The organism is Butyrivibrio sp. VCB2001, assembly GCF_000423965.1.
Taxonomy (GTDB): Bacteria; Bacillota; Clostridia; order Lachnospirales; family Lachnospiraceae; genus Butyrivibrio.
Window position 1 is genome coordinate 115344 of the sequence record NZ_AUIZ01000001.1, and the last position, 57671, is coordinate 173014.

58 protein-coding genes (2 of these 58 cut by a window edge) are annotated in these 57671 nt (G+C 43.2%); 2 read left to right on the plus strand and 56 right to left on the minus strand.

Features of this window, described 5'->3' with window-relative positions:
• Positions 1–1684: the 5' portion of a DAK2 domain-containing protein gene (locus G589_RS0100535; protein ID WP_026520699.1), read on the minus strand. It extends 95 nt beyond the left edge of the window; only the first 1684 of its 1779 coding nucleotides appear in the window; its start codon is at positions 1682–1684; its stop codon lies off the left edge, out of view.
• 29 nt (positions 1685–1713) lie between these two features.
• Positions 1714–2076 (minus strand): Asp23/Gls24 family envelope stress response protein, encoded by a 363-nt coding sequence (locus G589_RS0100540; protein WP_022767190.1) that lies wholly within the window; start codon positions 2074–2076, stop codon positions 1714–1716.
• Between the two features lie 197 nt (positions 2077–2273).
• On the opposite strand from G589_RS0100540, the gene rpmB reads away from it, so the two are divergent.
• The gene (rpmB, locus tag G589_RS0100545; protein ID WP_022767191.1) at positions 2274–2459 is read left to right on the plus strand and encodes a 50S ribosomal protein L28; all 186 of its coding nucleotides are present in this window, start codon (positions 2274–2276) and stop codon (positions 2457–2459) included.
• 57 nt (positions 2460–2516) lie between these two features.
• On the opposite strand, the gene G589_RS0100550 is transcribed toward rpmB, so the two are convergent.
• From G589_RS0100550 to G589_RS0100560, 3 genes are read right to left on the minus strand one after another with little or no spacing between them, the layout of a single operon-like run.
• On the minus strand, positions 2517–2933 hold the full coding sequence (locus G589_RS0100550; RefSeq protein ID WP_022767192.1) for a hypothetical protein: 417 nt from the start codon (positions 2931–2933) through the stop codon (positions 2517–2519).
• Positions 2930–3694: a hypothetical protein gene (locus G589_RS18370; RefSeq protein WP_035775037.1), complete on the minus strand. Its 765-nt coding sequence runs from the start codon at positions 3692–3694 to the stop codon at positions 2930–2932. The genes G589_RS0100550 and G589_RS18370 overlap by 4 nt, the downstream gene beginning before the upstream one ends.
• 17 nt (positions 3695–3711) lie before the next feature.
• Positions 3712–4596 carry a hypothetical protein gene (locus G589_RS0100560; RefSeq protein ID WP_026520700.1) on the minus strand — a complete coding sequence of 295 codons (885 nt, stop codon included), beginning with the start codon at positions 4594–4596 and terminating at the stop codon, positions 3712–3714.
• A gap of 147 nt (positions 4597–4743) precedes the next feature.
• On the opposite strand from G589_RS0100560, the gene G589_RS0100565 reads away from it, so the two are divergent.
• On the plus strand, positions 4744–8997 hold the full coding sequence (locus G589_RS0100565; RefSeq protein WP_026520701.1) for a 2-hydroxyacyl-CoA dehydratase: 4254 nt from the start codon (positions 4744–4746) through the stop codon (positions 8995–8997).
• Positions 8998–9051: 54 nt separating this feature from the next.
• Here the strand turns inward: G589_RS0100565 and G589_RS0100570 are convergent, their stop codons facing one another.
• The 51 genes from G589_RS0100570 to G589_RS20780 form a co-directional block, all read right to left on the minus strand.
• Complete coding sequence (locus tag G589_RS0100570; protein WP_026520702.1) at positions 9052–9534, minus strand: hypothetical protein; 483 nt, start codon at positions 9532–9534, stop codon at positions 9052–9054.
• A 64-nt stretch (positions 9535–9598) separates the two neighbouring features.
• Positions 9599–10435 (minus strand): polysaccharide deacetylase family protein, encoded by an 837-nt coding sequence (locus G589_RS0100575; protein WP_035775039.1) that lies wholly within the window; start codon positions 10433–10435, stop codon positions 9599–9601.
• Positions 10436–10446: 11 nt separating this feature from the next.
• Positions 10447–11418: a homoserine O-acetyltransferase MetA gene (metA, locus tag G589_RS0100580; protein ID WP_026520704.1), complete on the minus strand. Its 972-nt coding sequence runs from the start codon at positions 11416–11418 to the stop codon at positions 10447–10449.
• A 31-nt stretch (positions 11419–11449) separates the two neighbouring features.
• The gene (gene ligA, locus G589_RS0100585) at positions 11450–13471 is read right to left on the minus strand and encodes an NAD-dependent DNA ligase LigA (RefSeq protein WP_026520705.1); all 2022 of its coding nucleotides are present in this window, start codon (positions 13469–13471) and stop codon (positions 11450–11452) included.
• On the minus strand, positions 13440–14186 hold the full coding sequence (locus G589_RS18375) for a pseudouridine synthase (protein WP_051192088.1): 747 nt from the start codon (positions 14184–14186) through the stop codon (positions 13440–13442). Before G589_RS18375 ends, ligA begins: the two co-directional genes overlap by 32 nt.
• A gap of 65 nt (positions 14187–14251) precedes the next feature.
• A complete protein-coding gene (locus G589_RS0100595; RefSeq protein WP_026520706.1) occupies positions 14252–15118 on the minus strand; it encodes an adaptor protein MecA in 867 nt (288 codons plus the stop codon).
• A gap of 72 nt (positions 15119–15190) precedes the next feature.
• The gene (gene hypE / locus G589_RS0100600; protein ID WP_026520707.1) at positions 15191–16201 is read right to left on the minus strand and encodes a hydrogenase expression/formation protein HypE; all 1011 of its coding nucleotides are present in this window, start codon (positions 16199–16201) and stop codon (positions 15191–15193) included.
• A gap of 1 nt (position 16202) precedes the next feature.
• Positions 16203–17252, minus strand: a complete 1050-nt coding sequence (gene hypD, locus G589_RS0100605; protein ID WP_242826392.1) for a hydrogenase formation protein HypD — start codon at positions 17250–17252, stop codon at positions 16203–16205.
• A complete protein-coding gene (locus G589_RS0100610) occupies positions 17242–17466 on the minus strand; it encodes a HypC/HybG/HupF family hydrogenase formation chaperone (protein WP_026520709.1) in 225 nt (74 codons plus the stop codon). Before G589_RS0100610 ends, hypD begins: the two co-directional genes overlap by 11 nt.
• Positions 17467–17475: 9 nt before the next feature.
• Positions 17476–19788, minus strand: coding sequence for a carbamoyltransferase HypF (gene hypF / locus G589_RS0100615; protein ID WP_026520710.1), 2313 nt, complete (start codon positions 19786–19788; stop codon positions 17476–17478).
• Entirely contained in the window at positions 19785–20291 is a 507-nt protein-coding gene (locus G589_RS0100620) for a 4Fe-4S binding protein (RefSeq protein ID WP_035775041.1), read from the minus strand. The genes hypF and G589_RS0100620 overlap by 4 nt, the downstream gene beginning before the upstream one ends.
• A 42-nt stretch (positions 20292–20333) precedes the next feature.
• On the minus strand, positions 20334–21413 hold the full coding sequence (locus G589_RS0100625; protein WP_026520712.1) for a hydrogenase large subunit: 1080 nt from the start codon (positions 21411–21413) through the stop codon (positions 20334–20336).
• A gap of 14 nt (positions 21414–21427) precedes the next feature.
• Complete coding sequence (locus tag G589_RS0100630) at positions 21428–21760, minus strand: NADH-quinone oxidoreductase subunit C (protein WP_026520713.1); 333 nt, start codon at positions 21758–21760, stop codon at positions 21428–21430.
• The gene (locus tag G589_RS22360; RefSeq protein ID WP_026520714.1) at positions 21757–22455 is read right to left on the minus strand and encodes an NADH-quinone oxidoreductase subunit B family protein; all 699 of its coding nucleotides are present in this window, start codon (positions 22453–22455) and stop codon (positions 21757–21759) included. The genes G589_RS0100630 and G589_RS22360 overlap by 4 nt, the downstream gene beginning before the upstream one ends.
• Positions 22456–22476: 21 nt before the next feature.
• On the minus strand, positions 22477–23346 hold the full coding sequence (locus G589_RS0100640) for a respiratory chain complex I subunit 1 family protein (protein ID WP_051192089.1): 870 nt from the start codon (positions 23344–23346) through the stop codon (positions 22477–22479).
• Positions 23346–25280 (minus strand): NADH-quinone oxidoreductase subunit 5 family protein, encoded by a 1935-nt coding sequence (locus G589_RS0100645; protein ID WP_242826393.1) that lies wholly within the window; start codon positions 25278–25280, stop codon positions 23346–23348. Before G589_RS0100645 ends, G589_RS0100640 begins: the two co-directional genes overlap by 1 nt.
• Positions 25281–25321: 41 nt before the next feature.
• A complete protein-coding gene (locus G589_RS0100650) occupies positions 25322–25642 on the minus strand; it encodes a metal-sensing transcriptional repressor (RefSeq protein WP_026520717.1) in 321 nt (106 codons plus the stop codon).
• Between the two features lie 132 nt (positions 25643–25774).
• Positions 25775–26218, minus strand: coding sequence for a MarR family winged helix-turn-helix transcriptional regulator (locus G589_RS0100655; RefSeq protein WP_022767213.1), 444 nt, complete (start codon positions 26216–26218; stop codon positions 25775–25777).
• Between the two features lie 55 nt (positions 26219–26273).
• Positions 26274–28694, minus strand: a complete 2421-nt coding sequence (locus G589_RS18380; RefSeq protein WP_242826394.1) for an HAD-IC family P-type ATPase — start codon at positions 28692–28694, stop codon at positions 26274–26276.
• An 8-nt stretch (positions 28695–28702) separates the two neighbouring features.
• Positions 28703–28981, minus strand: a complete 279-nt coding sequence (gene minE, locus G589_RS0100665) for a cell division topological specificity factor MinE (RefSeq protein WP_022767215.1) — start codon at positions 28979–28981, stop codon at positions 28703–28705.
• 14 nt (positions 28982–28995) lie between these two features.
• Positions 28996–29775 carry a septum site-determining protein MinD gene (gene minD, locus G589_RS0100670; RefSeq protein ID WP_026520718.1) on the minus strand — a complete coding sequence of 260 codons (780 nt, stop codon included), beginning with the start codon at positions 29773–29775 and terminating at the stop codon, positions 28996–28998.
• 20 nt (positions 29776–29795) lie between these two features.
• Positions 29796–30536 (minus strand): septum site-determining protein MinC, encoded by a 741-nt coding sequence (locus G589_RS18385; RefSeq protein WP_155832478.1) that lies wholly within the window; start codon positions 30534–30536, stop codon positions 29796–29798.
• Positions 30537–30713: 177 nt separating this feature from the next.
• Entirely contained in the window at positions 30714–31667 is a 954-nt protein-coding gene (tsf, locus tag G589_RS0100680) for a translation elongation factor Ts (protein ID WP_026520719.1), read from the minus strand.
• Between the two features lie 41 nt (positions 31668–31708).
• A complete protein-coding gene (gene rpsB / locus G589_RS0100685; protein ID WP_026520720.1) occupies positions 31709–32467 on the minus strand; it encodes a 30S ribosomal protein S2 in 759 nt (252 codons plus the stop codon).
• A 256-nt stretch (positions 32468–32723) separates the two neighbouring features.
• Positions 32724–33455 (minus strand): hypothetical protein, encoded by a 732-nt coding sequence (locus tag G589_RS0100690; RefSeq protein WP_026520721.1) that lies wholly within the window; start codon positions 33453–33455, stop codon positions 32724–32726.
• A gap of 15 nt (positions 33456–33470) precedes the next feature.
• Complete coding sequence (locus G589_RS0100695) at positions 33471–34460, minus strand: DUF6115 domain-containing protein (protein ID WP_026520722.1); 990 nt, start codon at positions 34458–34460, stop codon at positions 33471–33473.
• Positions 34461–34531: 71 nt separating this feature from the next.
• Positions 34532–34912, minus strand: a complete 381-nt coding sequence (locus G589_RS0100700) for a hypothetical protein (protein ID WP_022767222.1) — start codon at positions 34910–34912, stop codon at positions 34532–34534.
• Positions 34913–34936: 24 nt separating this feature from the next.
• Entirely contained in the window at positions 34937–36514 is a 1578-nt protein-coding gene (locus G589_RS18390) for a DUF342 domain-containing protein (RefSeq protein ID WP_051192093.1), read from the minus strand.
• Between the two features lie 13 nt (positions 36515–36527).
• The gene (locus G589_RS0100710) at positions 36528–37301 is read right to left on the minus strand and encodes a FliA/WhiG family RNA polymerase sigma factor (protein ID WP_022767224.1); all 774 of its coding nucleotides are present in this window, start codon (positions 37299–37301) and stop codon (positions 36528–36530) included.
• A gap of 19 nt (positions 37302–37320) precedes the next feature.
• A complete protein-coding gene (locus G589_RS0100715; RefSeq protein ID WP_022767225.1) occupies positions 37321–37662 on the minus strand; it encodes a hypothetical protein in 342 nt (113 codons plus the stop codon).
• Positions 37659–38144, minus strand: a complete 486-nt coding sequence (locus G589_RS0100720) for a chemotaxis protein CheD (RefSeq protein ID WP_026520723.1) — start codon at positions 38142–38144, stop codon at positions 37659–37661. Before G589_RS0100720 ends, G589_RS0100715 begins: the two co-directional genes overlap by 4 nt.
• A gap of 15 nt (positions 38145–38159) precedes the next feature.
• Positions 38160–38792, minus strand: a complete 633-nt coding sequence (locus tag G589_RS0100725) for a chemotaxis protein CheC (RefSeq protein ID WP_022767227.1) — start codon at positions 38790–38792, stop codon at positions 38160–38162.
• Between the two features lie 14 nt (positions 38793–38806).
• Positions 38807–39301: a chemotaxis protein CheW gene (locus tag G589_RS0100730; protein ID WP_022767228.1), complete on the minus strand. Its 495-nt coding sequence runs from the start codon at positions 39299–39301 to the stop codon at positions 38807–38809.
• A gap of 50 nt (positions 39302–39351) precedes the next feature.
• The gene (locus G589_RS0100735; protein ID WP_026520724.1) at positions 39352–41478 is read right to left on the minus strand and encodes a chemotaxis protein CheA; all 2127 of its coding nucleotides are present in this window, start codon (positions 41476–41478) and stop codon (positions 39352–39354) included.
• Positions 41479–41618: 140 nt separating this feature from the next.
• Positions 41619–42689, minus strand: a complete 1071-nt coding sequence (locus G589_RS0100740) for a protein-glutamate methylesterase/protein-glutamine glutaminase (RefSeq protein ID WP_081668884.1) — start codon at positions 42687–42689, stop codon at positions 41619–41621.
• 2 nt (positions 42690–42691) lie between these two features.
• On the minus strand, positions 42692–43411 hold the full coding sequence (locus G589_RS0100745) for a flagellar brake protein (protein ID WP_026520726.1): 720 nt from the start codon (positions 43409–43411) through the stop codon (positions 42692–42694).
• 47 nt (positions 43412–43458) lie between these two features.
• Entirely contained in the window at positions 43459–44394 is a 936-nt protein-coding gene (locus G589_RS0100750) for a MinD/ParA family protein (RefSeq protein WP_022767232.1), read from the minus strand.
• An 18-nt stretch (positions 44395–44412) separates the two neighbouring features.
• Complete coding sequence (flhF, locus tag G589_RS0100755) at positions 44413–45684, minus strand: flagellar biosynthesis protein FlhF (RefSeq protein ID WP_026520727.1); 1272 nt, start codon at positions 45682–45684, stop codon at positions 44413–44415.
• 1 nt (position 45685) lies between these two features.
• Positions 45686–47743, minus strand: coding sequence for a flagellar biosynthesis protein FlhA (gene flhA, locus G589_RS0100760; RefSeq protein ID WP_026520728.1), 2058 nt, complete (start codon positions 47741–47743; stop codon positions 45686–45688).
• Between the two features lie 36 nt (positions 47744–47779).
• On the minus strand, positions 47780–48928 hold the full coding sequence (gene flhB, locus G589_RS0100765; protein ID WP_051192094.1) for a flagellar biosynthesis protein FlhB: 1149 nt from the start codon (positions 48926–48928) through the stop codon (positions 47780–47782).
• Positions 48903–49688 carry a flagellar biosynthetic protein FliR gene (fliR, locus tag G589_RS0100770; RefSeq protein WP_026520730.1) on the minus strand — a complete coding sequence of 262 codons (786 nt, stop codon included), beginning with the start codon at positions 49686–49688 and terminating at the stop codon, positions 48903–48905. Before fliR ends, flhB begins: the two co-directional genes overlap by 26 nt.
• Before the next feature lie 9 nt (positions 49689–49697).
• On the minus strand, positions 49698–49970 hold the full coding sequence (fliQ, locus tag G589_RS0100775; protein ID WP_026520731.1) for a flagellar biosynthesis protein FliQ: 273 nt from the start codon (positions 49968–49970) through the stop codon (positions 49698–49700).
• Between the two features lie 21 nt (positions 49971–49991).
• Positions 49992–50936, minus strand: a complete 945-nt coding sequence (gene fliP, locus G589_RS18395; protein WP_242826395.1) for a flagellar type III secretion system pore protein FliP — start codon at positions 50934–50936, stop codon at positions 49992–49994.
• A complete protein-coding gene (locus tag G589_RS0100785) occupies positions 50937–51272 on the minus strand; it encodes a flagellar biosynthetic protein FliO (RefSeq protein ID WP_026518892.1) in 336 nt (111 codons plus the stop codon).
• A 16-nt stretch (positions 51273–51288) separates the two neighbouring features.
• Entirely contained in the window at positions 51289–52518 is a 1230-nt protein-coding gene (fliY, locus tag G589_RS0100790) for a flagellar motor switch phosphatase FliY (protein ID WP_026520732.1), read from the minus strand.
• A gap of 4 nt (positions 52519–52522) precedes the next feature.
• Positions 52523–53506, minus strand: coding sequence for a flagellar motor switch protein FliM (gene fliM, locus G589_RS0100795; RefSeq protein ID WP_022767241.1), 984 nt, complete (start codon positions 53504–53506; stop codon positions 52523–52525).
• A 45-nt stretch (positions 53507–53551) separates the two neighbouring features.
• Positions 53552–54094 (minus strand): flagellar basal body-associated FliL family protein, encoded by a 543-nt coding sequence (locus G589_RS0100800; RefSeq protein ID WP_022767242.1) that lies wholly within the window; start codon positions 54092–54094, stop codon positions 53552–53554.
• Positions 54095–54110: 16 nt separating this feature from the next.
• A complete protein-coding gene (locus G589_RS0100805) occupies positions 54111–54944 on the minus strand; it encodes an OmpA/MotB family protein (RefSeq protein ID WP_026518890.1) in 834 nt (277 codons plus the stop codon).
• Positions 54944–55747: a motility protein A gene (locus tag G589_RS0100810; RefSeq protein ID WP_022767244.1), complete on the minus strand. Its 804-nt coding sequence runs from the start codon at positions 55745–55747 to the stop codon at positions 54944–54946. Before G589_RS0100810 ends, G589_RS0100805 begins: the two co-directional genes overlap by 1 nt.
• Before the next feature lie 33 nt (positions 55748–55780).
• Positions 55781–55951 carry a flagellar FlbD family protein gene (locus G589_RS18400; protein WP_022767245.1) on the minus strand — a complete coding sequence of 57 codons (171 nt, stop codon included), beginning with the start codon at positions 55949–55951 and terminating at the stop codon, positions 55781–55783.
• Between the two features lie 383 nt (positions 55952–56334).
• Positions 56335–57671, minus strand: the 3' portion of a protein-coding gene (locus G589_RS20780; protein WP_051192095.1) for a flagellar hook-basal body complex protein. 1735 nt of this gene lie beyond the right edge of the window; 1337 of the gene's 3072 nt are visible here — the last part of the coding sequence; its start codon lies beyond the right edge, outside the window — the gene reads right to left on this strand; it ends in the stop codon at positions 56335–56337.

A 57671-nucleotide genomic window follows, 5' to 3' on the forward strand; every position in this document is an offset into this window, starting at 1 on the left:
GCGCTTCTGCGTCCTTTTCCTCTACTTCGTCTCCGTAATATACACTGATAAGCTCAAGCTCATCACTCATCATTTTCTCAAGCATACCGAAGGTTACATCTGCGATATCGGAGCCTACATCAAGGATTCCTTTGTCGCCGATTCCCATGTAATCGCCCTGCTTGATAGTAACATCATCAATAACTGTATCTCTTACAGCGTAGGTAACCTCTCCTGTCTTAACTGTTGAAAGAGATTCTGTCATAGCTGCAATATTATCATCGATTGCAACATCAGGCACATAGTTGATGATAGCTGTGATTCCCTGAGGAACTGTCTTACTTGGAACAACAACGATCTTCTTGTTGTCGTCTCCGTCCTCTGACATGATAGCTGCCTGATTAGCTGCGAGAATGATGTTCTTATTGTTAGGAAGAACTACAACTGTATCTGCATTGACCTTGGCAACTGCATCGAGAATATCTGCAGTTGAAGGGTTCATAGTCTGTCCGCCTTCGATTACATAATCAACACCGAGGCCTTTAAAGATCTCTGCAAGTCCTGATCCGGCACAAACAGTTACAAATCCAACATCCTTACGAGGTCCGAGATCCTCTTCAGGCTCAGGAGTCATATCAACCTTATCTCCGAGAGGAATATCATCCCCTGCACTGTAAGTAGGTGTAAGCTCTGCAGCTCCGTTTATCTCAGTCTGGATCTCTGACCAGGATCCGTCCTGATTCTCATGGAAGAGCTTCTCTCTGTGCTCCATCCACATGTTATCGATCTTCATATTTGAGAGCTGACCGTACATAAGAGCTCTCTGAATCGCAAGGCCGGGGTCATTGCTGTGAACATGGACCTTGCAGATCTCATCATCGGCAACCATAACGATACTGTCACCGATTGACTCAAGGAATCCCTTGAAATCTATTTCCTGTTTAACGTTAAGAGGCTTATTAAGGAGTACGATAAACTCTGTGCAATAGCCAAACTTGATGTCTTCCTTGGTAGTCTCTGATCCGGGAACAGCCTTAGCACCGGGTGTTCCTGCATCCTCACTGATAGAGAGATCGATCTCTTTTCCAAGGAAACCGTCAAGCGCGCCCTTAAGAACCTGAATAAGTCCCTGTCCGCCTGAATCTACAACGCCGGCCTGTTTAAGAACAGGAAGCATATCGGGAGTCTTTGAAAGAACTTCCTCAGCATATTTAATAACTTCATCGCAGAAGGTCTCGATATCATCACAGCCTTCCATTGCAAGCTCGTGAGCCTTCTCACTTGCTCCCTTTGCAACGGTAAGGATTGTTCCTTCCTTGGGCTTCATAACAGCCTTATATGCTGTCTCAACAGCCTTCTCAAAAGACTCTGAAAGAACATTGACAGTGATCACGTCATGCTGCTTAACAACCTTGGTAAATCCACGAAGAAGCTGGGATAAGATAACACCTGAGTTACCTCTTGCGCCTCTAAGTGAACCTGAAGAAATAGCCTTGCAGATTGCTCCAAGATCTGTTGTATCACCAAGACTCTGAACCTCTTTGGCTGCTGACATGATGGTCATTGTCATGTTTGTTCCTGTATCACCGTCCGGTACAGGGAAAACATTCAGTTCGTTTATCCATTCTTTCTTTGCATCAAGGTTCTTGGCTCCGCTAAGAAACATCTTTGAAAGCATCTTAGCGTCAATAGAATTATTACTCAAAACAAAATCCTCCTGAACTTAAAATCGACTTAATCAATGACACGGACGCCTTCGACATAGATATTTATCTTTTCGATTTCAAGCCCCGTAAATTCTTCTACTTTATATTTAACAGTGTCAATAAGATTTTCTGATACAGCAGAAATACTAACGCCGTATGCTACAATAACATGAAAATCAAGCTTTAGTTTGTTGTTCTGGTCAAGGGTAACGTTGATGCCCCTTGTCATGGAATCAAGCTTTAAAAGACTAACAAGACCGTCCTTGACGTTTACGTTAGCCATTCCTACGATTCCAAAGCACTCCATTGCAACCGCACCAGCATACTGGGCAATAACTTCATTATCAATAGAAATATTTCCCATGTGAGTGTTAACCACTGAAGCCTTCATTATTTATCCTCCTTAATGCGTAACCTTCAAATTCGCATACATGTTTTATTATAACGTACTTTGAAAAAAAATAAACTATAAATTTTTCATATTTTGCTTGCAATCTTTTTGAATGTTTGCTAATATATCAATGTTGCGGAAATTTCCGCAGAAATTTGCTATATGAACTTTTACATGGCTTATAAGGAGGTGTCAAAATGGCTAAATGTGAAATTTGTGGCAAGGGCGTTCATTTCGGAAACAACGTAAGCCATTCTCATAGAAGATCTAACAGAGTTTGGAAGTCAAACGTTCAGCACGTAGCAGTTAAGGTTAACGGAGCTACTAAGAGAATGAATGTATGTTCAAGCTGCCTTAGATCCAACAAAGTTGAAAGAGCTTAATCGCAAAAATAAATCACTCGGATTATTCCGGGTGATTTTTTTGTGCTTATTTTTAGTTCAAACAGAAAAAGCAAAAAGCGCAAGCTTTGAAATGATAAGTTCTCTCACTATCATGCCAAGTCTTTCTTTTTCTTCGGGTTCAATTGAAGATAGCTGCTCGCAGGTATAGATCTTTTCCTTAAAGCCCTTCTCCTTCTTGTCAGGATTCTTGTACTGGGATACTCTTATCCTTCCCTTTAGCTGTTTATATATTTTGTAATCAAAACCCTCTTTGGTCAGATAGTAAAGATGCGACTCAAGAGTTGTGTCATAATCCACATCATCCTTAAGGTACTTGGTAATGATGGTCTTGAATTTGAAAGGTACCATTTCGTTATCCAGCAGTTCCTGATAATTGTACCTTGCTCCGAAATAGTATCTTTCTATATCCTGCATATAATACTTAAAATCGTCTTCGTTAACTATGTTATTCATGCCTTCTCATTCTTGCCTGTATCAATGTCTTCAATATTATCGCCGCTAAACTTAATAGCGTCGCGGATCTTCTCTTCATCCCATCCGGTCTCTTCCATCAGTTCCTCAACGGTCACTTTACGTCTAAGGTCTTCCGAAAGCTCTTTTGCCTTATCATTGACTTCGTTTACCAGGTTAAGGACCTTCTGCATTCCGGTATCTTCTGCAAGGTTCTCTTCTATTATCTTCTCCATGGCATCAAGCATAAGCTTGTATAAAAAGCTCTCAACCTCTGAAGGCTCGCCGACTGCATCAAGCATTGTCACACCCTTTGTAAGTGCCACATTGCCCTCTCCGATGAGGTCCTCGAGAAAAACTCCCTGCTCTGCGTACATTCTGGCTACATCAACAACAAGAGGAAGATAATTCTCGATAAGCTTGTCCTGGGCATTCTTGTCACCGGCGATGGCAGCCATTGATACTGCTTCCTTTTCACCGTCTGATAACTTCTCAAGGCCTTCAAGGCTCTCAAGATAGTCCTGAAGGTAGTTGTTCTCCTCAGTTGTGAGGTTATCGGAAGTATCTATAGCCTCATCTATACCGATGTTATGCTGATTCAGATATTCATACACCATCTGAAGCTGCTTCTCATCGAGATCCAGTTCAGAAAAGGCGTCATCCACCTGTTCTTTTGAAATAACATTTTTATTCTCCCTGGCAAGTCTAGTTACGTACTTCAGGGTCTCCGCAAATTCTTTTTCCTTATTATCTATGTTTCCCATAATGCTCCTAAAATGTGTTATTTAATATGCTGATGTGTAAAGAGATGATCCTGGCAGTATTCGTAATTGCCGTTGCACTTCGAGCAGAATCTGAACTCAAGATTAGGATCGTCTGTTTCGCTTCTACCGCAAACAGCGCATTTATGCCTTGTAATTCCCTTTGGTGCCATCTTTACGCTCTGTTGGAACTGAGCCCTTCTGCGATTCTCACTTGGGCGCAGGTGATGAGCTCTTCCTGTTGAAAGGTAGAACAGTCCAAGGTTGATAAACTGGAACAGGATCGCAATAAGAATCGGTATATCTCCGCCAATAATTCCACTGAAGATCGCCTCAAATCCCATGTAAGCTGCGTAAAGTATTCCAAGATACTTAACCTTAACGGGGATGATGAACATAAGAAGAAGCTGTATCTCAGGATAGCTGATGGCGAATGATAAAAATACCATTTCCTGAACATAGTAGGTGCTAAATACACCTGAGTAATACATCATCATGCTTGCAATTGCCTCTTCTCCTCTGGATCCGAATTTAAAGCAGACCCATGCATAAGAAACAAAAGCAGCCAGTATCATAAGGATCATTCCGCCGAAAATAAAGACATTATATCTAAATGCCCCGACTGTTCTCTCCATGGTAGTTCCTATGAAGTAGTACAGGTAAAGTGTAATGAGAAGCCAGATGCTAAGGGCTGTGGGCGGAAGAAGCACCCAGGATACCAGTCTCCATACCTGTCCGTGCAGGATAAGATATGGATTAAGTGTTAAATAACTCTGTATCATAGCTCCGTTTGGTAATAATTTGATGACATAACCTATGACATAAAGGACGATTATATAGAGTGTAAGGTTGTTTATGGCATACCTTCCAAACTTTCTTTCCATCTCACTTAAGAATCTATTCATGTAAAAAGACCTCTTTCCTTCTTTATTCGCCTAATCTATATTATCATATTTTGCACAATTTGTTTTCGTTGATTTTTAACCACTAGTGCATTATAATCATAGTGTTTGTCTTCTGCAACATATAATAAGAAGAAAAAGAGGTATACTATGATTTCCAAGGATTACACATTAGGTATTGATATCGGTTCAACTACCGTTAAGATCGCTCTTTTGGACAATACAAACAATATTGTATTCTCCGATTATAAAAGACATTTCGCAAACATTCAGGAAACACTCAGAGACCTTTTGGTAGAGGCCCAGGAAAAGTGCGGAAATATAACGCTTCACCCTGTTATTACCGGATCCGGCGGACTTACACTTGCCAAACACTTGGAAGTTCCCTTTGTACAGGAGGTTGTAGCTGTATCAACTTCCCTTAAGGCTATTGCTCCCAAAACGGACGTAGCAATTGAGCTTGGTGGTGAGGACGCCAAGATCATCTACTTTGAAGACGGCAATGTCGAGCAGAGAATGAACGGTATCTGCGCCGGAGGTACAGGCTCTTTTATCGACCAGATGGCTTCCCTCCTTCAGACAGACGCCACAGGTCTTAACGATTACGCAAGAAACTACAATTCACTATATACAATAGCAGCAAGATGCGGAGTATTTGCCAAGTCTGACATTCAGCCTCTTATCAATGAAGGTGCTACCAAAGAGGACCTTTCAGCATCCATTTTCCAGGCTGTTGTAAACCAGACCATTTCAGGACTTGCCTGTGGTAAGCCAATCCGCGGACATGTTGCATTCTTAGGTGGTCCTCTTCACTTCCTGGACCAGCTCCGTGCTGCATTTATCAGAACTCTTAACCTTGATGACGAGCATGCTATCAATCTGGACAATTCTCACCTCTTCGCTGCCATCGGTTCAGCCATGAATGCTGAGGAAGAGACTCACTACACCATGGATGAGATGGTTGATAAGCTCTCAGGCAAGATTGTTATGGAAGCTGAGGTATCAAGACTTGATCCCCTCTTTAGAAATGAGGAGGAGTACAAGGTATTTAAAGACCGACAGGACAAGTACCGCGTTAAGACAAGAAAGCTCGAGGGCTACAAAGGCAATGCTTTCCTTGGTATCGACGCCGGTTCAACAACCACCAAATGTGCTCTTATAAGTGAGGACGGAGATCTTCTCTACTCCTTCTATTCAAGCAATAACGGAAGTCCTCTTAAGACAGCCATTTCATCAATTCAGGAGATTTACAAGCTTATGCCCGAGGGCGTAAGGATTGCAAGAGCCTGCTCAACAGGTTATGGTGAGGCTCTTCTTAAGTCTGCGCTCCTTCTTGATGACGGAGAGGTTGAGACAATAGCTCACTATAATGCAGCTGCATTCTTTGACCCCAAGGTTGACTGTATCCTTGATATCGGTGGTCAGGATATGAAGTGCATCCATATCAAGAACAACTCAGTTGATTCCGTTCAGCTAAACGAAGCTTGCTCTTCAGGCTGCGGATCCTTCATCGAGACCTTTGCCAAGTCCCTTGATTACAGCGTTCAGGACTTCGCCAAGGTTGCTCTTTATGCCAAGTACCCTGTAGATCTCGGAACAAGATGTACAGTATTCATGAATTCACGTGTTAAGCAGGCTCAGAAGGAAGGCGCTGATGTCGCTGATATTTCTTCAGGTCTTGCATACTCTGTAATTAAGAACGCTCTCTTTAAGGTTATCAAGGTATCGGATGCCAAGGACCTTGGTGAGCACATCGTTGTACAGGGCGGAACCTTCTACAACGACGCTGTTCTTCGTGCATTTGAGATCATCTCAGGTGCTGAAGCAATAAGACCTGATATTGCCGGAATCATGGGTGCTTTCGGTGCTGCTCTTATTGCAAGAGAAAGATATGGAGAGACTGAGGATTACAAGACAACGATGCTCTCCATTGACCAGATCAACAGCCTTCAGTATTCAACAAGCATGACTACCTGCCAGGGCTGCACGAACCACTGCAGACTTACCATAAACAAATTCACAGGCGGTCGTCAGCACATATCAGGTAACAGATGTGAAAGAGGAATCGGTAAGGTCAAGAACGCCGAGGGTATTCCCAACCTCTTTGACTACAAGTACAAGAGACTCTTCGGCTATGAACCGCTTGAAGCTGATAAGGCAACAAGAGGAACCGTCGGTATCCCAAGAGTACTTAACTTCTACGAAAACTATCCGTTCTGGTTCACTTTCTTTACAAAGCTTGGATTCAGAGTTGTTCTCTCACCAAGATCAACTCATCAGATCTATGAGCTTGGTATTGAGTCAATTCCAAGTGAATCAGAGTGTTATCCTGCCAAGATTTCACACGGACATGTTGAATGGCTTATAAGACAGAATGTTGACTTTATCTTCTATCCCGGTCTTTTCTATGAGCGTGAAGAGGTTGAAGGCGCAACCAACCATTATAATTGCCCTATTGTTACATCTTATTCAGAGAACATCAAGAATAACGTCGAGGCCATTACAGGTGGTAAGATCAAGCTCAGAAACCCATTCATGGCCTTTACAAATATCGAGACCGTAACTGATGCTCTTGTAAAAGAGTTTAAGGAAATCCCCGCAGAGCAGGTGATAAACGCTGCAAAAGACGGATGGGAAGAAATGGCCGTTGCAAGAAAAGACATCCAGATAAAGGGTGAGGAAACTCTTAAATGGATGGAAGAAAATAACAGACACGGTATTGTTCTTGCCGGTCGTCCTTATCATATCGACCCCGAGATCAACCATGGTATCCCGGATATGATCTGCTCTTACGGCGTTGCTGTTCTTACCGAGGACAGTGTATCTCACCTTGGTAAACCCGAGAGACCTCTTATCGTATCAGACCAGTGGATGTACCACTCAAGGCTCTATGCAGCAGCCAGCTACGTCAGAGAGCGCGACGACCTTGATCTTATACAGCTCAACTCCTTCGGATGCGGACTTGATGCCGTTACAACGGATCAGGTAAACGATATCCTCTCAGGTTCAGATAAGATCTACACCTGCCTTAAGATCGACGAGGTAAACAGCCTTGGAAGCGCAAGGATCCGTGTTCGTTCACTCCTTGCTGCTATCCGTGTAAGAAAGCAGAAAAACCAGAAGAGAACCATCAGATCAACAGCCAATAACAGAGTGCTCTTCACAGAAGAAATGAGAAAGAATTACACTCTTCTCTGCCCTCAGATGTCACCTATCCACTTTGATATCTTAGAGCCTGCATTTGCAGCCTGCGGTTATAACTTTGTTGTTATGCAGAACGACAACAGGCATGCGATCGATATGGGTCTTAAATATGTTAATAACGATGCCTGCTACCCTTCACTTTGGGTTGTAGGTCAGATCATGGATGAGCTTCATTCAGGCAAATACGATCTTAACAGAACTGCTGTCATCATGTCTCAGACAGGTGGCGGATGCAGAGCTACCAACTACGTAGGCTTTATCAGAAGAGCTCTTAAAAAGGCCGGCATGCAACAGATTCCTGTAGTATCTCTTAACCTCTCCAAGTTAGAGGCTAATCCGGGCTTCCATATCAATGCCGAGATGCTTCAGAGAGCCGCTTACGGCGCTATATTCGGCGATGTGTTCATGAGATGCGTATATCGTATGCGTCCTTACGAGAAGGTTAAGGGATCAGTAAATGCCTGCCATGAGAAGTGGAAAAAGGTTGCGATTGACTTTGTAACCTCCAAGCATATGAGCTATACAAAGTTCCAGAAGATTTGTCGCGATATCGTTGAAGACTTCGATAAGATAGAACTTACAGATGAAGTTAAGCCAAGAGTTGGTGTTGTCGGCGAGATCCTTGTTAAGTTTGCTCCTGCAGCCAACAACCACCTTGTTGAACTTCTTGAGTCAGAAGGTGCTGAAGCCGTTGTTCCCGATCTTATCGACTTTATGCTCTACTGCTTCTACAATCAGATTTACAAGGCAAAAGAGCTTGGAACCTCCAAGAAGACTGCTCTTGTTATGCGAGGCGCTATCTGGCTTATCGAAAAGCTCAGAGTCGGTGCTACAAAGGCATTTAAAAAGAGCGTACATTTCGATCCGCCTACAAGCATCTATGAACTTGTTAAGTATGCAGAGCCTATCGTGTCCATCGGTAACCAGACCGGTGAAGGTTGGTTCCTTACAGGAGAAATGGTAGAACTTATACATGAAGGTGCAACCAATATTGTCTGCACACAGCCTTTTGGATGCCTTCCAAACCACGTTGTAGGTAAGGGTGTTATCAAACAGATGCGCCATATGTATCCCGGCTGCAATATAGTTGCCATTGACTACGATCCCGGAGCATCTGAGGTTAACCAGCTTAACAGAATCAAGCTCATGCTTTCAACTGCACAGAAGAAAGTTCAGGAAGAACACAAGAAAGTAGTTTGATATAAGGATAAAAATAATGCCACGGCAAACGCCGTGGCATTTTAATTTACGTATTTATTTAAGTTTTGCTTTTAATCTCTCGATTGCATCCTCATGCCTCTGTATTGCATAGGTTGCAGACTTGATCTTCAGCTCTGTAGACATCTTCTTTTCATGGATGTCATTACATTTCTGATAATAATCAAGGATCGACTCATCCTCAACTTCAAGGAACTTGTTAGCAATACATCCCGGGAGGACGAATTTCTTAACAACGTCTGCAAACTTAACCTCAATATACTTACCATCCTGCTTGGTGATCACACCCTCGCCGAACTTCTTGTGGTTAACCTTCATCTTAAGGGCAGATTTCTCGCCAAGAGCCTGCTCCTCTTTTTCAAGGGCAGCAAGTTCTGAATCAAGTTCTGACTGAGAAGCTGTCAGTTCCTCGATCTGTCTTGTATTCTCCTCAAGCATTTCCTTGGTCTTTTTGGTAGGTTTTTTCTTAAGATCCGTAGAATTTACGTTTGCATCTTCGTTTTCAAGATTTAGAGGCATAAGCATTCTCCTTGAAGAAAAATTATCGACTTAACATATTTATTTTAACTTATTTAAATACAAATTACAACTCCGTGGTCTTTCCTCCCTTAAGCTCAATTGACTTTTTATCCACTTCGATCCAGACACTTTTTGCATTTGGATTATACGCGAAAGTCCCGTCAACAGCGACTTGTACGCGGCTTGCAGCATCGAGGTAATCAACAATCTCTATGTTGGTTGCGTACCATATATCCGATTTGTTTTCTATTTTTTTAGAAAACTTTTCGATAATCTTCCAATTATCATCTCTCTCAAATTCGTAACTGTGTCCCCAGAGATAAAACATGTATTGATACTGGGTTTTATGATTCTTGATGAACTCCTTGCAAAGATCTTCAAGTGAACTGTCAGCATGATGGCAGGTAGGATTCCATCTTAGGAAATCTTCCGGCATTCCAAATCCGTGCGTTGAAGTTACCGTTCTTCCGTATCTTATGCCACATGCCTTAAGTGCATTTACTACATTGTCATCAACAGAGCCGTTTGGATAAGCAAGACCTCTTACCGTGTAGCCCATAATCTTCTCTAAAGCTCTTCTGTCCTCAAGTACCTGTAGAACCATCTGCTCTTTTGGTGATCTTGCGATTGTCGGATGCGTCACTGTATGGCAGGCAACCTCATGTCCTTTGTAGAGCTTTTTGTATTCATCGCAGGGGATTCTCTCATCATAGGCATTTTTGAATTTATTCTTTTCAAGCCCTGAGTTGAGATTAAAAGTGCCTCTTATGCCATGTTCATTTAGAATATCCAAAAGTCTTTTATCCGGAATCTTGCCATCATCGTAGGAAAGAGTAAGCACTTTGTGCTTTCCTTCCGGAAACTGAGTATATATGTTTCGGAGCTTTTTAGAAGCAGCCATCGTAGTTCTCCTTATTTGTTTATCTTCTGAGTAAGACCGTGCTTAGCAAGGGATCTCTTTTCCTCATCAAGGATCTGTCCCCATTTGTATGGAGTATTCTGATATACGTAGTAATTAAGCCAGTTGGTATAGAGGTTATTGGCATGTCCTCTCCATACAAGATCAGGCTTATTATCAGGATTATTATCCGGATAGTAATTTACAGGAGGCTGAATGGGAAGCCCCTTTGATAAGTCTCTCTTATACTCGGAATCAAGAGTAAGTCTGTCATACTCTGCATGTCCCATAGCAAATATCTGGCTTCCTGCCTTGTTCATGCAAAGGAATACTCCTGCAACCGGAGACTCAGCAAGGACAACCAGATCGTCACAGGCATGGATCTTGTCAGCCGGTGTCTCGGTATGTCTTGAATGAGGCATGTAAAAGACATCATCAAAGCCCCTTACAAGCGGTACCTTGCGGTTCATTACTCTGTGCTGGTACACTCCAAATCTCTTTTCAGGTAAAGGCTCTTTATCAATTCCGTAGTGATAGTAAATTCCGGCCTGAGCTCCCCAGCAGATGTGGAAGGTGCTGGTTACATTTACCTTGGACCACTCAAAAACTCTGCAGAGTTCCTCCCAGTAATCAACTTCTTCAAACTTCATCTGCTCTACCGGCGCTCCGGTGATAATAAGACCATCGTATGTGTTTTCCTTAAGCTCATCAAAGGTATGATAAAACCTGTCAAGATGATTGGGCGATGTATTTGTAGAGTGATGTGAACTCATCTGCATGAAGGATACATCAATCTGAAGAGGCGTATTTGACAGGGACCTAAGGAGCTGAAGCTCTGTATCTTCCTTAAGTGGCATCAGATTCAGGATACATATTTGGAGAGATCTGATATCCTGGTGCATGGCCCTGTTCTCATCTACTACGAATATATTCTCCTTTTCAAGTATGTCTCTGACAGGTAGATCATTTTTTACTTTTATTGGCATCTTGCTTATCTCCTTGATGTAATAATAGCTTTTATTTTAGCATATTAAGAAACTCAGCTTCATCTATGACCTTTATTCCAAGCTCATTTGCCTTGGTAAGCTTACTTCCGGCTGCTTCTCCGGCAAGCACTAGCGAAGTTTTCTTTGAAACGCTTCCGGATGCCTTTCCGCCGTTCTTGACTATGAGCTCTTCCGCTTCCTTTCTGCCAAGAGTAGGAAGTGTACCTGTGACAACGATGGTCATTCCTGCAAGTTTGTCTGAAGCATCAGCGTCCTTTATTGCCTTCATGTTAAGGCCAAGACTCTTCATTTCTTCAATTATAGCCGTATTCTTCTCATCATGGAAGAATTCATACAGATCCTGGGCTGTTGTCTGACCTATATCAGGAAGACTCATAAAGCCGTCTACAGTAACTCTCTCAAGGTCTGAGAGATCATCAAAGTGCTTCATTATCTCTCTGGCAGTGGATTTGCCGACATTTCTGATTGCAAGTCCGGTAAGGAGCCTCACGGGATCATTTTCTTTTGATTTTTCAATCTCTGCAAGGAGCTTATCCGTGTTCTTCTCTTTTCCGATAAGTCCCTTTTCTATGAGCTCATCTCTGTGGTCTCTTAAATGATAAATATCAGCGTAGCTCTTAAGATATCCTTCACTTACAAGAGCATCTATAAGAGTATCTCCAAGTCCCATGATGTTCATAGCATCTCTTGATACAAAGTATGCTATGGTTCTTGTCACCTGCGCCGGGCAGTTGGGATTGATGCATCTGATATCTGCTGTATCTTCTTCTCTTACAAGATGGCTTCCGCATACAGGACAGGTCTTAGGTGCCTCAAATACTACAGAAGGCTCCTTGACACAGCCGTTAAGCTTCGGAATGATCTCTCCGCTCTTAAAGAGCTTGTAATGACCGCCAATACCGATCTTCATATCTGTGATGTAGTCCTGATTATGGAGAGTCGCCCTTGATACACTGGTTCCGCAGAGCCTTGCAGGCTTACCTGTCTCGGCGTCGTGAAAGCTTCCGGTAAATGTGAGTTTACCTGTTCTACCGACATCAACCAGAATCTCATCCATCTCAATAACTCTCTCTTCAGGAGGATACTTATATGCAATGTGTCCGCTAGAATACTTGGAACCTGCAGGGAAATCATCTCTCCAGGCTGTGTTATCCACCTTTACAACCGCTCCGTCAAGGTCAAAATCCAGATCGTTTCTCATCTCGCCGATGATATTTATTGCATCTATTACTTCTTCTGCGCTCTCGCAGGCCTTGTGAAAGACGCATCTTACGCCTGCCTTTTCAAGGATTTCCATGCCTTTGACGTGAGAGGCTTTTATCTCATCCGGACCGTCCTGTACGTTAAATACGAACATCTTAAGGCCACGGCTTCTTGTTACTTCCGGATCAAGCTGACGAAGAGTTCCTGCAGCGAGGTTTCTTGGATTTGCAGCCAGCTTTTTACCTGCTTTTTCCTGCTCTTCGTTAAAGGCCTCAAAATCATCATGGGACATATATACTTCTCCCCTGAGTTCCAGATACTCATAGGGAAGGTCCAATGTCTTTTTCACATCAGGGATTACAAGGGCATTGGCTGTGACATCCTCGCCGATAAGGCCGTCACCTCTGGTCTCAGCCATAGTCAGATGAAGCTTGCCATCACTCTCATCCCTGTTATAACGCAGTGACATACTAAGGCCGTCAATCTTCTGCTCAACAGAAAATACAGCTCCGGGGTGCCTTCCATGGACCTTGTTTACAAAAGCTGCAACATCCTCAGTATTAAAAACATCTTCAATTGATAACATTGGAACGTTGTGAGTTATCTTGACACCGGCTTCTCTCTTTGCTGTTCCACCGATGATCTGACTGGGAGAATCCTTTGTAACGAGCTCCGGATTCTCTCTTTCTATGGCCTTAAGCCTTTGCATGAGCTGATCGTACTCATAGTCTGAAATCTCAGGTGTATCCTGATTATAGTAGAGGTCCATATGGTGCTTTATGGTTTTTACAAGCTCCTCATACTCCCTTTTTATCTCTTCTGTTGCCATTTTTCTCCCCCAATTTTGTATCTCTGTATAGTTTTGCCACTTCTTCATCCGTAAGGCTCTCGTACTCCCCGGCCTTAAGGTTGTGGTTCTTAAGTTCAACGCACATTACGCGAATTCTCTTTAGGCTCACAACTTCAAAGCCGAGTTCGTGGCACATTCGCCTTATCTGCCTGTTAAGCCCCTGTGTCAGTATTATGTTAAAAGACCTTGTTCCTGTCCGTTTAACTGTGCATGGCCTTGTGGTCCTGTCCAGGTCTTTCAAATATACTCCAAGAGACATTTTCTTTAAAAAGTCCCCGTTTATATCCTTGTTAACGGTAACCTCATACTCTTTTTCGTGCTTGTTGGAACCCTTCATCATAGCCTGGATAAGGTCTCCGTCGTCGGTCATGATAAGAAGTCCTTCGCTTTCCTTATCAAGCCTTCCGGCATAGGTAACCCTGTCTGAAAACCCAAGGTCATAAATGACGGTCTTCTCCGCATGGGAATCCCTGGTGGTGCATACAACTCCCACTGGCTTATAGTAGGCAAGGTAACTGTGTTTCTCCTTGGCTTCTATTACTGTCCCATCAAGACAGACTGTGTCCGTTTCAGATACATCCTGTCCGGGTGAGGGAAGCTCTCCATTGACCGTTATCCTTCCCTCAGCTATTAACTTGTCAGCTTCTCTTCTGGAGCAAACTCCGCAGGAAGAAATGTACTTGTTAAGTCTCATGGATCATCTGCCCTACAAATAAAAAAGGAACGGCATTTTTCTTTGCCGTTCCTCTATGATCTTCGTCACATATCAAGTGATGCCATTTCACCAATTGCATTACATTTGATGATGCAATCGTAATTCTCTTTTATGTGTGCAATTACATTAAGGTTACTAGCTTGAAAATGTCCAAATTCGTATGCCATTGTAAACAGTGATGCAAATACCTTGGCCTCTTCACCCTGTCTTAAGAGATCAAGATAATATTTGCCGTTTACAGAGTTCTTGTACAAGCTGCTGGAAATTCTCAGCCCCTTTGGTGCCTTCTTGCAGAATTTGATAACTGTGTTAAGATCATCAAATTCAAAGATGTACTCGTGGAATTTGAGTCTTCTTTGATTCTTGTCCTCATCGGAAAGCTCTCTTTTCCTGCCTGCAGGTGTTGAAATCTTGTCAGCCTTTTCCTTGGCGCTCTCTACGGTAGCATTGCCGTTTACGGTAAGCTTCTTAGCATCTTTTTCATCGCTATCTTCGCTCATCATATCCTTGACTGAATTGGTGAGCTGCTTAAGACTCTTAAGATACTCATTAAGCCTGTTTATCCGATCCTCAGAAGCGCTGTCCCCAATATCCTCAAGGACGTTCTTAGGGATCTGTATTCCGGCCTTCTCGGTGAGGTTCTTAAGTATCTCACTAAAGGATGCCGAAGCATTTTCTGAAAGTGTAAGGGAAATTGAATGATCCGGAAGAACCGTTATCTGCATCGGCATAAATGCGCCTGTAGGCTTATAATCAACCTCTTCCTCTGCCTTCTTCATGACTTCATGTAAAAAGTCCATGGCCTCTTTCTTCTTCTCGAAGAGATCCTCAAGCTTTATTCCCTGTTCAAACATATCATCTTCAGTGATGATGCATGTTACTGTATCTTTATTTATTCTCTTAAATTCCATATTTTACCCTGATCTTTAATTAGTACAAAACAAAAAACCACTAAAAATCTTATGAATTGTATAATAACACATCTAGCAGATTCTTGGAAGTCCTTCCCCGTACATAGGCCCAACCACGCGCTTTCCGCCTATTTTTGTCCTGACAAAGACTCCGATGTCACCACTATTTATATCGGCTTTTTTTACGGATCCGATTACCTTTGCATTTTCACCGTAACGAGACTGCTTTATGAGTAAAAGAGCTTTCTCAGCATCCTCAGCGTGGACTGACAATACCATCTTGCCCTCATTTCCCATGTAGATCGGGTCAAGGCCAAGTATTCCGCAAAAGTCCTTAACTGCAGGTGATACGGGAAGATCTGTCTCTACAAGCTCTATGCTGCACTCAGAAGCTGAAGCAAACTCATTTAGCACAGTTCCAAGGCCTCCTCGTGTCACATCCCTCATGGCATGAACCCTTATGCCTTCGCTTAGGAGTTTACCTACCATCTCAGTTAGTGGCGCATTATCTGATTCTATGTTTGATTCAATACCCATACGTTTTCCGAGAATGGCTGCATGATGATCGCCAAGGTTGCCAGAAATTATGATCTTATCATTATCCTGAAGCTTAAAAGGTCCGGGTACATCAAGATCATCAGGTATAAATCCAACACCTGAAGTGTTGATGATAAGTCCACCTTCTCCACCTCTGTTTTCTATTACCTTGGTATCTCCTGTGACAACGACAACGCCAGCCTCCCTGGCAGTCTCAGCCATAGATGCTATAACTCTGTCAAGAAGGTCAATATCAAGGCCTTCCTCGAGAATACATCCGCAGGTGATATACTTTGGAACTGCTCCGCTCATAAGAAGGTCATTGACTGTTCCGCAAACACAGAGCCTTCCGATGTCTCCACCGGGAAATTCAAGCGGCGTTACAACGAACGAATCTGTTGTTACAGCAAGTTTTCCTGCTCCGGGAACTACAGCTGAGTCCTCGAGCTTGGACAGATACTCATTATTAAAATGCTTAGCAAATACTTCTGATATAAGTTTTGAAGTGGACTCTCCGCCACTTCCGTGTGCCATTGTTATTTTCAAGTTAACGTCTCCCTGAAATATAGTAGTTATAACAGCTTCCCTCTGTGGAAACCATGCATGCGCCGTGAGCATTGTCCGGCGTACAGCTCTTTCCGAATAAAGGACACTGATTTGGAGTTATCTTGCCTACAAGAACCTTCTCGCAAGAGCATCCCGGTGGCATGTGATCTTCATCAAGGCCAAAGCTTCCGGCATCAAAGTCCTTGTACTCCTGCCTTAAAATCATTCCTGAGCCTTCAATTTTGCCCATTCCACGCCAGGATGAATCAGACTCTTCAAAATATTTATTAACGCAGGATTTGGCCATTTCATTGCCATTTGGGGTAACTACCTGCCTGTAGAGGTTCTTAAAGCCGCCTTTACCCTTCATTTTAACCAGGGCATAAATGGTAAGAAGGAGCTGTTCTCCCTCAAAGCCTGATACTACAAAGGGAATTCCAAGCTCTTTTGCCAGATCCTTAAATATCTCTTCGCCGGTAACAGCTGCCACATGTCCCGGTGCTATAAAGCCATCGATACCTCCGCCGTTTTTTACAACCCAACGGATTACCTGAGGCATAGTCTTAAGCGATGTTAAGAGCTTGAGATTAGTTATATGTTCTTCTATTGCCTTCTCGATGACTCTTCCGTAAACGGGAGTCGTTGTTTCAAATCCTATAGCAGCAAAGACATAATTGACCGCAGGATTCTCTTTTGCAATGGCAATCGAATCCATAGGCGAATAGAGCATCCTTACGTTTGCCCCCTCTGCCTTGGCATCAGATAGTGACATCTTACTGCCCTTAACCCTTATGAGGTCTCCGAAAGTGAGCACACAGGTGTTCTCAGAAAGAGAAAGTTCAACAAGCCTGTCTATCACTGCTGTTACAGTAACACACACAGGACATCCCGGGCCTGATATCAGCTTGATCTTAGGTGATAGCATGGAAGGAATACCGTTTTCAGAGATTGCTGCAGTATGTGTTCCGCAGACTTCCATGATCCTCACTTCTTCGCCATCGTAGTTCCTTAGCTCTTCAATTACTCTTTGTAATATGTTATCAGCCGCCAACGCCTATATCCTCGATTTCCTTAAACATCTCTTCAAGCTCGTCCGCCATGGAATCGTCCATGGTCTGAATGATACAGCCTGCGTGAACCAGGACTCTGTCACCAACCTTGACATCAACAAGTCCGGCCTCGGCAGTTACAATATTACCGCTAAAGTCCACAGTGGCTTTAGTTCCCTCCATCTTAATTACTTTTCCGGGTAATGCTACGCACATATAATACTCCTATTTATCTGTTCCCTTGAGCATTGCGTAATACGCCTGACCAAGGGATATACCTCCGTCACCCAGAGGCACTTTTTTGTTCCAATAAACTTTAAAGCCAAGATCACTTAGAGTTTCTATCGATTTACCAAGAATTATCCTGTTGTTGAAAACTCCGCCCGATAGGCAAACAGTATCGATTCCTATCTCACCTCTAAGTGCTTCAAAAGCTTCTTTTATCATTTTTACTATTGCCATATGAAAACCGTAAGCTATGGCTTTTGTATCATAAGCTTTAGTATTATAACACATGTATATATCTTTAAATAAGCTTATCTGGTCAAAGACTAACTCGTCGCTTTCGTTTTTCTTTTTAAACTCAAACTCCGGATAAGCTCCATTATCTTCTTCCATAAAGCTATGGGCATATTTCTCAAGATTAACTGCACACTCACCCTCATAGGTATTGTAAGAGCATATCTCTAAAAGAGCTGCTACAGCATCAAAAAGCCTACCCATACTGGAGGATTTAAAACTTCCTGCTCCAATCTTTTGGGCTGCCATCATCATCCTAATTTTGCTGTCCATTAAAACTCTCTTATCATCAAGAAGTCCCAGGCTTATACATTCACCGATGTAACAGTCCATGGTCTGAACAGCATCTTTGGACGCCTTATCTCCACCCACAAGGTTTACATATGACAGATGCCCGGCTCTGATCGGATCATCACTTTTTATCCTGACAAACTCACCGCCCCATATCGCACCGTCAAGTCCGTATCCTGTTCCGTCAAAGGCAGCTCCAAGTGCTTCATTTATGCCATTTTCAGCCATTACAGAATATATATGTGCAAAGTGATGTTGAAGCTTAAGCTGTTTAAGCTTCATCTTATCTGCCATATAGGATGATGCATAAAGCGGATGAAGGTCACTTACCACCACTGTCGGCTCAAGCTCAAAGAGCTCTTCGTAGTGTCTCTTTACCCCATTCCAGAAGTCCATGCTATAGGTATCATTATTAAGATCTGAAATGTAATGCGTTGTAAGGATTCTGTCCTTTTTAGCAAATGATATCGTGTTTTTCAGATCGCCGCCTGTTGCAAGGATACATTCTTTGTTTTGAACAAAAGAGCTGTTTCCTTCTATTACAAAAGGAAGCGGAGCATAGCCTCTTGCCCTTCTTATAAACTGGGCTGATTCTCCGGATATGCTATCTATCGTAAATACTACAGAATCATCCTGGGCTATGTTTATCTCCCTGTCATGGTAAAGGATTCCGGCGATTTCGCCAAGAAAAGTCTTCTCAAAAAGGTCATCTTTAAAAATGATCGGAGAATCAGACTTATTTCCGCTGCTTACGATAAGAGGTCCTACTTCATCACATAAAATCCTGTGTATTCCTGCTGATGGCAGAAACGCTCCTATATATATGCTTCCCTTATCAACTTCGAAGGGGAAGTCTGTTTTCTTTTTTAAAAGAACTATAGGCCGCTCTGAAGATTCTAACAGTTCCTTCTCAAGTGGGCTTATATGAGCTGCCTTAGATGCAGCTTCTGCATCAGAAAACATAACAGCAAAGGGCTTATTTTCCCTGCCCTTGATTTTCCTAAGTTCAAGTGCTGCTTTTTCTGTTGGCATGCACACTAACTGATAACCTGATACTCCCTTAAGTCCTATTATTCTTCCATTTTTAAGCTCCGCAACTGCTCTTTCAATCGCCTCTTCTTTTTGAAGTTCCTGCGTTTTCCCGTTATCATCGTTAAACACAAACTTCATCTGAGGTCCGCAGTCGTGACAGGATATAGTCTGTGCATAGTGTCTTCGACCTTTTGAGTATTCTTCCCTACACTTTGGACACATCTCAAACTTGTCCATCGTAGTTGTTTCCCTGTCATAAGGGAGTCTGTTTATTATGCTGAATCTCGGTCCGCAAACAGCACAGCTTATCAGAGGATGAGCGTATCTTCTGTTCTTCTTATCGAGAAGTTCATCCATGCAGTCCTTGCAAATACCGATATCGGGAAGAAAAACAGGAATCTCCTCTGAAAGATTAAGCTCTTTACTCTCGATGATAGAAAAGTCATCGGGAACTTCCAAAGAAGGATCTGCCTCTTTTTCGGTTACAGACAAAATAAAGGCGCCAAGTGGCATTTCATTTCTGAGCAGACAAACAAAAGAGGCAATATCTGCTTCTTTACCGGAAATAAGTATCTCAACAGCTGCCCCTATGTTCTTTACGTTGCCTTTTAAGCCGTATTTAGTTGCCCACTTAGCAATAAAGGGGCGATATCCAACACCCTGAACCGCCCCTTTAACTGTTATTATTTTTGTCATTCTTTGTTTTCTGCAGGTGCTTCCTGCTTAGGTGCCTGAGCCGGTGCTGTAGGAGCAGGTGCGGGAGCATTTCCCTGTGCCTGTGCCTGTGCCTGAGCTGCCTTAGCTGCAGCTGCAGCAGCTGCTCTTTCCTTAGCTGCCTTCATAAGAGCTTCCTGAGCAGCTATAGCCTTCTCAGACTGCTTGAAGGTCTTGGTAACCTTTTCTGATCCGGGTTCCTGGAACCTAAGTCCCATGGAAAGTGATTTCTTAGGACAGTTATCAACACAGCATCTGCACTGGATGCAGCTCATAGGTCTGATGGACCAGGTCTTTTCTGCCTTGTCTACAGTGATAGCGTGTGTAGGACATTTAATTGAACATAATCCGCAGAGGATGCAAAGGTCCATATCGTTCTCAACATGTCCTCTTGTTCCCTCCGGGTACTCTTTTTCTACCTTTCTTGTCTTAGGCTTTGAAAAGAGATTATGAAGTACTGTTTTATTGAAACTTACAATTGCCATTTCTATCTCCTTTAAGTGAAAAACATCTCTTTTAACAAATGATTATCTCTCTGTACAGCTGATACATGGATCAATTGTAAGAACCAGAATAGGCACATCAGCAAGGTCGCATCCCTTAAGTGTCTCAACAAGTCCTGAAAGATTTGCAAAAGTGGGGGTGCGGACTCTCATTCTGTCTATAAACTTAGTGCCGTTAGCCTTAACGTAGTAGATAGCTTCTCCACGAGGCTGCTCAATTCTCATTACGTACTCACCGTTTGGCATTCCCTTAACAGGAACATCGATATCGCCTGAAGGCATGTGATCGATGAGCTGACGGATAATATCGAATGCCTGGAATATCTCTTTGATACGGCACTCTGTACGGGCATATGAATCGCCTTCGGTTGAAATTATAGGCTCAAAATCAACATCGCCGTAAGCACAATAGCCTGTTGTTCTGATATCTCTTGAAATACCGCTGGCTCTAAGGAAAGGTCCTGCACATCCAAGAGCATCAGCCTGCTCAGCAGTAAGAATACCAACGCCGCGAAGCCTTGTCTGAACTGCCATATCGTTAAGGAAAGGCTTGGCAATAACCTTAAGGTCCTCTTCCATCTTATTTATTCTCTGATAGAAGTCCTTAAGCATCTCATCTGATACATCTCTTCTGATACCACCAACCTTCATAACTGAGAAAATTACACGGCCGCCGGTAGAAGCCTCGAACATATCAAGAGCCTCTTCTCTGAGTCTCCAGCACTCCATGTAGAGTGACTCAAATCCAAAAGCATCGGCAAGAAGACCGAGCCAGAGAAGATGTGAATGAATTCTTGAAAGCTCAGACCAAATTGTACGAAGGTACTTAGCTCTTGAAGGCACATCGATATCCATGATGTGCTCAACGGCCTCACTGTATCCAAGGCCATGGCCCAGTGAGCAGATACCACAGATACGCTCAGCAACATAGACCATCTCGTTAAAATCTTTTTTATCAACCAGCTTCTCAAGACCTCTGTGGATGAATCCGATTGAAGGAATTGCTTCAACGACTTTCTCATCCTCCATAACAAGGTCAAGATGTATGGGTTCCGGAAGAACCGGATGCTGGGGTCCAAATGGAATTACACTTCTAGTAGACATTTTGGTTCCTCCAATTATTTAAATGGTGTCTCGATCGCTGTGCGATAGAGCTTTCCTTCAAAATCAATGTTGATCATCTTGATCTGAACTCCGAAGAGATCATGCATCTCATTTTCATAAATGAATGCGCAGGGATAAATACTTGTGATACTTGAGATCTCCTGATCCTCGGGAAGAACCATCTTGAGATTTTTCATCTCAAGGTCTTTTCCAAAGGTATAGATGAGCTCGTATGCATCGGGAACTCTTGTCGCGCACTGCTGAATAAGATGATATCCGGCAAATTTAAGCTTCTGAGATTCATCAATGATACATTCCGGATTAACAGTTATAAATTCTGTATTCACTGTTTGTTTTCTCCTTTCTCAGAATTATCTGCCGCTGCAGGAGCAGGTGAAGAAGCCGGTGCAGCTGCCTTAGGTGCTGCCTGCGCAGGTGCTGCAGGAGCTGCTGGCTTGGGAGCGGGCTTAGCAGTTGCCTTGATCTTCTCTTCAGCCTGCTGTCTAAGTGCTTCCTCAGTAAGTACTGCGTCATACTGTGTGCTTGGATCGTAGTCATCGGCAGTCATATGAATAGCCATCTTTGAATAGTCTACTGTACAGTAACCCTGCTTCATGGAGGCTTTAAGTTTAGCTCTCTTCTCCTCAAGGATTCCTACTGCCTTAACAACGCCCTCGATAAGAGCCTCAGGTCTTACAGCACATCCCGGAACATATACATCTACGGGAACAACCTTATCTGCTCCGCCCAGAATGTTGTAGCACTCCTTGAAAATACCGCCGTCGCATGCGCAGATTCCGCAAGCTACAACAACCTTTGGATCAGGCATCATGTTGTAGAGCTGTCTTACAACAGGAGCTGTCTGTGCATTGATACCTCCTGTAAGAAGCAGCACGTCTGCATGCTTGGGGTTTCCTGTGTTGATGATACCAAATCTCTCAACATCATAGAGAGGTGTCATGGTAGCAAGAACTTCTATATCACAGCCGTTACAGCTGGAACCGTCATAATGTAACACCCATGGTGATTTTGCAATGTTCATTGATTTACTTCCCTTCTATTCTTATTTCAGTACGTTGAGGATCAGCAGATTAGTTCCTGCAAATACAAGGATAACTGCCCATGTTACCTTAAGCATTGTGATGTATTTAACTCGAGGGAACACGTTATCAATAAGTGTCTCAAGGAAGAATACAACAATGCAGGCAATTATCGCCCAGATTCTGCTGATAGGGCTCTGCGTAATAAAGAACATTCCAACAATACCCATCATCAGGACTGTGTCATACCACTCAGCAATCTCAACAAGAGCAAGGTTTGAACCGGAAAGGTCTGTTGTAAGTCCCTTTACCATCTCCTGATGCATGTGGTGTGATGTACTCAGATCGAAAGGTGATTTACGAAGCTTGATTATCAGGATAAATACGAAGCCGATAAAGAAGCCGGGAATCTGAATAATAGCAGGTGAACTTGCCTTAACAAGGTCGTTTACCATGAAGCTTCCCTGTGCATAGTAGAATCCGATTGCAACAAGCAGGGTCATAGGCTCATAGCACATCATCTGCAGAAGCTCACGCTGCGCACCCATGATACTGTAAGGACCATTGGTTGAAAAGGCAGCCATGACCATAAGTACCTCTGACATTGACAGCGCAAAGAATACAAGGAGCATATCTCCGCCTGCAAAGAAAAGGCAACCTGTAAATACAGTCATGATAAGATATCCTGTCACAAACAGAACCTGGATACTGTTAACAACGGTGGTCTGCTTGTGAAGGAGCTTGTTTACATCATAGAAGGGCTGAATAATAGGTGGGCCCTGTCTTCCCTGCATACGTGCAGCAAAGAGTCTGTCAGTACCTGACAGAAGTCCTCCGATAAGAGGAGCAAGTATTAAGTATAATACGGCTTTTATAATATAGTTGATTTCCATCAGATAGCACCTCCAACAACGATGATCAGCATTACTGCCACCAGGACAGCTGCTACCCAGATACAAGGCCAGAGAAGTTTCTTCTCTCCGAAGTAATCTTCCATGTACCAGTTAGACATGTAAAGGGCTCTCTCCTTACCGAAGGAGTCTATGTAATGTCTGTCGTCACCTGCGTTAACACCGGCAACGTAAGACATTGTCATCTTGGAGTTCTTACCGATTGAAAGGAATCTTGATCCAATAGGGATCATGAATACCATAGCAACCATGATCATCATGATGATAACATCGCTTCCACCGATAACATCGGGGATGTTTGCGTGATATGCCTCATCAAGGATAGGCTGGATCATGTGACCTGACATCCAAGGGAATGCAAAGCACATGATGATAATAAGTGAAGTAAGAGGGAAAATTGAAACCAGCTCACTTCTTGGTGTTATATCTTCAAGCTCAAAGGACTGATGAATTACTGTACAAATCTTGCCCAGCCATTTAGCCCAATAGAAAAGTGTACTTCCTGAACCAAATACAAGGAAAAGAACCAGCCATACAGATCCTGAATCAACGAAGGACTTAAGAGCTGCCCACTTTGATACAAGCATTCCAAATGGAGCCATGAACATTCCGCAGATACCGATGATCATGATGAAAGCAAGTCTTGGAAGCTTGATGATAAGACCGTGCATATCCTCGATGTCACGGCTGTGCATGCAGTTCTCGATATCGCCGACTGTCTGGAACAGAAGTGACTTTGAAACAGCATGGAAAAGAACCAGCATAACAGCTGCCCAAACACCTTCCTGAGTACCTGTACCGGCACATGCAGTGATAAGACCAAGGTTTGAAATTGTTGAATAAGCAAGCACCTTCTTGCCGTCGCTTACTGTTATTGCAAGAAGTGATGCAGCAAAGAATGTAAATCCACCGATGACAGTGATCATAACACCTGTCAGGGTTCCCTTCATAAGGGGTGAAAGTCTGATCAGCATATATACGCCGATTTTAACCATTGTAGCTGAGTGAAGAAGTGCACTTGAAGGTGTAGGTGCAACCATGGCGCCAAGGAGCCATCTTGAGAATGGGAACTGTGCGCTCTTTGTAAGTGCAGCAAATGCAAACAATGTAGCGGGAACGATAAGAGCCGCCTCCTTCATACCCATATCTGTAACCTGGCTTAAGTTTGACATACCAAATCCCATGTTGCAGATCATGAGTCCTGCTGCGAATCCGCATCCACCGAGAAGGTTCATCCAAAGTGCTCTGAATGAATTGTCTACTGCTTCCTGCGTTCTTGTGTATCCGATCATAAGGAATGAGCAAACTGATGTGATCTCCCAGAAGAAGTAAATCCAGCTAAGACTGTCTGATGAGATTAGACCAAACATAGCTCCGAGGAATACAAACATAAGAGCAAGGAAATAGTTGGATCTATCCTGAACATCTGTGTGATGATGATGATAGTCCTTCATATATCCTGATGCGTAGATACAGATAAGGATACCTACGATACCTACAATAAGGTACATAACAGCTGCAAAGGTATCGATTCTGATATGAGTATTACCTTCTACAACTCTTCCTGTAAGGTCCATCCAAAGAACAGGAATTGTTCCTGCCAGTGAGAACAGGATCGCATAATATTTCTTGTACTTGATGCTGAGGAAGCATACAAGGCACATAAGGAATACCTCTCCTGCGATCACGAACTTATCAGGTAAGTGGGTGTTCTCAAGATACATAAACTGAGATGTATCTCCTGATGTGATAACGGTAACTGCCACATAAATAGCAGCTGCCATGATAGTAAACCCACCAATCATAATAACAGCACTTCTAAGACGACTTGTCTGCTTAAGAAGTCCTACTATTACTGCCATGATAAATGGGAAAAGAATTAGAAAGTTTACTACGTCAATAATTGGAATAGTCAAGGAATTTCGCCCCTTTCACATACGATTCTCCAAGCCAAAGCTTAGGAGTTTTTCATAAATTTGTCGACAGCTTCGTTTAATTCAACGATAGCCTGTTCATCCCCGTCCTGAACTGCGTGAACAATGCAATGACTCATATGTTCCTTCAGTATCTCTTTTCCGCAGTTATTGATTGCGGATCTGACGGCAGCCAGCTGTATGAGTACTTCAGTACAATCTCTGTCATTCTCCACCATGGTCTTAACAGACTCCAGGTGTCCGATTGCCTTTGAAAGCCTGTTGACGATGGCTTTCATATGTTCAGGGTCATGATGATGCTCATGATGATGGTGCTCATGATGATCCTGAGAGTGACCTGTCATATAAACCTCCATAAATAATGTGCGTTTATGTTAATTTTTTGACTTTCCTTTGTAAAAAAAATCAAATCCCCAATAAACGCACAACTGACCGAATAACATTATATTTCTGTTGACTAAAAAAATCAATAAAGATTATCTAACATTTCCGATAATCTTATATAAAAGCTTGTAGAGTACTCCAGCCTCTTCTGCTGTGAGCTGTACACATGAACCCATTGCATCAGGAATAGAGAGCGCCTTCTCTCTTAAAGCCATGCCCTCTTCTGTGATTGAAACAACAAGATTTCTCTCATCCTCAGATGATCTCTCTCTTGTGATATATCCCTTTGATTCAAGTTTTTTAAGAACAGGAGTAAGTGTACCGGAATCAAGATAAAGACACTCACCTAAAGTCTTAACATTGACAGTACCCTTCTCCCAGAGAACCATCATTGTAATGTACTGAGTATAAGTAAGGTCGATATCATCAAGGTAAGGCTTATATTTCCTGATGATCTCCTTTGAACAAGCATAAAGAGGGAAACAAAGCTGCTTTCCAAGTTTAAGTGATTCATATTTTTCTTCGTTAATACACATAATAATCTCCATCAAATCAAATTTTATACTATTAAATTATACCACAAAATTTGAATTATGTTCTTTTATCTTTTGTAAATGCTAAATTGCTTTGTACTTTCTCCTCAACAAAGGTAAAGAACATAGTAAGATAGCGCATGAAAGGCTCTGTTGCAATGGCAAACAAAACAAACAGCATAGCACATTTCATTGATACATGGCTGATAGAGAACAGATCGTTGAAGATGATTGCTGCAAGTATCATGCCAAGGATACAGCCTCCGATAACGCGAAGTCTATACTTATTAAGAGGATAACAGATGTTTGCAAGGATAATAAATCCGACTATTGCTAAAAGAAATGTTGAAGCAACAGAAACATCCACCTGATCCACGCCAAAAGTATTTCCAAATACCACCAGTGCTGCTATTGCTAAGAAGTCTGTAAGCGCAGCCGGCATAGCTTTTAAAAGAACCTTTATAAGGAAGTGACCTTCTATCCTCTTATGATTAGGCTCCATAGCCAGGAAGAAGCCGGGTATTCCTATATTAAATAAACTCACCATGGTAATCTGTGACGGCTGTAGCGGATATGTAACAACATTTATTATGGAGAATACAGCAAGCAGCAGTGAAAAGATATTCTTCACCAAAAACAGTGTTGCTGTTCTCTCTATGTTATTTATGTTCCTTCGTCCCTCTGCCACTATTTTGGGCATGTTCGCAAAGTCATCATCCATGAGAACAACCTGAGCTGCCTGAACAGCTGCATCAGAGCCGGCTGCCATTGCAACGCTGCAGTCTGCATCCTTCATGGCAAGGATATCGTTTACACCATCACCGGTCATGGCAACGGTATGACCATCTCTTTTAAGGGCTTTTACAATCTTCTGTTTCTGCTCAGGAGATACACGTCCAAATACTGTGTATTCCCTCACAGCTGCCGGGATGTCACCATCATCGAGGGTGCTGGCATCCACATATTTATCACTGTTCTCAATGCCGGCATTTGCCGCTACGTTTGATACAGTCATGGGGTTATCACCCGATATTACTTTTACGTTTACGCCCTGCTTCTTAAAATAAGCAAAGGTTGCAGGTGCATTTTCTCTGATAGGATTCTGCAAAAGAATGAATACCAGAGGCTTTGTCCTAGCCCCTGTAAGGACTCCGTTTGGAAGCTCAACAGAGAGATCATCACTGTTTTCATCAATGATGCTTGTTCCGTCAGCTCCTCCGAAATAGCTTGCAAAGCATAAAACTCTAAGTCCAACAGATGCATAGCTGTTTATAAGATCCTTGTAATTCTCATATTCATCCTGAAGCACAAACTCCGGTGCTCCCATCAGATAGGTTCCGTCCTTGAACTGGACTCCGCTGTATTTGAATTTTGAAGAGAAAGAATGAAATGACAGGCATGTTCTGCTATTCCTTATTGGGAAATAATCCTCAAGAGCATGCATTGTTATATTGTCATCCGGAACACATCCGATATAATCAGCAATCAGATTAACATAATAATCTAAAGCCTCAGGCTCTTTTGAACCATCGGATAAAACAGCATCTGCTACAAGCATGCTGTTATCGGTTATAGTACCGGTCTTATCCACACAAATGGTATCTACTCTGGCTAAAGTCTCAATACTTCTCATGTCGTGAAGCATAACCTTTTGCTTGGCTAGCCTAATGGTACTAAGTCCAAGTGTGATACTAAGAAGCAGATATAGACCTTCAGGAATCATTCCGATAAGAGCTGCCACCATTGATGGAACGCTCTCTGCAAAGGAATTGCCTTGAATAAAAAAGCTCTGAACAAAGAGAAGGATACCGACAGGAATAATGATGAGTCCTGCAAAAGCAACAATCTTGTTGATGGACTTGACCATCTCGGACTGCTCTGAAGAAGGCATCTTCTTGGCCTTTAGCATAAGCTTTGAAATATAGGAATCCTGTCCTACTCTTGTCAGCTCAGCAAGGCACTTACCTGAAACAACGAAACTTCCGGACATGAGCTCATCTCCTGATTTCTTGTTGATCTCATCCGCTTCACCTGTAAGAAGCGCCTCATTGACGGATATCTCACCGTCAAGGACAACTGCATCAGCGCAGATCTGACTTCCTGCAGAAAGAACAATCACATCCCCAAGGACAAGCTTGTCGACATGGACAATCTTCTCTTCACCGTCTCTTATGGCTGTCACCGTGGTCTGGTGAAGAACCTTTAGTCTGTCTAAAATGTTCTTGGCCTTAATTCCCTGGAAAATACCTATAAGGGCATTACAGATAATAACCGGAAGAAAGGTAAGCGAATTCCATGCACCGGAAATCACCAGCAAAATGGCCATAATAAAGAACATCAGGTTGAAATATGTGAATATGTTCTCTCTGATTATTTCCCTATTGGTCTTTCCGATATTTTCAATTTGTGTGTTGCCTTTTCCCTGCTGCAAAAGTTCATTTACTCTTGCAGCTGAAAGGCCTCTGCTGTTACTGTCCATAATTTGGTTTATTTTGCACTATGATTAATATTTTTAATAGGAATATTAGCGTAAAGAGCAGGAACTGTCTTACCGCTGTTATCCTCAGTGTCCATCTGGGTGAAATTGATGTCAATTCCATCCATATCAATCTCAGCGTACTTAGAAAGCACTTCTATGATGTCGCTTCTGATCTTCTGCATTATCTCAGGAGAGCAGCTGGCTCTGTCAGATACAAGAACAAGCTTTAATCTGTCTTTAGCAACATCGCTTGATGATTTCTTTTTAAAAATGTCTGTAATCTTCATTGCTCAGCCTCCTATCACTTTTTCTTAAACCAGGAAAAAAGACCCTTTCTCGCTTCGAGATCAAGGAAAGGAACTGCCTCGCCCGTAACTCTTCTGCAGATATTCATGTATGCCTGACCGGCCAGTGAATTGTCACCAACCAAAGGCTCACCATTGTTGGTGGCAACTACGATATTCTCATCATCCGGAACCTGACCGATAAGCTCTACTGCAAGAATATCCACAACATCATCTGCAGACATCATGTCGCCTCTCTTTATCATATCAGGACGAAGTCTGTTCACAACAAGCTGAGGATTCTTGATCTCATTAGCCTCAAGAAGTCCGATGATCCTGTCTGCATCTCTTACCGCTGACACCTCAGGTGTTGTAACAACCAGTGCTCTGTCAGCTCCTGCAATAGCATTCTTAAATCCCTGCTCAATTCCTGCAGGGCAATCAAGAATTATGTAATCAAATTCTGTTTTTAATTCATCTGTGAGCTTTTTCATCTGCTCGGGTGTTACGCTGGTCTTGTCCCTTGTCTGTGCTGCCGGTAAAAGGAAGAGGTTCTCGTACTTCTTATCTCTTATAAGAGCCTGCTTCAACTTGCAGTTCTCCTCTACAACATCAACCAAAGTGTAGACAATTCTGTTCTCAAGTCCCATAACGACATCAAGGTTACGCAGTCCTATATCAGTATCAACAAGAACAACCTTCTTGTTGAGTTTGGCAAGACCTGTTCCAAGATTGGCAGTTGTTGTTGTCTTACCAACACCACCTTTTCCTGATGTAATAACTATTACTTCTCCCATGTTTTCCTCCTGAACTTCTTTTAAATCTTATAAAACTCTCTTAAAAATGATGCACCGTAGCCCGTCTTAACAATATGGCCGTTCTCGATGTAGGCAACTTCCGGGTCTCCCTCGGTACTGGATAGGAACTTCTTTTTCTTTACTTTAAGCTTTGCTCCTTTTTCAGCATCCGGAGAAATGGCTATGGCATCTGCAATCCTTACCTGGATTGGACGAAGGTCCAGTGCCATGATGATTGCATCTCTGTCACCTCCTGCACCTGCGAAGGCATTGCCTCTTAATTCTCCGAGAATATAGATGCTTCCATAAGAAGTAACATTAGCACCTGGCTTAACATCGCCCATTACTACAATGCTCTTTTCACTGGAAATATCCTGCCCGGAGCGCAGATTGCCCCTGTAGATCAATGCGCTGTCATCAAATGTGTCATCAAGTGGCACGTCGCTCTGAACAGGCTCCTGCTGAGGTTCCAAAACACCCATAGCACGTTTAAAGCCTGTTTCAAATACTGATTCATCGTCAATGATACAGGTAATTGTAAGGTTTGAATTTGCCTGAATGATTTCAACAACTCTATCAGTCTCTACATCAGAGAGCTGCCTTCCTCTGATATGAAGTCCCATATTGTTCCTACCGAGAAATGATGATGCCTCTTTAAACTTATCCTTAATGGACAGGCAAAGATCCTCGAAAGATAAAGACGGATCCAAAACCAGAATGATACCTGACTTTGTTCCTTTGATTGTTACTGCTGCATCCAAAATGAAATCACCCAACCTTTTTCATACAATATGTGCGTATTTTATCCCCAAAACGCACTATGACTAGTATATGACATTTGCCCTTAAAATTCCACATTCAAAGTGCACAAAATAATATTTGGATAAAAAAAGGAGCTTTGGATAAACCAAAGCTCCTAAAAGACTATTTAAAAAAGATTAGTTAAGAGTTCCTGCCTGCTTAGCAACTTCCTCAGCAAAGTTCTCGTTCTTCTTCTCGATACCCTCACCGGTCTCGAAACGAACGATCTTCTTGATCTTGAGGTTTGCATTGTTGTTCTTGCCAACCTGTGCAAGGTACTGAGCAACAGTCTGCTTGCCATCCTCAGCCTTAACGTAAACCTGCTCATTGAGGCAGATCTCCTTGAACTCCTTGTTAAGACGTCCGATAAGCATCTTCTCGATGATCTCCTGAGGCTTTCTCTTTCCTTCAGGAAGCTCCTCGTTCTCCTTCATAGCCTGAGCAAGAAGGATCTCCTTCTCGTGGTTTCTGTACTCCTCTGAAATATCCTCAGAAGAAATGAACTTAGGATTAAGAGCTGCAACCTGCATAGCTACGTTCTTAACAGCATCCTTGATGTCATCGTTAACAACATCAGTATCTGCCTCAACAAGAACAGAAATTCTTCCGCCGCCATGCACGTAAGGAACTACAATACCGTTCTCTGCGACAACCTTCTCAAATCTTCTGATGCTGAGCTTCTCAGAAATAACTGCTGTGATCTCGACAAGAGCATCGTTAACAGTCTTGGACTCGTCAAGGTTCCACTTCTCAGCCATGAATGAATCAAGATCCTTGGAATCTGAATTAACAGCCTGCTGTGCTACTGCCTCAACAAATGCCTGGAACTTATCGTTCTGTGCAACGAAGTCAGTCTCTGAGTTAACCTCAACAACTGCTGCTGTCTTGTCATCCTTTGTGGCGATTCTTGTAAGACCTTCAGCTGCGATTCTGCTGGCCTTCTTCTCAGCCTTCATGATACCGTTCTTTCTAAGGTACTCAACGGCTGCATCCATATCTCCGTTAGTCTCTGTAAGAGCCTTTTTGCACTCCATCATTCCGGCGCCTGTAGACTCACGTAACTCTTTAACCATTGCTGCTGTAATAGCCATTTATCTATCCTCCGTAAGGTTTATTTTATTGTACTAGGCAATTATGCCTCTACTGTTTCCTCAGCCTCTGCCTCTTCAGCGCCCTCAGCGTCATAGTTAGCAGCTGCATCAGACTCTGCACCCTGATTAGCCTCGATAACAGCGTCTGCCATCTTACCAACGATAAGCTTTACTGCTCTGATAGCGTCATCGTTACCGGGGATGATGAAGTCAAGCTCTTCTGGATCACAGTTTGTATCGCCGATACCGATAAGTGTGATTCCAAGAGACTCAGCCTCCTGAATGCAGATTCTCTCCTTCTTAGGATCTACAACAAAGATAGCATCAGGAATTCTCTTCATATCTCTGATTCCGCCAAGGTTTGCCTGAAGCTTTGAAAGCTCCTTCTTAAGCTGAGCAACTTCCTTCTTAGGAAGAACATCGAATGTTCCATCTTCCTGCATCTTCTCGATAGCCTTCATACGAGCAATCCTACTCTGAATTGTCTTGAAGTTTGTAAGCATTCCACCGAGCCATCTCTCATTTACATAGTACATTCCGCAACGCTCAGCCTCTGTCTTAACTGCATCCTGAGCCTGCTTCTTGGTTCCAACGAAAAGGATTGTTCCACCCTGCTGTGCAATCTCGAATACTGCCTTGTAAGCCTCGTCAACCTTAACAACTGACTTCTGAAGGTCGATGATGTGGATTCCGTTTCTCTCTGTGAAGATGTAAGGAGCCATTTTAGGGTTCCATCTTCTTGTCTGGTGTCCGAAATGTACACCTGCTTCAAGTAACTGTTTCATTGATACAACGCTCATTTTAATACCTCCGTTTGGTTTAATCTTCCGCAAATCCCTTACCCGTTAGTCCACAAGGGGCGTTATCCTATGTGGTGAGCTCCTGGCTGATCAGTATAACTGACACCGGCCCGGAAGAAGGAAATGCGTGTTTAATTGTTACTGCCATGTGCCTTCAAATAGGCATAAATAGCCTATATAAGTCCACAGCTCTCTAATATTATCACAAGAGAAGCAATAAATCAACAAAAAAGAAGCGGAAATTCCACTTCTTTTTTTAGCCAGTCGTTATTATCTTAGCTACCTGTTCGTACGTAGCATTTTCAGGAAAGGACTTGGTTCCTGATCTGATTATTCTGTCGATCCTATTCTCTACAAGATATTTATTAAAAGCAACTGCATCGTCTACGATTCCTTCTCTTGCAAGAAGTGCAGCCACACCATCACTTCCCATTCCTCCGGGAATTGTGATCTGTTTAGTCCCCGAATTGCTTACCACTGTTTCTTCTGAAGGCTTAGTGGTTTCTGCAGATGTAGATTCGGTTGATGCTGCCTCCTCAGCAGAAGTTTCTGCAGCAGAACTTACTTCTTCTGATTCGCTCTCTGCAGCTGTGCTTGTTTCTTCTTCCGATTTATTATCGGTAGATGCGTCAGAGCTGCTGCTACTTTCTGCGATCTTATTTTCTGTTTCTTCCTTCTCTTCAGCCACTTCTGAAACAGGTGGATCTGATAGAGCGATTTCCGTGTTGACTTCTTCAGGTATTTTTTCTCCGATTTGATCCAACGCCTGATTGGATGAAGATGCATCATCGCTTTCTACCTCGCTGTCTTCACTTTGTGTCTGGGTCAGAACCTCTGCAGAGCTTTCGATCATTCCAAGAGCCTTAGCTCTTTTTATGACTTCAGCATCGCTCATGGTCGCCTTTCTTCCCCCAAGGGCAAAGCCCATAACTATCGCAGTGAGAATTATTCCGATTCCCATACCGCGTAGATAATACTTAAGTTTCATGTACTGCTCATCCTCTTATCTGACTTTTCTATGCTTGTTTGAAAGATCAATAACAAGCTTAACTTCACCTATACCAAGGCCAAGCTCTCTTGCAATGACCATATTGGACTTACCTGCCTTGTGCATTTCAATGATCTGCTTATTCTGAGAAACAGGATCATTGGCTGTGAGTTCCTTCATATTTCTATCAGGGTTCTTAGATCTTCCTTCAACTCTGACAGCTTCGGTTATCTGAACAACCTTAGATGAAGTCTCTTCTTTTTCTTTACCACCGATTACGTGGAGATTTGATATCTGCTCTGAAGTAAGAACTTCTGCAGGAATCTCTTCCAGAATATCAAGTTCCTTTAAATTCTTTTCATCTACATATCCGCTTTCAACCGGTAAAGGCTCCGGTTCAGGCTCTATCTGACTTATAGCAGGTTTAACAGGCTCTGCCTGCTCAGGAGTAACCTGTTTGGGCTTAACGGGAATCTTGATTCCGCTTAATGTATCCTCAGTTTCATCTAAAAGAATTGCTCTGACGTTATCGGGAGCCTGAGCCTTAAGGGAACTTGTTGCTTCCTGAGCTTCTCTGGCGGTAGCTTCTGCATCTCTTACTACCTGTTTGGCTTCATCGGCCTTTTTTGTTACCTCAGTGACAACATTTGTAAGATTCTTGTGTTTGTCATTGAGCATGTCATACATGAACATTACTTCGTCATGATTTTTGTGGATATCATTGATAACAGTATCAGAATACTCGCCAATTGCCGAAAGCTTCTCATTAGAGATGCGTTCCATGGCTCTTTCTGTTCTGTCCAGAGAATTCTCGACGGTGTCATCCACCATATCTTCGATGGTTTCCTTCTGATCCTCAACCTCACGTCTAACAAGCTCACGAATTTCACGTTCCATGAGCATCTTGTCTTCTTCGTCAAGCTCTTTTCCTGCAGGAAGAAGGTATCCCAATATGATCGCGGCAAATCCCGCGACGATGAGAACAATTTCCGTAATACTTATCATTTCTCCGCCCAATTACCCCACAAAAATTAAACGTACGTAAAAATACGTCTATTTATTATAATATAGATAGCTCAAATCTTCAAATCAAAACCGGATGAGATACGAAAATCAACAGGCTTTCCGTTTCTGTCAAGAATATTGCCTGCCATCTTCTCCATCTGTTCAACGGTGAGCTGTCTTTCAGGTGGGTTATCCCCGTTTTTCCCTCTCCTGTTTTTTCCACCGTCTCCCATGTATTCGTTTGAACCTTTGTCCTGCGCATCAGCGTTCATTCTGCCCTGGTCAATGTCATTCTTGGCATTAACAGAGTGTTCCTTGTTCTGAACCTCTTCTCTGAACTGAGCCTGAAAATTCTGCTGGTCCGCTACGGGTCTTGCCTCCTCGGCAGCCCTTATTGATGTGACATCTGTCGATGTCGCCATCACCCCAAAATCGATGTGATTGATTGACATGGGTCATACACCTCCTCTCTCCTCTTAGATCGGTGCTAGTCTCACATCCCCTTCCTTTATAATAAACCTGCTGTACTGAACAGGTTTTTTAACTATCATGGATAGCTCGCCGATACTTACTGTTGTGCCGGGATAAGCTGTCCCCTCAACAATTACATCAGCTTCCTTGGCTTCTGCAAGCCTTTCCATAAGTTCTGCATATTCAGTTGAATCCTGTTCGACCTGAGCGCTAAGTGTCTTATTGAGTTCAATAAGCTTCTTGGCATTAGCAACCTGATCCGGCGTGAACTTCGCTCCGGCCTTTAACATCTTGGTAAAGCCCTCAATAGTAGGTCTGATGCCTTCCAGATTCTTATTGGCTGCTGCGATGCTCTTTTGCAGATCTTTCAGTCTTATCTTAACCTGTGGATCGGCGCCTACCTCAATAACTGTATTGGCTCCCATCTCAGATCCAAGGATCTTGGCCTTTATCCTGTCGGATGCGGATACCTTGCCTCCGGCGATAAAGCCTCTTCTTCCGGTAACGTTTATCTCGGTTCCGGAAGAAACTGTCGAATGGAGAATGCACTCGCTGGTTATTCCACCTCTTGCTGATATATTAGCATTTTCTATAAATTTTGTAACTACATTTCCGCCTGCCTTGATATTTCCGCCTGCTTTTACTCCGCATTCAAGAATGACATCGGCTCCTGCATCTAAGTTCGCACCTTCAACAATGCCTCTTACAACGATGTTTCCGCCTGCCTTTACGCTAAAATTGCTGGCAACTACTCCCTTAACTTCGACGCTGCCTTCATAGTCTATATTACCTGTAGCAACATCGACGTTTTCAAGGACAAGCACGTCGGATACAGTGATCTTTCCGTCTTTTAAAGTAACATGGCCGGATTTTTCAGCAGTCAGTGTCAGTTTATCCTCGGAAAGAGCAGTGTTTTTTCCATATTTAATAAAAGCGCTTTTTACAGCGTGAGGTTTAATATTCTCACCATGAACATTAATGCCGGGTTCACCGAGCTCTTCCGGATGCAACGTAGCAAGGAGCTGTCCGGCCTGGACATTATTTATAAGATTCAAATGGAAATAGTCCACACTTCCGTCTTCTTTAAGTGTGGGCTTAGCCCTCAGATTTGCATTAAAATGAAGTTCTACTTTGGCATCGTGTCCTTCTTTTACAGGCTTACCCTGTGCCACAACGATCTCAGTACAGTATTTTCTGTGCTCAAAGAAATCGTGAATAGCATCTGTCTGTATGCCATAGGTTACCTTCCTATAGGCAAGTGAATCCATGACTTCTTTTTCTGTCATGAGCTCCGCGCCTTCGCTTGGAGGGTAAAAAAATGCCGTGACTTGCATACGATCCTTTGAAATGTCGAATTTACAGCCTTCTCGCTCAGGAAGAAGCTGAGCATCTGTAAACATTACAACATTCTCATCCGCCTTTGTCACAGCATCGTTAATAACAACTACATCGTATTGAATTTTTCTGTCGTCAAGATAGTCCCTTACGTCATTAACATTTAAGGGCTGACCCCCATCAGTCGGTGCATAGACCCTGATTCCGGTTCCTTTTGGTGTTATAACCAGTTGAAAATACCCATTCATATTCTACCTCACATTATCTGGAACCTGTAACAATTCCAAGATAATCTCCCAGCTTTTCTCTCATCTTCTGGAGCGCCCTTGTATGGAGCTGTGACACTCTGGATTCTGAGACTTCAAGTACTTCTGCAATCTCTTTAAGTGTAAGTTCTTCATAGTAGTAAAGAAGAATGACTTTCTTTTCTTTGTCGGTGAGTTTTTCCAGTGACTCAGCAAGCATCTTCTTGAGCTCTTCTTTTTCCATGGCCTCTTCAGGTTTGACAAATGAAGAGCTTCTGTTGTTGGAATCTTCAGGTATATCCGATCCCTGTTCCATAAATTCATTAAGGGATACCACGCCTGTAACCTTCATCTGATTCTGCCAGTTCTGGTACTCATCCTCACTGATCTCCATCTTGGCAGCAATCTCTGCATCCGTGGCAACATGACCTCCATCCCTTTCAATTTCACGAATGGCGGCCTCGATTTTCTTTTGCCTCTGTCTTATTGTACGCGGAATCCAATCCATCTTTCTGATCTGGTCAAGGATTGCTCCTCTGATACGAAGGCTTGCATAAGTTTCAAACTTAACGTCCTTCATGAGATCAAATTTGTCGATGGCATCTATAAGACCAAAGATGCCATAACCAACAAGATCATCATATTCCACGTTAAAGCCAAGGTACATACTAAGTCTTCCGGCGACCAGTTTTACTAAAGGTGCATACTCCAAAATCAGCTGCTCACGTATATCAGCTGATTTCGTTTTGTGATATTCTGTCCATAATTTATTTCTGCCTGCCTCATCCATGCAACTTTATCCCCAATTTTTAAAATTGTGGTGGCAATTCCTGACCTTCTCCGGTTCCGATTTCTTCGCCACCTTCCGCCTCCATTGCGGCTCTTGCCTCTTCCTCAAGGCGTTCTGCTTCGAGCCTCTCTGCCAGTGCCTTCTCATAGTTGATCTCAAGAAATCTGTTGAGCATCTTCTCAATGATCAGACCAATGACAAGAAAGATCACTACCGAAGCAAATACGATAATGAAAAAATCTCCTGCCGGATAGTGCTTAAAGTACGTGAAGATCGCAATTATCGCAGTACAGCTAAGCACTATCAGCGGTGTGACAACCTTTGTATTGACTTTTTTAATTTGATCAATATCGGTATTCATATAATTTTCTCAGGCTTTCCAACTGCCCTAATTACAAAGTTTCCATTTTCCGGATAAAAAATGACCGTTCTACCATAGGAATCACCGGTGTCCTGAGCAAGTACGGGTATATTCATCTCCTTGAGCTTTTTGAGTGTAGCCTGTACATTTCGATCACCAACGCGCATTGTCTGGTTATTGCTCTGGAATGCAAACATCTGGGCGCCTCCGGCAATCTTGGCCACAAGCCTTTGCCTGCTGGCTCCCTTTGCTACAATCTGTTTTATCAGCTCCTCAATTCCCGTGTCAGCAAATTTCGGTATATTCGAATTATTCTTGATCTCAGTAGAGTCCGGTAACATTATGTGTGCCAGGCCGCCAATCTTGGTGACCGGATCCCTTACCGCAATTCCCACACAGGATCCAAGTCCCAAAGTTGTTATTCCGTCAGGGCTGACACAAATATTCAGATCGGCCATACCAACCTTAATTATTTGACTCATATGTCGCCCTTTCGTTTAAAGCTGCACATCTCCCATACCAAGTGAAGAAAGAATCTTACTGTATCCATCCATATCGGGAAGGAGAATAAAATATCCACTAAGCTTCATTTCATCAAAGAACTGTGTTTCAATCAGCAGGATCTTGTCTCCCATCATACCGAACTGTATAGCGGGTACACTAAGGATCGCTGCAGCCATATCAATGGCAACGTAAGGAATTGAGGGAACCATCTTCAGGTTAGTCATCATAGAAAGTGAATTCAGATAGGAACCTGTTATGATATTACCTACTTCCTTGAGAGCTGACATCTCAACCTCATCAAACTCTTCATCCTCAGACTTTGGTCCTGTCCCCATCAGCTTATCAACCAGGTGCCTTGCTGCCACTTTGTTGAGAAGGAACATGATACTTCCATCGATGTCACCCTCTACAGCAAGATAAATACCTGCCATGATCTGCTCTGCGCCGCCCATCATATCACCGACATCCTTAAAATCAAGGAGTCTTACCTGTGGTACAGCCATATCTACCTTTGTGCCGATCATCTGCGCAAGTGCAGTGGTCGCATTTCCGGCACCAATATTTCCCAGTTCCTTCAAAATGTCAAAGTATTGACTGGAAAGATTGTCAAGACTCATCTCACCCATATTTTATCCTCCGATCAGCCGGCGTTTTGTGCTTTTTCTTTTGCATCCTTCTCAGAAACAACTGCATCAAGATCAAGAATGGATACAAGACCACCATCGTAGTGTCCAACTCCGTTTACAAATGATGCCTCTGTCTTTCCCTTCTTGTCATCATAGCGAACCTTCTCTACATTGTTTGAATCAAGTGTGAGAACCTGATTAACCTGGTCAACTATGATACCAACAAGATCGCCTTCTCCGGTCTTAAGGATAATGATCCTTGTCTTTCCTGTAATCTCATCCTCAGCAAGCCCCATTTTCTTTCTTACACTCATAACGGGAACAATCTCGCCTCGAATATTGATAACACCCTTAAGATAGTCATCAACCTTGGGAACTCTGGTTATCTGCTGCATCCTAACGATATTGTCAATGTATTTGATGTTAATTCCGTATTGCTCGTCGTCAATCTTTATAATAATGTACTGAATAAGCTCGCCAGCTTCGGCTTTATCTCTAAGTTCATTCATATCGATATTCTTCCTTTCTTTTTACATAGAAGTAACACGCGGCCAAACTCTTAAATTACAGAGTTAGTATCAAGGATAAGTGCTATCTCACCATCACCAAGGATAGTAGCACCGCTTATGAGTTTACACTTAGATGTATACTTGCCAAGAGGCTTAATAACGATTTCCTGCTGGCCCATGAGTTCATCGATTACAAGTCCGTAGGACTGATCTCCCTTTCTTGTAATAACAACTACCATGTCTTCATCGGGAGACTTGGTGGACTCTGTATCAAGAACCTCATTAAGTCTTATGATAGGAGTTACGCTTCCACGAAGATTGATAACTTCCTTATTCTCAACAAGCTTCAGATCTGAAGGAGATACATCCTCAATACTCTGAATGGAATCAAGAGGAATAGCATACTTCTCATCGCCGATGATAACCATCAGAGCCTGAATAATAGCAAGTGTAAGAGGAAGTCTGATTACCCATGTTGATCCTTCGCCGAGCTTTGTTCTAACGGTTACTTCACCGGAAAGGGATTCAACCTTTGACTTAACAACGTCAAGTCCTACGCCTCTACCTGAAATTTCAGATACCTGCTTGGCAGTTGAGAATCCCGGATGGAACAAAAGCTCTACACACTGTTTTTCTGTTAAAAGAGCTGCCTGTTCGGGAGTTACAACGCCCTTTTCAATAGCTTTATTCTTAACAGCCTCAGCATCGATACCGTTACCGTCATCACCAACCTCGATAACAACACTGTTACCATCCTGGAAGGCGTGAAGGAAGATCTGACCAACTTCAGGTTTTCCGCGCTGTGCACGAAGCTCTGCCGACTCGATACCATGGTCTGCACTGTTTCTGATAAGGTGCATAAGAGGGTCACCGATCTCATCAACCACGGTACGATCCATTTCTGTATCTTCACCGGTCATGGTCAGTTCCATCTTCTTGTTAAGAGTCTTATTAAGATCACGGATCATACGAGGGAATTTCTGAAGTACGCTCTCGATAGGAACCATTCGAACTTTCATGACAGACTCATGGAGGTTGGTGGTTACACTCTCAAGGTACTCGATCTGCTCGTTAACATTTCCGTTTGTAACACCTGATGTATTTGCTGCTGAAATAAGTGAGTTCTTAGCGATGATAAGCTCACTTACCAGATTCATGAGTACATCAAGTTTTTCAATATCAACACGGACTGTTCTGTTTACAACAGGCTTTCCGACAGGCTTCTTTCCGCCTGTTCCGCCGGCTGCAGGTGCAGCTGCAGGAGTCTGTTTAGCAGGCTCTGCTGCGGGCTTTGGAGCCTCAGCTGCAGGAGCTGCTGCAGGAGCGGGAGCTTCTTCTTTATCTTCGGCACTCTTAGCGCCATTGAGATCGAATTCTCCGCACTCACAGCCTTCAACCTCAGAAACAGCCTTTACTATTTCCTCAACCTTTTCTTTTGATTCATCTGTGATAACTATTAAACTGAAGGTGAAATCAAACTTCTCATCTTCGATATCCTGTGTTGAAGGATCAGAAACGGCAATCTCACCGATTTCTTCAAGGCCCTTGAAAACAAGGAAGCCTCTGGCTGCCTTCAAAATACAGGATTCCTGAATATGAACTGTAACACCGTAAATCTTCTTACCTTGTGATACAGCTTCTTCCAATGTAGATTTAACAGACGGATCGAGCTTGATTGCTCTGTAATCCGAAGAACCGTCAGCTCCGGCCGCAGGCGCATCACCACCAGACGGTGCTGCTTCAGCTGCAGGTGCAGCATCTGCTGCAGGCGCTGCATCTGCTCCGCCACCGCTTGTGCCATTACGTATATCTGCCAGAGCTTTAATTATATTCTGGTGCTCCTCAGTACCCTCGTCCTGATTCTCTGTGATATTGTCTACGTACTCCTGAATAGCATCAAGGCACTGCAACAAAACATCAATATCAGCAGATTTGATCTTGATCTTGCCGCCACGAACGTCTGAGAAGACATCCTCCATGTCGTGAGTAAGATTCTGCATTCTGGTATAGCCCATTGTTCCGGCCATACCTTTCATAGAATGCGCCGATCTGAAGATCTCATTGATACAATCTTCATTCTCAGGATCCTGCTCGAGAACCATGATGTTGTCATTAAGAGACTGAAGGTGCTCCTTTGCTTCATCGAGAAAGACACTTAGATACTGGGAAACATCCATAACCTATTTACCTCCATGAGAAAGATTTAGTTCAACATGTATACTTATTATCGCATACTTTTGAACATTATATCGGCTTTCTGAATGGAGGAATTTAAGAATTTTAGATTAAAGAATTATTAAAAAGTAATGAAAACCCCTCAATTCACACCGACATGCATTATTATTTCCTGGGCAATGTTATCAAGCTTAACAACCTGATCCACAAGCCCAGCCGTTGCTACAGCTTTGGGCATTCCGTAAACGGTACAGGTGCTTTCATCCTGTCCGATTACATGTACTTTTTTCTTTGTCTTTAGATTCTTGATTCCTTCTGTACCATCAGCTCCCATTCCGGTCATTACAACGCAGCAGATCTCGTCGTAATCTGAATCCATCAGGGACTCGTACATAAAGTTTGCGCAGGGCCTTACACCCTCTCTGGTAGGTCCATCCACATAATGGATAGTGCTCTTACCGCCGCTCTTTACTATATGCATATGCTTTCCGCCGCGGGAGATATAAACTGTTCCGCTCTGGAGCTGATCACCTTCGGCAGCTTCTTTTACCTTGATCTCGGAGAGAGAATCAAGTCTCTCTGCAAGAGAAGCTGTAAAGCCTTCCGGCATATGCTGAACCAGTACTACAGGTGTTCTGAGATTCTTGGGCAGTTTGGGAATTACAGCCTGAAGTGCTCTTGGTCCTCCGGTTGAACTTGCTATTGCAACAATTCTGTTACCTGTGATCTTGCTGGCAGATTTTGTTACAAGCTCGACAACCTTTCTGGATTCCTTAGCTTCTTCAAAGGAGAATGCCTTAGTTGCTACCGGAAGTCTACTGTTTGCCACAGCTGCGAGAGTGTTGATGAAGTGCTTACCGAATTCTTCTCCTCTACACTCCGACGCTCTGTCAGGCTTATGTACGAAATCCAGAGCACCCAGATCAAGACAGTCCATGGTAACCTTTGCACCTTCTTTTGTGTCGGTGCTGGCCATCATTATCCTGGCTTTGATCTTATTCTTCTGAAGTTCCTTCAGCATCGTAATACCGTCCATACGAGGCATATTGATGTCAAGAACTACAGCGTCGTAAGTATTCTTTTTCAGAAGTTCAAGGCCTTCCAAACCGTCCTTAGCCTTGTCAACCACCTGGAATCTTGAATCTGCATTAATAATATCACTGAGGACGGTTCTCATAAGTGCAGAGTCATCAATAAGTAGAATTTTTTTCATAATTAAGTCTGCTTCTTTCTGATTTTTCGTTCTTCCTCAAAGATAAAATGAATGATATCTTCTCTGGAAGTCTCGTCAATGTAAATGTACTGGATACGGTGTTCAAACAGTCCCGGTCTGGCTTCAAGCTCTTGGACCTTAAGGACATTGCAGATCATTTCATACTCTTTGTTCAGATTCCCGGGTAGAGAATATGCACAGTATATTGTGCTTCCCTCCTTATATCGGAAATTCGATACAAATCTCAGTCCTCCTCCGCTTATGTCTACAACGACGCTCTTTTGAAGGTTGTCTCCCGGATCAACCAAGTATTTTCTGTTCTTCTCAAAAGCCTCCTGCTCCTCTTTGGAACAGAGCCTTGACTTAAGCTCCAGAGCACAACTGAATCTGTAGTATTCTCTTCTCTGAAGCTTCGAAAGCTCGCTGGTCAGATCCAGTACAAGAATATACATGTTGTCGCTTCTGTATCTGTCAACGATCTTGGCAAAGCATTGAAACAGGCCCTTGGTTGAATAAAAGCACAGGCTGTATTCTCCATCTACAGGTAAAAGAACTATCTTCCCCCTCTCAAAGGGCATCAGCACCTCAATTCTGTCGTCTGATGTTACGTCCATTATCTTACTCATATAGATGTGTTTGGTACGAGAATCATCGTCCATCCATATCTTGCCTGTGGCCTTTAGCTCCACCCTGTTGCCCGGTGAAATGTAGTCAGTGAGCATTCATTTATCTCCATTATTTTGATAATAATATTATAACACGGTAATTGTTAATTTGGTGAAACAGGTGCATTTGCTGAAGCAGATGCAGGGATCTGTGTGCTTGAAAGCTTTCTGCCTGTGATGATATGGGAAAAGAATGCAGCCATACCCCTCTGCTTGACCTCCATGGTCTCTCCCGGATTCATAAGCATTCCTGCGATATTCTCAAAGGCCTTAACGGATTTGGCATTTGGGTACTGCAAAGAAACAGGTGACTGCTGCATTACACTCCTTGCCAGCATCTGATCCTGAGGAATTGCCCCGAGATATGTCAGTGGAAGCTTTAAATATCTTGCTACCACTGCATTTAGCTTGTTAAAGAGCTGCTGGCCCTCATCATCTGATGACACCCTGTTGGACACAACCTTCACCTTGGTATTTTCTCTTGAAAATCTCGGCGACTGATTGAGTGCCTTTAACAGAGAATAGGAATCGGTGATAGATGTCGGCTCCGGTGTCGTAACCAGAATGATCTCTCCGCTTGCCACCAAAAATTCCATTACTGCGCTGGAAATTCCGGCTCCGGTGTCAATTATGATGATATCCGCGATAGCATCAAGCTGTGCCAGATTAACAATGATGTATACAAGATAATCACGGCTTAAGTTGTACATTCCGGAAATACCTGAACCTCCTGAGATAAAGCCTACCCCCTCAGGTCCCCAGGTAATGATATCTTTTATGTTTTTCCCCTGATAAATAAGGTCGCTGAGATTATGCTTTGGAATTGTACCAAACATGATCTCTATATTGGCAAGCCCAAAGTCGGCATCAAGGATTATTACTCTTTTTCCCATCTTCCGAAACTGAACGGCGAGGTTGATGGCAACGTTACTCTTGCCGACTCCGCCTTTTCCGCTGGTGACGGTAATGATCCTGGCCAAGGGCCTTTGAGGCTTACTCTGATTCTTTATTATATTTCTTAACTGTTGCGCCTGATCCATATACTAACACCCAACAAATTAACTCTTTCCACCCAATAGATTTTTAACGATTCTCTGAGCATCAAAAACAGCGATGTCATCCGGTACGTTCTGACCGTTAGTAATATAAGCAATAGGTGATCCGGTATGCATTCTGATATTGTAGAGATTCCCCTTTGCACCGGTTTCATCCATCTTGGTAAAGATCAGCTTATATGCAACCATCTCTGAGTAAACATCGGCAATCTCAATGAGATCGCGGTACTTAGTGGTTGCTGAGAGAACAAGATAGTTCTCGCAATCCATCTCTTCTTCCAGAACTCGGATAAAGCTCTCAACACTCTGCTTGAGCTCGTCATTATGAAGCGAATGTCCTGCTGTATCAACCATCAGATAGTCGTAATCTCTGAAGTCTTCAGCTGCCTGCTTCATCTCCTCAACTGAATAGATTACCCTGAAGGGAATCTCGAGGATTGATGCATAGGTTCTTAGCTGTTCAGCAGCCGCAATCCTGTAGGTATCAACTGTAAGTAGAGCCACCTTCTTGTGCTGCGTTACGCAAAGATCTGATGCGAGCTTGGCAATTGTTGTGGTCTTACCTACTCCGGTCGGTCCTATAAATATTTCAGCCATAGGGCCGTCATGGTCCATCTTTATCGGCTCTGACTTACCAAACTTGAGCACCATCTTCTGATATACATTAGAGAGTGCATAGTCAAAAGGCATACCCGGCTTTGAAAGCTTCTCAACTTCGTCAGTGAGCTGGTTAACATATATCTCATCAACTTCATTCTCAATAAGCGTGTTGTACAAAAGCTTTATAAAAGACATTGTTTCATCCGAAATGTCTTCGTTTTTATTGCTCTTTACCGGAGCCTCGTCCTTCTCCTTGTCGGCAGCCTTTGATTCCGCATCTGTCCTTTCGGATTTGAGGAAGTTCTTTTCAAGAAGGTTACTCAAATTATCCAGCTTCTCCTCAATAGCGCTGTTCTCATCCCTGATATCAGGGGTCTTGGCAGCTGTCATATTTGAAGAGGCAAGAATTGTATCCCTCTGGGCAGGATCTTCTGCTGCAGCCACTTTTCTGGGAGCCGGTTTTAGCTCCTTCTGAGGCGAAATAGTTCTCTGTGGTCTCTCCGACTCCTCCTCGAGTCCCACAGTCACCTCAATTTTCTGAGGCTGAAAAAGTGAAAAGAAACCTGTTTTCTTAACCGGCTTAACCGTCATGACAACGATGTTCGGTCCCAGTTCTCTCTTAGCTTCTTCTGTCGCCTCGCTTTCAGTTTTTCCAACATACTTTTTAATAATCATCTTATGCCGTTACCATCCCCACAGATTGTAGTTCGATTGTCGGTTCAACCTCGTTGTAAGAAATTACAATTAGATCCTTATAATAGTCCTGAGTCATCTTCTTAAAGTACATTCTGACTATCGGTGATGCCATGATAATCGCCATCTTACCGGCATCCTCAAGTCTTTGTATATTCTCCCCAACTGCAGTAAGAATAGACTTAGTACGGGCGGGATCAAGAGTAAGGAACGCGCCTGTCTCAGTCTGCTTGACGCTGCTCATTATCTCCTGTTCGATCTTAGGATCAAGAGTGAGGACACTTGTTGTCTCTCCCGCTGCAAAATATTTACTGGATATTGCTCTCTTAAGGCTCTGTCTTACATACTCAGTGAGAATGTCGGGATCGTGCGTTGAAGGAGCAAAATCAGCCAGTGTCTCAAATATGGTTACAAGATCACGTATTGAGATACCTTCGCTTAAGAGGTTCTGAAGAACCTTCTCAATTTCACCAAGACTCATGAGCTTAGGCACAAGTTCGTCTACAAGAGCAGGATTGTTCTCTCTTAGGTTATCAACAAGGTTCTGTACATCCTGCCTTGTCATAAGCTCTGCGATGTGTTCTCTTATGATCTCTGTAAGGTGTGTAGCAATGATAGAAGGAGGATCAACAACCGTGTAGCCGAAGCTCTCAGCTCTTTCTCTCTGACCTTCCGTGATCCAGGTAGCAGGAAGATGGAAGGAAGGCTCAACAGTAGGAATACCTGTGATCTCCTCCTCGACATGACCGGGATTCATGGCCATATAATGGTCGAAAAGAATCTCTCCGTCGCTTACCTGTATACCTTTAATTTTAATTATATATTGATTGGGATTCAACTGAATATTATCCCTCAAACGGATAATAGGCACCACTGTACCAAGCTCTAGAGCGATCTGTCTTCTGATCATTACAACTCGGTCAAGAAGGTCTCCGCCCTGGTTAACATCCGCAAGTGGAATAATACCGTATCCAAACTCAAGCTCGATAGGATCAACCTGTAACAGGCTCGTGACATTCTCGGGCTGTCTGATCTCCTCAGCTTTCTGCTCCTCTTCGGTAGCAACTTCGCCCTCAACTGCTACTTCTTCCATGGTCTGGCTTGCCACTCTTCCAAGAAGAATGAATGCAGCACCAAAGGTTACATAAAGAACTGTAGGAAGTGGTGATAAAATACCAAGTCCCGCCACAACGCCTCCAACCAGATACAGAATCTTTGAAGTACCAAAGAGCTGACCGATAAGAAGATGTCCGAAATCTGCTTCCTTGGATCCCTTGGTTACCAGGATACCTGTTGACATAGATATCATCAGTGAAGGGATTGATGATACAAGACCATCACCCATGGTAAGGATTGAGTAGGTATTTACAGCTGTACCTACGTCCATGCCCATTCTGATAACACCCATGGCAATACCACCGATAAGGTTGGTCGCTGTGATGATAAGACCGGCTGTGGCATCTCCTTTTACATACTTGGTAGCACCATCCATAGCACCGAAGAAGCTTGCCTCTTCCTGGATCTTGTCACGTCTTTGCTTGGCTTCTGCATCCGTTATGGCACCGGTATTAAGGTCGGCATCGATAGCCATCTGTTTACCGGGCATAGCATCCAATGTGAAACGAGCTGATACTTCAGCTACACGCTCAGAACCTTTGTTGATGACCATAAGCTGAACGATGATCAAAATGATATAGATTATGGCACCTACGATAAGATCGCCGCCACCAACGAAAGATCCGAATACTTCAATAACTTCACCGGCACTGCCCTGTGTAAGAATAAGTCTTGTGGAGGATACGTTAAGGGCAATTCTGAAGATTGTGGTGAACAACAGGATTGTCGGGAAGAATGACATCTCCAAAACATCCTTTGCGAACATGGCCGTGAACATGATTACAAAGGAAAGTGACATATCAAAGGCCAAAAGAATATCCAAAAGCCAGTCCGGAAGCGGAATAATGAGCATAACAATAGCGGCAACGATATAAAGTGCCAGACCATAGTCCATTACACGATTTTTAATCTTGGTAAGATCCATCATTATCCTCCTTCCGTCAGATTAGTCGTTTCCAGATCACACCTTGCCCTGTAAGTGATAAACGTAAGCCAAAACTTCAGCTACAGCCTTATAGAGCTCAGGCGGAACCATTTCACCAACCTCAACGTTTGCATAAAGCATTCGCGCAAGAGGCTTGTTCTCTACAATTTCTACCTTGTTATCCCTGGCGATCTCTTTTATCTTCTGAGCCAGATAATCAGCGCCCTTAGCTACAACAACAGGTGCATCGGACTCCTCTGCATCATACTTGATAGCCACAGCATAGTGAGTAGGGTTCGTGATTACAACGTCCGCCTGAGGGAGCTGTTGCATCATTCTTCTCCTTGATGCTTCCATCATTCTACGCTTCTGAGCACCCTTAACCTGAGGATCTCCTTCAGAGTTCTTGTACTCATCCTTGACCTCTTTCTTGGTCATCATCATATCCTTATTGAACTTTCTCCTCTGATAGATGAGATCAATAAAGGCTATGACCATGTACGCTGCTGCTATTCTTAATCCAAGGTCAATGATCAGGTTTCCCATCAGGCCTATTGCCTGCCCAAGGGGCATATCATACAAGAGGAAAAGAGATTCCGTCCTGCCTGTAAAAAACGAATATATAACCGCCGCCATTACCACAAGCTTAAGCAGTGACTTTCCAAGGTCAAAGAGCTTTCTTGCGGAAAAAATCTTTTTCATACCGCTGATTGGATTGAGCTTTGAAAGCTTTGGCTGGAGCGGTTTAGATGTAGGTTTAAATCCAACCTGAACCAGGTCGGACAAAAAAGCAATTATAAATGCGACAATAAAAAACGGTGCACTTATAAGAAACATCGTCAGTATCGCATTGGTCAGAATGCTTCTGATGTAAGCAACAGGCAGCATTCCATCGTACGTCCTTGCAACATTGGGGATATTGTTATAAACCCTCTCAAACAACGTCTGAAAATTAGTCCCCATAAAGGGATAAATTACCCTGATAATTACAAATAGCGCAAGCAAAGTAAACGCAGTGGCTATTTCCTGACTCTTGGCCACCTGCCCTTCTTTTCTTGCGTCGTCGAGCTTTTTAGCAGTGGGCTGCTCGGTTTTTTCAGCACCGTTTGCATCCTCAGCAAAAAACTGCAGATTATATTTAATTAGTAAAGCTGAATCATCAGCCACTCTGCATGCTGTAAACAAACTGCTGTATCATCTCCTTCATGTTGATAAAGATAAAATTCGAAGCATCAGAAAGCATTGTTACAGTAATGAACATGATCACAAGGCCAACAACTATCTTTATCTGTATACCCACAGAGAACATGTTCATCTGCGGTGAAACCTTCGCCAAAACTCCCAGGACCACATTGGTTATGAAAGTTATGATGAAGATCGGAAGGCAAATTCGAAAGCCTATAACAATATAATTCTTCATAAATGCCAGCATTACATTCAGCATTCTGTCCGAGTGGATCACAGCCCCGTTTATAGGGATCAGGGTAAAAGAGTCCACCAGCGCCTTTAAAATATACTGATACATTCCGGTTATTATCAGTGCCAGTGTGAGGTACTGAGAATAAAGGGATCCTGTGATCGTCACCTGCTGACTGGTTGCCGGGTCCATCATGGAAACCATGGAAAGACCGATCTGCATATCAACTACACTTCCGGCAAAGGCTGTGATCTGTTGACACATAGTAACGGCAAAACCAATAAGGAGTCCCACCATAGCCTCTTTTAACACGATTACCGTATAACCTGCCACGGTGTTGTAATCAGGAGGATAAAAAGGTACAGCCCCGTACAAAAGTATCGAAAGTAAAAGCCCGTAGCCCACTTTAACAATATTAGGGGTCTGTCTTCCTCCAAAAAACGGACAAACAAAGATGAAGCTCATTATCCTTACGACGATCAAAAGATAAACTTCAAGATCTCCATAACTAAAGGTATGGTTAATCATCTATTGCTCCTAGCGTACATATCTTGAAAAGTCTGACCAGAGCCTTGTGATATAGCCTGAGAGCTCAGTCAGCATCCAGTTTCCCATAAGCATTATCATTACAAATACTCCGATAACCTTGGGAACAAAGGTAAGTGTCTGTTCCTGGATGGACGTAACGGTCTGAAAGATAGATACAACAAGACCGATTATCATTGAGGTCAGAAGTACGGGAAGCGACATTCTTATTATCAGCATCAAGGCTTCTGAAACTATTTGGTTTATATCTGCCAGTGTGATCATGCCATTCTCCCTTCTTCTTTTTTAGTAGAACGATTTAACAAGGTTACCGATAATCAGACTCCATCCATCTGCCAGTACGAATAGAAGTATCTTAAAGGGCAGCGATATGGTGGTCGGTGGCAGCATCATCATACCCATACTCATAAGTACCGATGCCACAACCATGTCGATTACGATAAACGGTATATATATCAGAAAGCCGATGATAAAGGCTGTTCTAAGCTCACTTACAATGAAGCTGGGAACAAGTACTACATTGGGAATACTCTCCAGCTCTCCATCCCACTCTATGCCATCTATCTGCATAAAGAGTCTTACGTCTTTTATCTGAGTCTGGCCATACATGAACTGTCTGAAGGGCTTCATTACCTCGGTAAAGAATTCCTGCTGCTCCATTTCTCCGTTTTCAAAAGGAATTACAGCAGTGTTATAAGCCTCAGTTAAAGTGGGCTGCATAATAAATAAAGTCATAAATAAAGCTATACCGATCAGTACAATGTTCGGTGGCGATGTCTGGGTACCTATGGCAGTCCTGGTGAAATGCAGTGCAACAATGATCCTGGTAAAGGATGTCATCATTACAACCAGAGTTGGCGCCAGTGAAATCAGCGTAAGTGTAATGAGGATCCTAAGTGACCCGTTGAGCATTCCGTTTCCGTTGTCATAGGTTACTGTAACGGTATTGGCGATATTTAATTTCTTCAGATCATCCGGAGTCTCTGCAGAACCCGGATCAGTGATATTGGTTCTCTCATCCTGCGTACCGGTAAGATTTGTGTCGGTATCTACCGTAGGATCAGTTGGCGTAGTATCACTTATGATATTTTCTGTAGCGTGAGAAGTCAGTGGAATCGAAAATGCCAAAAAGGAAAACATGGCAAGACAGGCAAGGGCTGATATCAGCCCTCTCCGTAAAAGAGATAATATTTGTTTGTCAAAAATCCCAGCTCCCCTGTTCTTACCCATTTACTTCTTTTTCTCACCCTTAATCTTTTCAAGTATCTCCTTGAAACTCAAATTATCTTCAGGATTATCTTCCTTGATGATCAGGTCCTCCTTGGATATTTCTCCCAAATTTGTGATCTCGTCTTTCCCTACACCGATAGCTACGTATTTCCCTCCGATGCGTACTATCTGAATATACTTCGTTGCAGAAATCCTGGCGGTCTCAATGACTTCTATATTACCTGTAGATGTCTTGTCCTTCTGGTAACTTGCCATCCACTTGGTAAAAAAGTATGTGACAACCAAAACAGCAACGAAAATTATAAGCATAGATATAAGCTGTAAATATGAGTCCATAGTCTATGCTCCTATCTTATTGAACAATCTCAGTTACACGGACACCAAAGCTTTCTTCGATTACTACAACTTCGCCCTTGGCTACGAACTTTCCGTTTACAAGAACGTCAACCGGTTCACCGGCAACCTTATCAAGCTCTATGATGGTTCCGGGAGCAAAGTCAAGGATATCGGCGATTGGCTTAGCTGTTCTTCCGAGCTCAACTGTAACCTCCAAAGGCACATCCTTGATGATACCGATATTCTCTCCGCCTGCCATAATAGTGGTTCCACCTGCAAAGGTCTGGAACTGCGCGGGCTGAATATTCATGTTCATCATCTGAGGTGGCATCTGCATCTGAGGCATAGCCATCTGTGGCATTGCCATCTGAGGCATCGGTCCTGCGGCCATCATGGAAGGATCCATTGCAGGCATAGGCTGAGGTGCAGCCTGTGGCATCGGCTCGGGCGCAGGCGCAGGTGCTGGAGCAGGTGCAGGCTCCGGCTCTGACGGTGTTGCATCTCCGGTTATAACAGTATCCTTAAGAGCTTTTGCAAAGTCGATAGGATAAAGCTGCATAAGAGTTGAATCAACCAGATCTCCGACCTGCATCTTGAAGGAAATCTTAACGAAAGTACCCGTCAGGAATTCAGCGATATCCGAGGGATCGTCATTGATCATCTCCAGGAGCGTTGCCTGTGGCGGGCTGATATCAACCTTCTGATTGATCATTGTAGAAAGAGATGTGGCAGCAGCACCCATCATCTGGTTCATGGCCTCTGAAATAGCTGAGAGCTGCAGTTCACCGATCTCTCCGTCTGTATTGGTACCATCACCACCCATCATGAGGTCGGTGATTACCATAACGTCATGTTCTTTCAGAATAAGAATATTGGTGCCATCAAGACCTACTGTGTATCTGATCTGAATAAATACACAAGGCCTCTCATAATTGCTTATAACATTTTCCCAATTGGCAAGCTCAACCTGAGGTGTTGTGATGTTAACCTTCTGGTTTACAAGGGAATACAGCGTTGTAGCTGAAGATCCCATGCTGATATTAGCCACCTCACCAATGGCATCCTTCTCAGCATCATTCAGAAGTGATTCATCAATTCCACCTCCTGAAGGCGCTGCAGCTATATCTGCCGCTGCCTCCATCCCCGAATCAACAGGAGCATCTGCAGGTGCAGCATCGCCCCCGCCGGATGTATCCATACCGGCCAGCAAAGCATTAATTTCGTCCTGAGATAACATTCCATCCATGCTCCTACTCTTCCTCCTCTCTTACAACCGACGTAATACGTACGGCATATTTGTCTTTTGCAGTTCCGGGCAACGCCGTAAATTTATAGATGTTACCCACATATACCTGCATATCTGTATTAACTCTGTTATCAAGCCTTATTATGTCCCCGGCCTGTAAGTGTACAAAATCGTTTACCGATACATTGCACTTTCCAAGAACCGCTTTGACAGGTACATCCACATGTCTGACCATTGTCTCAAGATGATCCTGATAATCCTCTTCCGCATTCTTCTGCATTGTAGAGAACCAGAACTTGGTGTTGAGCTTGTCCATAACGCTCTCTAATGTGAAATATGGAAGACAGACATTCATCAGACCCTCTGTATCACCGATCTTAATATTCAGTGTTACAATAGCAATCATATCTGTAGGTGATATTACCTGTGCAAACTGAGGATTGGTCTCAATCCTCTCCATTACCGGATTGATGGCCACAACGTTCTGCCAGGGTTCAACCATGAGCTGCATGCAGATGGTTACCAGCTTCTCTATAAGTGGCATCTCAATGTCAGTAAATGGCCTCGGTTTATCAAGGCCGTTTCCTTCACCCCCAAGCATTCTGTCTATGAAGGAAAAGCCTATATTGGCCTGAAGCTCCAGAATAATGGTTCCCTGTAATGGCAAGAAGCTGATTACTCCCAGAATAACCGGGTTACTAAGAGCATTCGAAAACTCCGAATATGTAACCGTCTCTGAGTTAGCAACCGATACTGTAACGTTCTTGCGAAGGTACAGAGGCAAGGTAGTGGATAACAGACGTCCATAGTGCTCGTAGATCATCTCCAGTGTACGAAGATGTTCCTTTGAGAACTTGGCCGGACGTTTGAAGTCATAATCCTTGACTTTCTTTTCGTCCGAAGCCTGCATCTGGTCCACATCAAGCTCACCGGTACTGAGTGCTGACAACAGGCTATCTATTTCGCTTTGTGACAGTACTTCACTCAATGTTTAGTCTCCTTAACAAAATCTCTTTTCATAAAAACATTTGGATCAAGAATAAAGAACACTTGAGAAGCTGATGTCGTAGATGAAATTGGAATTAAACATAGCCTGTACGTTCTCAAGAATGCTCTCTCTTGCAACTGCATCCATTCCGCCCTGAAGTTCTTCCATCGTGTAACTTGCAAGTGTATTGGTAATCTCTGACTTAACAACTTCCTTTACATTTGCAAGATTCTCTTCTGTACCAAGGGTTGCATAATCAGCACTGGCCTTGTTCATTGAGAATACAACCTCAACTACCATATAATGTGCTTTGCCGTCTTCGCCGGGCTTTAGGGCAATTGTAAGTTTCTCATCTCCGGTAAATCCCCAGGTTGCCATATCGGTTACAGCAACAACTCCGGAAGCAGATCCGGAAAATCCGCCGCTGTTTCCGCCGTTGGCCTCAAGTTCAAGGGCAGCAGCTATGTCTGATATGAGCTTAGCAGTCTGCGAATTGGTGGTCATGACACTTAGCATCATAAAACCTGTCATACCGAGATTAACTACTAGAAGTGCAAGGATAATGATTGATAACAAATTCTTTTTCATGAGTGTCTCTCCTTGTTTAATATGAGCCGCTTAAAGGATTGTATATCTTTATCTCAACTCTTCTGTTTCGAGCTCTTCCTTCGTCGGTTGTATTATCAGCAATCGGGTCATACTGGCCTCTTCCGGTGTGTACGATCTTGGACGGGTCAAGTGTGGTGTGCTCTGTAAGGTAATAAAAAACCGACAGCGCTCTTCCGGAACTCAGTTCATCATTGTTGGCGTATTTACCGCCGCCTGACATGGGAACATTATCCGTATGACCTTCAATATCGATGGTTCCACCTGCGTAGGATTCAAGGATCTGTCCCACCTTATCGATTACCGGAATCGCATCCTCTTTTATCTCAGTCTTACCTGAGTCGAACAAAATGGAACCCTGAATGGTCAGCTCTACATACTGACTGGTGTAGTTCAGCGATACCATATTGTCTATTTCGCCTTCTTCAAGTGCTTTTTCAATCTTCTCCGCAAGTTCGGCTGACGCTTCGAGCTGCTCTTCTTCCGCAGCTTCCATCAGTTCGTCCTGATCCATATCACCGACAGCCTTCTCATTTTCATCCGAGTCCTCACCCGACTGGGCAAGACCCATGGAAGTAACATAGGCCGAGAGCTGTGAGAGCTGTGATACACCGTCTCCTATAAGAGCTCCCTCTCCTATAGCCATTTCACCACCCGAAAATACACTGAATGCCTGGCTGAAGGATGCTGCTACTTCCTCGAACTTGGCTGCGTCCATATTAGCCATGGAGAAAAGCAAAACGAAGAAGCAAAGCAGAAGGTTCATCAGGTCTCCGAAGGTACCCTGCCACGCCGGCAAGCCGGGTTTTATTTCTTCTTGTTTTTTTGCCATTATTCTCCGCCTCCATCGCCGGAACCGTTCTCGGCTTCATAAGCAGATCTGTCAGCAGGTGACAGGAAGGATTTAAGCTTCTCTTCTGTGACACGTGGGTTTTCACCTGCCTGAATAGAGAGAAGTCCTTCAATAACAATACTCTTAACCATATATTCGGCATTACTTCTTGCCTTAAGCTTGTTCTCTGCAGGATAGCAGAACCAGTTGGCAAGAACCGATCCGTAGAATGTTGTAATGAGGGCAACCGCCATGGATGGTCCGATAGATGAAGGATCAGACATGTTCTGAAGCATAAGAACCAGTCCAAGGAGGGTTCCGATCATACCCCAGGAAGGACCCATACCTGCAACATCACCGAAGAAGGAATAGTTCTCTTTGTGACGCTCAGCCATGGCATCAATTTCAGCCTCTAGGATGCTCTTAACAAGCTCAGGCTCAGTACCGTCTACGATAAGCATTACGCCCTTTTTCATAAAGGCATCCTCAAGATTTCCGGCTGCTTCCTCAAGAGCAAGAAGTCCTTCTTTTCTCGCAGTGTTAGACAGGTCGATAATGCTCTTAATAACAGACTTGGTATCATCTTTGGGCATTTTGAAAATAAGCGTGTATGATTTAAGTCCGCTGATAAAGCTGGGCAGACTTCTCGAACCAAGAACCGCCATGAACGCACCACCGAAGGTGATCATAGCTGAAGGAGCATCCAGGAAGTACTGAACACCCGAGATTCCGGCCGAGAACACGATACTCAGGATCATGAACAGGAAACATAGTCCTACACCAAGCAACGAAGCAATATCCACAACATTTCCTCCTTTGAGAATTTATTGTACGTATTAAGAATTGATTAGCTTGTATATTTCGTCTATATCTTCTTTAACCAGAACTTTCCTTCCGGACTGCAAAACAAGGACTGTGTCGGGGTTTCCCTCAACAGTCTCGATCATGTTTGGGTTTATTAAGATCTTCCTTGTGTCCAGTTTGGTAAGTTCTATAATCCTACTCATAATTTCACATTTTAGAATAATTTCACTCATAAATGAAATTAATTTTCCATCTGCATTAATTTTACCACTCCACGAGCGCAAAATCAGCTGTTTTCGTTCACAATTTGGACATATTTGATACTAAATTTCAATGTTGGGACTGAATAATGAAATATTATTCTAAGACATCCTTATCCCCCACCAACTCATCCTTGACATACCACAACATATATTAAGGCATAGTACTACATATTGTGGTATCAAAATCATTGTACCACTTTTCCATGTATAATACAGTATTAATTAAATAAAATTTTTCTTTACTAAATAAAAACAATCCCCTTGGAATGGACGTTTCCAAGGGGATCAGGATTTGATGGATTTAAAGGACCGGCCTGTTAGTATTATCTCTTAAGGTTTGTAAGCTCCTCAAGAAGTGTATCAGATACTGTGATGATACGGCTGTTTGCCTGGAATCCACGCTGTGTTGTGATCATCTCTGTGAACTCTCTTGAAAGGTCTACGTTTGACATTTCCAGAACACCGGTATTCATGTAGCCACCGTCAGTTGTGATATCCTGGATTGTTGCCTCACCTGAGTTAAGTGTTGATGAGTAGAGGTTATCACCTTCCTTGGCAAGACCTGATGCGTTAGCAAACTCTGCTGATGCGATCTGTCCAAGAAGCTTTGTCTGGCCGTTTGAATATGTTGCAAAGATCTGACCGTCTGTACTTACGTTTACACCGTTCATCTCACCAACCATACGACCTGTGTTAAGAGAAGACTTATCTCCCTTTACAGCCTTGATTGTTGATGATCCGCTGGTGTTATAGTTTGTAACTGTTGAGAAGTCAATTGTAAGTCTTCCTCTCTCAGACTCTTCATCAGCTGTTGTAGGCTGGAATCCGAAAGGCTCAAGGCCTTCAACGTTCTGGTCAAATACAAGGTTTACAAGACCGTTTGAATTGCCGTTAGCTGTTGTAAGTGATCCGTTTGCAGGATTGAACTTGAGCTGGATTGACTGGGTTCCTGTTGTAAGTGTGATGCTGCCGTCATTGTTGAGGCTGTATGTAGCATCTGATCCAAATGCCTCTGCAACTTCATCTGTAATTCCATATACTGAGTTAAGAAGTCCTCTGTATGGTCCTGAAGAAGACTGAAGAAGGTCTTTAACTGAAACGCTGTCTGTACTGCTGTTTGGAAGGTTATCCCATGCTACAGTATCGTTTGTTGTAACGTACTTTAGTGTTCCGTCTGTATCGAGGCTTGCTGCGTAATCTGAGTTAGCAGGAGGAGTAAATGTTGTTGTCTGATAGACACTTAATGTACCGTTTCCTGCAATGCTTACAAGATCAGTTGTGGAATAATCTGCTTTGTCAAGTCCAAATACCTCACTAAAGATCTCATCGCTGAAGTCATTAACGGTTGTCTCATCTCCCTTAAGTACATATGCTGAAAAATCTGTCGTATTTGTATAAACACCGCCAAGCTCCTGTGCTGTATATGGAGGGAATGTATTCTCATCAGCGTAGAAGGTCTTTGAGAATGGGCTGCCTTCGTATAATTTGTTTGTCGTATCAGCTACATATGTAGGATTTGTCTTATAGAAAATAATTCCTGCTGTTCCCGAAAGTGACTCGATTTTGAAATTTGTGTACTTGTTAGCATCAGCGTTCATGTAATCTGCAAGCTCTGATACCTTTGCTGACTGAAGTGCTGCATCGTATGCTGCCTGCTCAG

Coding starts and splice junctions, on each gene's coding strand:
- G589_RS0100800 (WP_022767242.1), bottom strand. CDS start 54,094: ATGAAAAAGAATTTGTTATCAATCATTATCCTTGCACTTCTAGTAGTT.
- G589_RS0100720 (WP_026520723.1), bottom strand. CDS start 38,144: ATGAGTCAAATAATTAAGGTTGGTATGGCCGATCTGAATATTTGTGTC.
- tsf (WP_026520719.1), bottom strand. CDS start 31,667: ATGGCTATTACAGCAGCAATGGTTAAAGAGTTACGTGAGTCTACAGGC.
- fliP (WP_242826395.1), bottom strand. CDS start 50,936: ATGGGTAAGAACAGGGGAGCTGGGATTTTTGACAAACAAATATTATCT.
- G589_RS22360 (WP_026520714.1), bottom strand. CDS start 22,455: ATGAACATTGCAAAATCACCATGGGTGTTACATTATGACGGTTCCAGC.
- G589_RS18370 (WP_035775037.1), bottom strand. CDS start 3,694: ATGGGAAACATAGATAATAAGGAAAAAGAATTTGCGGAGACCCTGAAG.
- fliY (WP_026520732.1), bottom strand. CDS start 52,518: ATGGATGGAATGTTATCTCAGGACGAAATTAATGCTTTGCTGGCCGGT.
- flhA (WP_026520728.1), bottom strand. CDS start 47,743: ATGGATCTTACCAAGATTAAAAATCGTGTAATGGACTATGGTCTGGCA.
- G589_RS0100715 (WP_022767225.1), bottom strand. CDS start 37,662: ATGAATACCGATATTGATCAAATTAAAAAAGTCAATACAAAGGTTGTC.
- G589_RS18400 (WP_022767245.1), bottom strand. CDS start 55,951: ATGAGTAGGATTATAGAACTTACCAAACTGGACACAAGGAAGATCTTA.
- G589_RS0100625 (WP_026520712.1), bottom strand. CDS start 21,413: ATGTCTACTAGAAGTGTAATTCCATTTGGACCCCAGCATCCGGTTCTT.
- fliR (WP_026520730.1), bottom strand. CDS start 49,688: ATGATTAACCATACCTTTAGTTATGGAGATCTTGAAGTTTATCTTTTG.
- G589_RS0100710 (WP_022767224.1), bottom strand. CDS start 37,301: ATGGATGAGGCAGGCAGAAATAAATTATGGACAGAATATCACAAAACG.
- G589_RS0100550 (WP_022767192.1), bottom strand. CDS start 2,933: ATGAATAACATAGTTAACGAAGACGATTTTAAGTATTATATGCAGGAT.
- minE (WP_022767215.1), bottom strand. CDS start 28,981: ATGAAGATTACAGACATTTTTAAAAAGAAATCATCAAGCGATGTTGCT.
- G589_RS0100595 (WP_026520706.1), bottom strand. CDS start 15,118: ATGGAATTTAAGAGAATAAATAAAGATACAGTAACATGCATCATCACT.
- fliQ (WP_026520731.1), bottom strand. CDS start 49,970: ATGATCACACTGGCAGATATAAACCAAATAGTTTCAGAAGCCTTGATG.
- G589_RS0100560 (WP_026520700.1), bottom strand. CDS start 4,596: ATGAATAGATTCTTAAGTGAGATGGAAAGAAAGTTTGGAAGGTATGCC.
- G589_RS0100785 (WP_026518892.1), bottom strand. CDS start 51,272: ATGGACTCATATTTACAGCTTATATCTATGCTTATAATTTTCGTTGCT.
- minD (WP_026520718.1), bottom strand. CDS start 29,775: ATGGGAGAAGTAATAGTTATTACATCAGGAAAAGGTGGTGTTGGTAAG.
- ligA (WP_026520705.1), bottom strand. CDS start 13,471: ATGGCAACAGAAGAGATAAAAAGGGAGTATGAGGAGCTTGTAAAAACC.
- G589_RS0100565 (WP_026520701.1), top strand. CDS start 4,744: ATGATTTCCAAGGATTACACATTAGGTATTGATATCGGTTCAACTACC.
- G589_RS0100700 (WP_022767222.1), bottom strand. CDS start 34,912: ATGTCAATCAATCACATCGATTTTGGGGTGATGGCGACATCGACAGAT.
- G589_RS0100575 (WP_035775039.1), bottom strand. CDS start 10,435: ATGGCTGCTTCTAAAAAGCTCCGAAACATATATACTCAGTTTCCGGAA.
- rpsB (WP_026520720.1), bottom strand. CDS start 32,467: ATGAGCGTTGTATCAATGAAACAGTTACTTGAAGCAGGTGTACATTTC.
- G589_RS18375 (WP_051192088.1), bottom strand. CDS start 14,186: ATGAGACTTAACAAGTACATTTCTTCCTGCGGAGTTTGCTCCAGAAGA.
- rpmB (WP_022767191.1), top strand. CDS start 2,274: ATGGCTAAATGTGAAATTTGTGGCAAGGGCGTTCATTTCGGAAACAAC.
- G589_RS0100725 (WP_022767227.1), bottom strand. CDS start 38,792: ATGGGTGAGATGAGTCTTGACAATCTTTCCAGTCAATACTTTGACATT.
- metA (WP_026520704.1), bottom strand. CDS start 11,418: ATGCCAATAAAAGTAAAAAATGATCTACCTGTCAGAGACATACTTGAA.
- G589_RS0100745 (WP_026520726.1), bottom strand. CDS start 43,411: ATGCTCACTGACTACATTTCACCGGGCAACAGGGTGGAGCTAAAGGCC.
- G589_RS0100805 (WP_026518890.1), bottom strand. CDS start 54,944: ATGGCAAAAAAACAAGAAGAAATAAAACCCGGCTTGCCGGCGTGGCAG.
- G589_RS0100640 (WP_051192089.1), bottom strand. CDS start 23,346: ATGGAAATCAACTATATTATAAAAGCCGTATTATACTTAATACTTGCT.
- G589_RS0100620 (WP_035775041.1), bottom strand. CDS start 20,291: ATGGCAATTGTAAGTTTCAATAAAACAGTACTTCATAATCTCTTTTCA.
- G589_RS0100695 (WP_026520722.1), bottom strand. CDS start 34,460: ATGATAAGTATTACGGAAATTGTTCTCATCGTCGCGGGATTTGCCGCG.
- G589_RS0100735 (WP_026520724.1), bottom strand. CDS start 41,478: ATGGATGTTTCCCAGTATCTAAGTGTCTTTCTCGATGAAGCAAAGGAG.
- G589_RS0100740 (WP_081668884.1), bottom strand. CDS start 42,689: ATGAAAAAAATTCTACTTATTGATGACTCTGCACTTATGAGAACCGTC.
- G589_RS0100540 (WP_022767190.1), bottom strand. CDS start 2,076: ATGAAGGCTTCAGTGGTTAACACTCACATGGGAAATATTTCTATTGAT.
- G589_RS0100690 (WP_026520721.1), bottom strand. CDS start 33,455: ATGAAACTTAAGTATTATCTACGCGGTATGGGAATCGGAATAATTCTC.
- G589_RS0100750 (WP_022767232.1), bottom strand. CDS start 44,394: ATGGATCAGGCGCAACAGTTAAGAAATATAATAAAGAATCAGAGTAAG.
- G589_RS0100650 (WP_026520717.1), bottom strand. CDS start 25,642: ATGACAGGTCACTCTCAGGATCATCATGAGCACCATCATCATGAGCAT.
- G589_RS18390 (WP_051192093.1), bottom strand. CDS start 36,514: ATGAATGGGTATTTTCAACTGGTTATAACACCAAAAGGAACCGGAATC.
- G589_RS18380 (WP_242826394.1), bottom strand. CDS start 28,694: ATGGACAGTAACAGCAGAGGCCTTTCAGCTGCAAGAGTAAATGAACTT.
- G589_RS0100570 (WP_026520702.1), bottom strand. CDS start 9,534: ATGCCTCTAAATCTTGAAAACGAAGATGCAAACGTAAATTCTACGGAT.
- G589_RS0100730 (WP_022767228.1), bottom strand. CDS start 39,301: ATGAATGAACTTAGAGATAAAGCCGAAGCTGGCGAGCTTATTCAGTAC.
- hypF (WP_026520710.1), bottom strand. CDS start 19,788: ATGACAAAAATAATAACAGTTAAAGGGGCGGTTCAGGGTGTTGGATAT.
- G589_RS0100610 (WP_026520709.1), bottom strand. CDS start 17,466: ATGTGCGTAGCATTACCCGGAAAAGTAATTAAGATGGAGGGAACTAAA.
- G589_RS0100655 (WP_022767213.1), bottom strand. CDS start 26,218: ATGTGTATTAACGAAGAAAAATATGAATCACTTAAACTTGGAAAGCAG.
- flhF (WP_026520727.1), bottom strand. CDS start 45,684: ATGATTATTAAAAAGTATGTTGGAAAAACTGAAAGCGAGGCGACAGAA.